Origin of the sequence: Promicromonospora sp. NPDC057138, from assembly GCF_042670845.1 — a bacterium.
Classification (GTDB): domain Bacteria; phylum Actinomycetota; class Actinomycetes; order Actinomycetales; family Cellulomonadaceae; genus Promicromonospora.
This window is the reverse complement of record NZ_JBHUUX010000032.1, coordinates 1-55567: the sequence shown is the minus strand read 5'-3', so window position 1 is coordinate 55567 and position 55567 is coordinate 1. Positions and strand designations below refer to the sequence as shown.

Annotated in this window: 52 protein-coding genes (1 of these 52 cut by a window edge); 28 read left to right on the top strand and 24 right to left on the bottom strand. The window is 72.9% G+C overall.

Annotation, left to right across the window (positions count from 1 at the left end; all coding sequences use genetic code 11):
- On the top strand, positions 1 to 312 hold the 3' portion of the coding sequence (locus ACFT2C_RS17605) for a DUF1877 family protein (RefSeq protein WP_377208362.1). 195 nt of this gene lie to the left of the window's left edge; 312 of the gene's 507 nt are visible here — the last part of the coding sequence; its start codon lies beyond the left edge, outside the window; the stop codon is at positions 310 to 312.
- A gap of 99 nt (positions 313 to 411) precedes the next feature.
- Here ACFT2C_RS17605 and valS read toward each other — a convergent pair whose 3' ends face one another.
- A complete protein-coding gene (gene valS / locus ACFT2C_RS17600; RefSeq protein ID WP_377208361.1) occupies positions 412 to 3165 on the bottom strand; it encodes a valine--tRNA ligase in 2754 nt (917 codons plus the stop codon).
- 275 nt (positions 3166 to 3440) lie between these two features.
- Here valS and ACFT2C_RS17595 point away from each other — a divergent pair, with 275 nt between their 5' ends.
- The 4 genes from ACFT2C_RS17595 (at position 3441) to ACFT2C_RS17580 (ending at position 8932) form a co-directional block, all read left to right on the top strand.
- Positions 3441 to 4418, top strand: a complete 978-nt coding sequence (locus ACFT2C_RS17595; RefSeq protein WP_377208360.1) for an ABC transporter permease — start codon at positions 3441 to 3443, stop codon at positions 4416 to 4418.
- A complete protein-coding gene (locus tag ACFT2C_RS17590) occupies positions 4415 to 5422 on the top strand; it encodes an ABC transporter permease (RefSeq protein WP_377208359.1) in 1008 nt (335 codons plus the stop codon). The genes ACFT2C_RS17595 and ACFT2C_RS17590 overlap by 4 nt, the downstream gene beginning before the upstream one ends.
- A gap of 82 nt (positions 5423 to 5504) precedes the next feature.
- Positions 5505 to 7211 (top strand): ABC transporter substrate-binding protein, encoded by a 1707-nt coding sequence (locus ACFT2C_RS17585; protein ID WP_377208358.1) that lies wholly within the window; start codon positions 5505 to 5507, stop codon positions 7209 to 7211.
- Positions 7208 to 8932: a dipeptide ABC transporter ATP-binding protein gene (locus ACFT2C_RS17580; protein WP_377208357.1), complete on the top strand. Its 1725-nt coding sequence runs from the start codon at positions 7208 to 7210 to the stop codon at positions 8930 to 8932. The genes ACFT2C_RS17585 and ACFT2C_RS17580 overlap by 4 nt, the downstream gene beginning before the upstream one ends.
- Positions 8933 to 8999: 67 nt before the next feature.
- On the opposite strand, the gene ACFT2C_RS17575 is transcribed toward ACFT2C_RS17580, so the two are convergent.
- Positions 9000 to 12665 (bottom strand): ATP-binding cassette domain-containing protein, encoded by a 3666-nt coding sequence (locus tag ACFT2C_RS17575; protein ID WP_377208356.1) that lies wholly within the window; start codon positions 12663 to 12665, stop codon positions 9000 to 9002.
- A 78-nt stretch (positions 12666 to 12743) separates the two neighbouring features.
- On the opposite strand from ACFT2C_RS17575, the gene ACFT2C_RS17570 reads away from it, so the two are divergent.
- From ACFT2C_RS17570 to ACFT2C_RS17560, 3 genes are all read left to right on the top strand, one after another.
- Positions 12744 to 13475: a DUF6597 domain-containing transcriptional factor gene (locus ACFT2C_RS17570; RefSeq protein WP_377208355.1), complete on the top strand. Its 732-nt coding sequence runs from the start codon at positions 12744 to 12746 to the stop codon at positions 13473 to 13475.
- Positions 13476 to 13485: 10 nt separating this feature from the next.
- Positions 13486 to 14367, top strand: a complete 882-nt coding sequence (locus tag ACFT2C_RS17565; protein ID WP_377208354.1) for a hypothetical protein — start codon at positions 13486 to 13488, stop codon at positions 14365 to 14367.
- A gap of 111 nt (positions 14368 to 14478) precedes the next feature.
- Positions 14479 to 15471 carry a TIGR03557 family F420-dependent LLM class oxidoreductase gene (locus ACFT2C_RS17560; protein WP_377208353.1) on the top strand — a complete coding sequence of 331 codons (993 nt, stop codon included), beginning with the start codon at positions 14479 to 14481 and terminating at the stop codon, positions 15469 to 15471.
- An 81-nt stretch (positions 15472 to 15552) separates the two neighbouring features.
- On the opposite strand, the gene ACFT2C_RS17555 is transcribed toward ACFT2C_RS17560, so the two are convergent.
- Positions 15553 to 17064: a protein kinase gene (locus tag ACFT2C_RS17555; protein WP_377208352.1), complete on the bottom strand. Its 1512-nt coding sequence runs from the start codon at positions 17062 to 17064 to the stop codon at positions 15553 to 15555.
- 157 nt (positions 17065 to 17221) lie between these two features.
- Between ACFT2C_RS17555 and cofE the strand changes: the two genes are divergently transcribed.
- Complete coding sequence (gene cofE, locus ACFT2C_RS17550; RefSeq protein WP_377208351.1) at positions 17222 to 18010, top strand: coenzyme F420-0:L-glutamate ligase; 789 nt, start codon at positions 17222 to 17224, stop codon at positions 18008 to 18010.
- Positions 18011 to 18246: 236 nt separating this feature from the next.
- On the opposite strand, the gene ACFT2C_RS17545 is transcribed toward cofE, so the two are convergent.
- The 3 genes from ACFT2C_RS17545 to ACFT2C_RS17535 are packed head-to-tail and all read right to left on the bottom strand — an operon-like array spanning position 18247 to position 24508.
- Entirely contained in the window at positions 18247 to 22308 is a 4062-nt protein-coding gene (locus ACFT2C_RS17545) for an ATP-binding protein (RefSeq protein WP_377208350.1), read from the bottom strand.
- On the bottom strand, positions 22305 to 22994 hold the full coding sequence (locus ACFT2C_RS17540) for a DUF4194 domain-containing protein (protein ID WP_377208349.1): 690 nt from the start codon (positions 22992 to 22994) through the stop codon (positions 22305 to 22307). Before ACFT2C_RS17540 ends, ACFT2C_RS17545 begins: the two co-directional genes overlap by 4 nt.
- Complete coding sequence (locus ACFT2C_RS17535) at positions 22991 to 24508, bottom strand: DUF3375 domain-containing protein (RefSeq protein WP_377208348.1); 1518 nt, start codon at positions 24506 to 24508, stop codon at positions 22991 to 22993. Before ACFT2C_RS17535 ends, ACFT2C_RS17540 begins: the two co-directional genes overlap by 4 nt.
- Positions 24509 to 24686: 178 nt before the next feature.
- On the opposite strand from ACFT2C_RS17535, the gene ACFT2C_RS17530 reads away from it, so the two are divergent.
- From ACFT2C_RS17530 to ACFT2C_RS17510, 5 genes are all read left to right on the top strand, one after another.
- A complete protein-coding gene (locus ACFT2C_RS17530; protein WP_377208347.1) occupies positions 24687 to 25001 on the top strand; it encodes a helix-turn-helix domain-containing protein in 315 nt (104 codons plus the stop codon).
- A 193-nt stretch (positions 25002 to 25194) separates the two neighbouring features.
- Positions 25195 to 25878: a YdcF family protein gene (locus ACFT2C_RS17525; protein WP_377208346.1), complete on the top strand. Its 684-nt coding sequence runs from the start codon at positions 25195 to 25197 to the stop codon at positions 25876 to 25878.
- An 83-nt stretch (positions 25879 to 25961) separates the two neighbouring features.
- Positions 25962 to 26354: a DUF1232 domain-containing protein gene (locus ACFT2C_RS17520; protein ID WP_377208345.1), complete on the top strand. Its 393-nt coding sequence runs from the start codon at positions 25962 to 25964 to the stop codon at positions 26352 to 26354.
- A gap of 48 nt (positions 26355 to 26402) precedes the next feature.
- Complete coding sequence (locus ACFT2C_RS17515) at positions 26403 to 27686, top strand: NAD(P)/FAD-dependent oxidoreductase (RefSeq protein ID WP_377208344.1); 1284 nt, start codon at positions 26403 to 26405, stop codon at positions 27684 to 27686.
- An 85-nt stretch (positions 27687 to 27771) separates the two neighbouring features.
- On the top strand, positions 27772 to 28359 hold the full coding sequence (locus ACFT2C_RS17510) for a 1-acyl-sn-glycerol-3-phosphate acyltransferase (RefSeq protein ID WP_377208343.1): 588 nt from the start codon (positions 27772 to 27774) through the stop codon (positions 28357 to 28359).
- A 51-nt stretch (positions 28360 to 28410) separates the two neighbouring features.
- On the opposite strand, the gene ACFT2C_RS17505 is transcribed toward ACFT2C_RS17510, so the two are convergent.
- Positions 28411 to 29130 carry a TetR/AcrR family transcriptional regulator gene (locus ACFT2C_RS17505; RefSeq protein WP_377208342.1) on the bottom strand — a complete coding sequence of 240 codons (720 nt, stop codon included), beginning with the start codon at positions 29128 to 29130 and terminating at the stop codon, positions 28411 to 28413.
- Between the two features lie 89 nt (positions 29131 to 29219).
- Between ACFT2C_RS17505 and ACFT2C_RS17500 the strand changes: the two genes are divergently transcribed.
- Entirely contained in the window at positions 29220 to 29597 is a 378-nt protein-coding gene (locus ACFT2C_RS17500; protein WP_377208341.1) for a VOC family protein, read from the top strand.
- Between the two features lie 51 nt (positions 29598 to 29648).
- Here the strand turns inward: ACFT2C_RS17500 and ACFT2C_RS17495 are convergent, their stop codons facing one another.
- The 4 genes from ACFT2C_RS17495 to ACFT2C_RS17480 all read right to left on the bottom strand — a co-directional run bounded on the left by ACFT2C_RS17495 (position 29649) and on the right by ACFT2C_RS17480 (position 32764).
- Positions 29649 to 30167: a TIGR03668 family PPOX class F420-dependent oxidoreductase gene (locus tag ACFT2C_RS17495; RefSeq protein ID WP_377208340.1), complete on the bottom strand. Its 519-nt coding sequence runs from the start codon at positions 30165 to 30167 to the stop codon at positions 29649 to 29651.
- A 134-nt stretch (positions 30168 to 30301) separates the two neighbouring features.
- The gene (locus ACFT2C_RS17490) at positions 30302 to 30988 is read right to left on the bottom strand and encodes an SIMPL domain-containing protein (protein WP_377208339.1); all 687 of its coding nucleotides are present in this window, start codon (positions 30986 to 30988) and stop codon (positions 30302 to 30304) included.
- 74 nt (positions 30989 to 31062) lie between these two features.
- Entirely contained in the window at positions 31063 to 32157 is a 1095-nt protein-coding gene (locus ACFT2C_RS17485) for a winged helix DNA-binding domain-containing protein (RefSeq protein ID WP_377208338.1), read from the bottom strand.
- Entirely contained in the window at positions 32141 to 32764 is a 624-nt protein-coding gene (locus ACFT2C_RS17480) for a DUF4126 domain-containing protein (RefSeq protein ID WP_377208337.1), read from the bottom strand. Before ACFT2C_RS17480 ends, ACFT2C_RS17485 begins: the two co-directional genes overlap by 17 nt.
- A 210-nt stretch (positions 32765 to 32974) precedes the next feature.
- Between ACFT2C_RS17480 and ACFT2C_RS17475 the strand changes: the two genes are divergently transcribed.
- Entirely contained in the window at positions 32975 to 33349 is a 375-nt protein-coding gene (locus ACFT2C_RS17475) for a helix-turn-helix domain-containing protein (RefSeq protein ID WP_377208336.1), read from the top strand.
- 4 nt (positions 33350 to 33353) lie between these two features.
- On the opposite strand, the gene ACFT2C_RS17470 is transcribed toward ACFT2C_RS17475, so the two are convergent.
- Complete coding sequence (locus ACFT2C_RS17470; RefSeq protein WP_377208335.1) at positions 33354 to 33602, bottom strand: hypothetical protein; 249 nt, start codon at positions 33600 to 33602, stop codon at positions 33354 to 33356.
- 165 nt (positions 33603 to 33767) lie between these two features.
- Between ACFT2C_RS17470 and ACFT2C_RS17465 the strand changes: the two genes are divergently transcribed.
- The 3 genes from ACFT2C_RS17465 to ACFT2C_RS17455 are packed head-to-tail and all read left to right on the top strand — an operon-like array spanning position 33768 to position 36257.
- Positions 33768 to 34223: a DUF1772 domain-containing protein gene (locus ACFT2C_RS17465; protein WP_377208334.1), complete on the top strand. Its 456-nt coding sequence runs from the start codon at positions 33768 to 33770 to the stop codon at positions 34221 to 34223.
- A 41-nt stretch (positions 34224 to 34264) separates the two neighbouring features.
- Positions 34265 to 35320 carry a diaminopropionate ammonia-lyase gene (locus ACFT2C_RS17460; protein WP_377208333.1) on the top strand — a complete coding sequence of 352 codons (1056 nt, stop codon included), beginning with the start codon at positions 34265 to 34267 and terminating at the stop codon, positions 35318 to 35320.
- Between the two features lie 37 nt (positions 35321 to 35357).
- The gene (locus ACFT2C_RS17455; RefSeq protein ID WP_377208332.1) at positions 35358 to 36257 is read left to right on the top strand and encodes a putative RNA methyltransferase; all 900 of its coding nucleotides are present in this window, start codon (positions 35358 to 35360) and stop codon (positions 36255 to 36257) included.
- Positions 36258 to 36272: 15 nt separating this feature from the next.
- Here the strand turns inward: ACFT2C_RS17455 and ACFT2C_RS17450 are convergent, their stop codons facing one another.
- On the bottom strand, positions 36273 to 37049 hold the full coding sequence (locus tag ACFT2C_RS17450) for a hypothetical protein (protein ID WP_377208331.1): 777 nt from the start codon (positions 37047 to 37049) through the stop codon (positions 36273 to 36275).
- 101 nt (positions 37050 to 37150) lie between these two features.
- Between ACFT2C_RS17450 and ACFT2C_RS17445 the strand changes: the two genes are divergently transcribed.
- Both ACFT2C_RS17445 and ACFT2C_RS17440 read left to right on the top strand, forming a co-directional pair.
- The gene (locus ACFT2C_RS17445) at positions 37151 to 37381 is read left to right on the top strand and encodes a CopG family transcriptional regulator (RefSeq protein ID WP_129783680.1); all 231 of its coding nucleotides are present in this window, start codon (positions 37151 to 37153) and stop codon (positions 37379 to 37381) included.
- Entirely contained in the window at positions 37378 to 37800 is a 423-nt protein-coding gene (locus ACFT2C_RS17440) for a type II toxin-antitoxin system VapC family toxin (RefSeq protein WP_377208330.1), read from the top strand. The genes ACFT2C_RS17445 and ACFT2C_RS17440 overlap by 4 nt, the downstream gene beginning before the upstream one ends.
- 214 nt (positions 37801 to 38014) lie before the next feature.
- Here ACFT2C_RS17440 and ACFT2C_RS17435 read toward each other — a convergent pair whose 3' ends face one another.
- From ACFT2C_RS17435 to ACFT2C_RS17385, 11 genes are all read right to left on the bottom strand, one after another.
- Positions 38015 to 38983 (bottom strand): glycosyltransferase, encoded by a 969-nt coding sequence (locus ACFT2C_RS17435; protein WP_377208329.1) that lies wholly within the window; start codon positions 38981 to 38983, stop codon positions 38015 to 38017.
- A gap of 3 nt (positions 38984 to 38986) precedes the next feature.
- Entirely contained in the window at positions 38987 to 39211 is a 225-nt protein-coding gene (locus ACFT2C_RS17430) for a hypothetical protein (protein WP_377208328.1), read from the bottom strand.
- A 669-nt stretch (positions 39212 to 39880) separates the two neighbouring features.
- Positions 39881 to 40471: an HhH-GPD-type base excision DNA repair protein gene (locus ACFT2C_RS17425; protein WP_377208327.1), complete on the bottom strand. Its 591-nt coding sequence runs from the start codon at positions 40469 to 40471 to the stop codon at positions 39881 to 39883.
- 34 nt (positions 40472 to 40505) lie between these two features.
- Positions 40506 to 41027 (bottom strand): alpha/beta hydrolase, encoded by a 522-nt coding sequence (locus ACFT2C_RS17420; protein ID WP_377208326.1) that lies wholly within the window; start codon positions 41025 to 41027, stop codon positions 40506 to 40508.
- Positions 41027 to 41965 (bottom strand): GNAT family N-acetyltransferase, encoded by a 939-nt coding sequence (locus ACFT2C_RS17415; RefSeq protein WP_377208325.1) that lies wholly within the window; start codon positions 41963 to 41965, stop codon positions 41027 to 41029. Before ACFT2C_RS17415 ends, ACFT2C_RS17420 begins: the two co-directional genes overlap by 1 nt.
- 288 nt (positions 41966 to 42253) lie before the next feature.
- On the bottom strand, positions 42254 to 42742 hold the full coding sequence (locus ACFT2C_RS17410) for a GNAT family N-acetyltransferase (RefSeq protein WP_377208324.1): 489 nt from the start codon (positions 42740 to 42742) through the stop codon (positions 42254 to 42256).
- A gap of 19 nt (positions 42743 to 42761) precedes the next feature.
- Positions 42762 to 43244: a GNAT family N-acetyltransferase gene (locus ACFT2C_RS17405; RefSeq protein WP_377208323.1), complete on the bottom strand. Its 483-nt coding sequence runs from the start codon at positions 43242 to 43244 to the stop codon at positions 42762 to 42764.
- Between the two features lie 57 nt (positions 43245 to 43301).
- Complete coding sequence (locus ACFT2C_RS17400) at positions 43302 to 43697, bottom strand: nitroreductase family deazaflavin-dependent oxidoreductase (RefSeq protein ID WP_377208322.1); 396 nt, start codon at positions 43695 to 43697, stop codon at positions 43302 to 43304.
- Between the two features lie 104 nt (positions 43698 to 43801).
- Entirely contained in the window at positions 43802 to 44599 is a 798-nt protein-coding gene (locus tag ACFT2C_RS17395; RefSeq protein WP_377208321.1) for a putative F420-0 ABC transporter ATP-binding protein, read from the bottom strand.
- On the bottom strand, positions 44596 to 45612 hold the full coding sequence (locus ACFT2C_RS17390; RefSeq protein ID WP_377208369.1) for a putative F420-0 ABC transporter permease subunit: 1017 nt from the start codon (positions 45610 to 45612) through the stop codon (positions 44596 to 44598). The genes ACFT2C_RS17395 and ACFT2C_RS17390 overlap by 4 nt, the downstream gene beginning before the upstream one ends.
- Positions 45613 to 45701: 89 nt before the next feature.
- Positions 45702 to 46727 (bottom strand): putative F420-0 ABC transporter substrate-binding protein, encoded by a 1026-nt coding sequence (locus ACFT2C_RS17385; RefSeq protein ID WP_377208320.1) that lies wholly within the window; start codon positions 46725 to 46727, stop codon positions 45702 to 45704.
- Between the two features lie 335 nt (positions 46728 to 47062).
- Between ACFT2C_RS17385 and ACFT2C_RS17380 the strand changes: the two genes are divergently transcribed.
- The 7 genes from ACFT2C_RS17380 (at position 47063) to ACFT2C_RS17350 (ending at position 55536) form a co-directional block, all read left to right on the top strand.
- Positions 47063 to 47911, top strand: a complete 849-nt coding sequence (locus ACFT2C_RS17380) for a nitrilase-related carbon-nitrogen hydrolase (RefSeq protein WP_377208319.1) — start codon at positions 47063 to 47065, stop codon at positions 47909 to 47911.
- Between the two features lie 55 nt (positions 47912 to 47966).
- Complete coding sequence (gene hydA / locus ACFT2C_RS17375) at positions 47967 to 49397, top strand: dihydropyrimidinase (RefSeq protein ID WP_377208318.1); 1431 nt, start codon at positions 47967 to 47969, stop codon at positions 49395 to 49397.
- Positions 49398 to 49495: 98 nt separating this feature from the next.
- Positions 49496 to 50524 (top strand): TIGR03842 family LLM class F420-dependent oxidoreductase, encoded by a 1029-nt coding sequence (locus tag ACFT2C_RS17370; RefSeq protein ID WP_377208317.1) that lies wholly within the window; start codon positions 49496 to 49498, stop codon positions 50522 to 50524.
- The gene (locus tag ACFT2C_RS17365) at positions 50521 to 51483 is read left to right on the top strand and encodes an ABC transporter permease (protein WP_377208316.1); all 963 of its coding nucleotides are present in this window, start codon (positions 50521 to 50523) and stop codon (positions 51481 to 51483) included. Before ACFT2C_RS17370 ends, ACFT2C_RS17365 begins: the two co-directional genes overlap by 4 nt.
- On the top strand, positions 51480 to 52364 hold the full coding sequence (locus tag ACFT2C_RS17360) for an ABC transporter ATP-binding protein (protein ID WP_377208315.1): 885 nt from the start codon (positions 51480 to 51482) through the stop codon (positions 52362 to 52364). The genes ACFT2C_RS17365 and ACFT2C_RS17360 overlap by 4 nt, the downstream gene beginning before the upstream one ends.
- Complete coding sequence (locus tag ACFT2C_RS17355; protein WP_377208314.1) at positions 52361 to 54232, top strand: ABC transporter substrate-binding protein; 1872 nt, start codon at positions 52361 to 52363, stop codon at positions 54230 to 54232. Before ACFT2C_RS17360 ends, ACFT2C_RS17355 begins: the two co-directional genes overlap by 4 nt.
- The gene (locus ACFT2C_RS17350; protein ID WP_377208313.1) at positions 54232 to 55536 is read left to right on the top strand and encodes an aminotransferase class III-fold pyridoxal phosphate-dependent enzyme; all 1305 of its coding nucleotides are present in this window, start codon (positions 54232 to 54234) and stop codon (positions 55534 to 55536) included. The genes ACFT2C_RS17355 and ACFT2C_RS17350 overlap by 1 nt, the downstream gene beginning before the upstream one ends.
- The last annotated feature ends 31 nt before the right edge of the window (positions 55537 to 55567 follow it).

Genomic DNA, 55567 nt, shown 5'->3' with positions numbered 1-55567 from the left:
CACGGCGGGATGCCCGTCGACCCGGTGCAGGGCGGTGCCGAGCTGGGATCCACCGACGGGATCACGCCGGTGCGGTACCTGGCTCCCGAGGACGTGGAGAAGGTCGCCGCGTTCCTCGGCGGCACGTCCTTCGACGCCCTGGCGCCGCTCGCCGACGCCGCCCAGGTGTGCGACGAGGACGTCTGCCCGGACCCGACCGAGCACGTCGCGGAGACCGACCCCGAGAGCCTCGGGAAGGCCTACGGCGAGCTCGCCGCGTTCTACGGCGCGGCCGCCAAGGCGGGCGACGCGGTAGTCCTGATGCTCAACTGACCTGAGGTTTCGCCGAAGTAGAGCGCCGGTCCTCGAGTCTCCCTGGCGTCACCAGGGAAGGTCGGGGACAGGCGCTCTACTTCGGCGAAACCGTCAGGGTCAGGCCTTGTTGCGGGGCGGGGCCTCGCCCAGCTCGCTCGACGTCACGACCATGCCGCCCTGGACAGCCTGGTCGCCCTGGCCCTCCGTGGTAGTCACGAGCTCGAGCGTGCCGGTGACCCGGCCCGCGGCCTTGATGTCCTCGACCGCCGTCTCCACCGCGGTGAGCGACCCGGCCGGGACGGCCAGCGACGCGGCCACGATGGGCGTGCGCATCGACGCCTTTGCCGCCGACTTGACCTTGCGCAGCGCCGCCAGGGCGTGGCCGGCTGCCGCGAGGTCGGCCGGGTTCGCAGTGCCCGCGGCGGAACGCAGCGGCTCCGCGACGGGCCACGGCGCGCGGTGCACCGAGCCCTCGCGCCACCAGGACCAGACCTCCTCCGCGGCGAACGGGAGGTAGGGAGCCAGCAGCCGGAGCATGGTGTCCAGCGCGATCGCCAGGGCGGTGCGGGCCGACGTCGTCTCCGGGGAGACGTCAGCCGAATCGGCGCCCGCGCCGTAGGCGCGGTCCTTGACGAGCTCCAGGTAGTCGTCGCAGAACGTCCAGAAGAACGTCTCGGTGAGCTCGAGCGCACGCGTGTGGTCGTAGGTCTCGAGCGCGGCCGTGGCCTGGTCGACGACGCCTGCCAGGCCGGCCAGCATCGACCGGTCCAGCGAGACCGTGACCGCCGCCGGGTCGAGCGCGATCTCGCTGCCCGCGCCGCCACCGAACGACAGCGCGAACTTCGAGGCGTTGAGGACCTTGATCGCCAGGCGGCGACCGATCTTCATCTGGCCCACCTCGAACGCCGCGTCCGTGCCCAGGCGAGCCGAGGCCGCCCAGTACCGCACCGCGTCCGAGCCGTGCTCCACGAGCAGGTCCATCGGCGTGACGACGTTGCCCTTGGACTTCGACATCTTCTTGCGGTCCGGGTCGAGGATCCAGCCGCTGATCGTCGCGTTCTTCCAGGGCAGCACCTTGTTCTCCAGGTGCGAGCGCACCACCGTGGAGAACAGCCAGGTGCGGATGATGTCCTGGCCCTGGGGGCGCAGGTCCATCGGGTAGACGCGGTCGAAGAGGTCCTGGTCCCGCTCCCAGCCGCCGACGATCTGCGGGCTCAGGGACGAGGTGGCCCAGGTGTCCATGACGTCGGCGTCGCCGACGAACCCGTCGGCTTGGCCGCGCTGGTCCTCCGTATAGCCGGCGGGCGCCTGCGAGGTCGGGTCGATCGGCAGCGACTCCTCGGCCGGCACGATCGGGTGGTCATAGTCGACCTCGCCGTTCGCGTCGACCGGGTACCACAGCGGGATCGCGACGCCGAAGAAGCGCTGGCGGCTCACCAGCCAGTCGCCGTTGAGGCCGTTGACCCAGTTCTCGTACCGCACCCGCATGAAGTCGGGGTGGAAGTCGAGCTCCTTGCCCCGGCCCAGCAGCTCCTCGCGCAGCGCCGCGTCGCGGCCGCCGTTGCGGATGTACCACTGGCGAGAGGTCACGATCTCGAGGGGCTTGTCGCCCTTCTCGAAGAAGTTGGCCTTGCGCTGCGTGGCCACCGGCTCGGTCGGCATGTCGCCCGACGCGGTGAGCGCGTCGACGATCGCGTTGCGGGCGCTGAAGGTCGTCTTGCCCGCGACCTCGGCCTCGAACAGCTCGGCGCCCGGGCCCGCCGGGAGCCACTGGGGCACCTCGCGCGTGATGCGCCCGTCGCGGTTGATGATCGAGCGCGTCGGGAGCTGCAGCTCGCGCCACCACTGCACGTCGGTGAGGTCACCGAAGGTGCAGCACATCGCGATGCCCGCGCCCTTGTCGGGCTCGGCCAGGTGGTGCGCGAGCACCGGGACCTCGACGCCGAACAGCGGAGACGTCACAGTGGTGCCGAACAGGTGCTGGTAGCGCTCGTCGTCGGGGTGCGCGATGAGCGCGACGACGGCGGGGATCAGCTCCGGGCGGGTGGTCTCGATGTAGACGGGTGCGCCGCCGGCCTGGTGGAAGGCGACCTTGTGGAAGTGACCGGGGTAGTCCCGGGCCTCGAGCTCGGCCTGCGCGACGGCGGTCTGGAACGTGACGTCCCACAGGCCCGGCGCCTCGGCCTGGTAGGCCTCGCCGCGCCGCAGGTTGCGCACGAACGCGCGCTGCGCCGTGGCGCGCGAGCCGTCCCCGATGGTCTGGTACGTCTGGGCCCAGTCCACCGAGATGCCGAGGCGACGCCACAGCTCCTCGAACTGCTTCTCGTCCTCGGCCGTCAGGCGCTCGCACAGCTCGACGAAGTTGCGGCGGCTGATCGGCACCTGGTCCGCGGCCTTGACGCTCTTGCCGGTGCCCTCGAACGGGGGAGTGAAGTCGGGGTCGTAGGGCAGCGACAGGTCGACGCGCACGCCGTAGTAGTTCTGGACGCGGCGCTCGGTGGGCAGGCCGTTGTCGTCCCAGCCCATGGGGTAGAAGACCTCGAGGCCGCGCATGCGCTTGTAGCGCGCCACGATGTCGGTGTGCGTGTAGCTGAACACGTGCCCCACGTGCAGGGAGCCCGACGCCGTGGGCGGCGGGGTGTCGATCGAGTAGATCTCGTCGCGGGTCTTGGTGCGGTCGAAGGCGAAGGTCTGCTCTGCGGTCCAGCGCTCGTCGAACTTGACCTCGAGCCCGTCCGTGCTGACCTTGTCCGGTACCTCCTTGACCACCGCGCGTACGACGTCGCCGCCGGCTACCGAGGCGGCCGAGGAGTCGAGGGCGGGTGTGGTCGCGGCCGGGTCCGTCGGCCCGGAGGAGGCAGGAATGCTCATGCGCACCAGTGTCCCAGATTCGAGCAAGCCGAAGTGCACGTTTTCCACAGGGTGAGGCGTCCGCCGTCGGGCAGTCGCGGGCCCGGTGTCAGGGGGCGAGACGTCTGCCACAGATTGTTCGAGATGGTCGATAGGTGCCAAAGGTGTGGACTATGGTTCTGCCGGGCCCGATCGGGGCCCGTCGTCGGAGCCCAGGAGATCTGTCGTGCGCATGTCGTGTTGTCGGTGCTCGCCGTACCGCCTCGCCGCCATGTCCCGTCGTCCGTAGGAGTCTCATGTCGCTCGACCGCTCCGACGAGCTGGTCGCTCCGACCCCGCCCGGCGCCAGGCTCGCCGTCGGCCGCGCGCCGCTTTGGCGCCGGCTCGCCCGCGACCGGTTCGCCCTGGCGGGCGGCGTCGTGGTCGTGGCCTATGCCGTCATCGCGCTGGCCGCGCCGCTGATCACGCGCGCGCTCGGCGTGGACCCGTACACCTACGACCTCGACGCGCTCGGCCCGACCGGGGCGCCCGCCGGGTCGCTGGGCGGCGTCGGTGCCGAGCACTGGTTCGGGGTCGAGCCCCTGACGGGCCGCGACCTGTTCGCGATAGTCGTCATGGGCTCGCGCACCTCGCTCCTGGTCGGGGTCGGCGCCACCGCCGTCTCGATGGTGGTCGGCACGGTGCTGGGCCTGGTCGCCGGCTACTTCGGCGGCTGGGTGGACTGGGTGGTGGCGCGCCTGATCGACATCCTCATCGGGCTGCCGGCGCTGGTCTTCATGATCGCGATCGGCGCCGTCGCGCCCGGCTGGTTCCCCCGCCTGCTCCTGCTGGTGCTGGTGATCGGGCTGTTCGGCTGGTCGTCGATCGCCCGCGTGGTGCGCGGGCAGACGATGGCGCTGCGCGCCTCGGGCTTCGTGCGCGCGTCGCAGGCACTCGGCGCCTCGCACGCGCACGTGCTGTTCCGTCAGGTGCTGCCGAACCTGGCGTCGACGATCGTGGTGTTCACGACCATCTCGATCCCGGGCGCGATCGGGGCCGAAGCAGCCCTCTCGTTCCTCGGCGTCGGCGTGCCGCCGCCCACGCCTTCGTGGGGCCGGCCGATCGGCGACGCCGTCACCTGGTTCTCCGTTGACCCCGTGTACCTGCTGTTCCCGGGCCTCGCGCTGTTCGGCATCACGCTCGCGTTCAACGCCTTCGGCGACGGGCTGCGCGACGCGCTCGACCCGCGGGGCGGCGGCGTCAAGCGGCGTCGTCGGCGAGGGGGCGCCCGATGAGGCTCACCAGGTTCCTCGCCACGCGGCTCGCGACGCTCGCGTTCGTGCTGCTCACCGTCTCGTTCCTCACCTACGCGCTGTTCGTGCTGCTGCCCGCCGACCCGGCGCAGCTCGCGTGCGGCAAGCCCTGCACGCCCGAGCGCCTGGAGACGGCGCGCGCGTTCATGGGGCTGGACAAGTCGGTCGTCGAGCAGTGGTGGGAGTTCGTGCGGGGCGTCTTCACCGGGCGCACCTACGGGTCGGCGGGCGCGACCATCGACTGCCCGCGGCCGTGCCTCGGCTACTCGTTCGCGCGCAGCACGCCCGTGACCGAGCTGATCGTGGGCCGGTTCGGCGTGACGGCGTCGCTCGCGATCGGCGCCGCGGTGCTCTGGCTGGTGGCCGGGGTCGGCGCCGGCGCCGTGGCGGCCGTCCGGCGCGGTACCGCCCTGGACCGCGGGCTCATGGTCGCCGCGATCACCGGGGTCTCCGCGCCGAGCTACCTGGTGGGCCTGCTCGGAATCCTGCTGTTCGGCTTCACGCTCGACATGGTGCCGGTGTCCGGCTACGTGCCGTTCGCCGAGAGCCCAGTGGACTGGGCGTGGCACCTGGTGCTGCCGTGGGCGGTGCTGGCGCTGCTGTCCGCCGCGGTCTACACGCGGCTGACGCGCTCCCAGATGCTGGAGGAGCTCGGCTCGCCGTACGTCCGCACGGCCCGCGCCAAGGGCATCTCCGAGCGCCGGGTGGTGACGCGGCACGCGCTGCGCAACGCCGCGATTCCCGTGGTCACGCTGTTCGCGCTGGACCTCGGTGCCCTGCTGGGCGGCGCGGTCATCACCGAGCGCGTGTTCTCGATGCCCGGGCTCGGCGCCCTGCTCATGGAGGCGGTGGGCACCACCGACGTGCCGCTGCTGGTGGGCGTCACGGTCTTCACGGCGGCGATCGTCGTGGTCGCGAACCTGGCGGTCGACGTCGTCTACGGCGTGCTCGACCCGCGGGTGCGGCGCGGAGGGAGAGCCCGATGACCCAGCGATGTCGCCGGTGACGCCCCACGCCGGGCAGGACGGCCGGCCACCTCAGACACCCAGCAGAGACGAGAAGGAACCCATGAACAACGCATCACGCACCGAACGCAGGCCCGCCCGCCGCGTGGCGGTCGCCGGAATCGCCGTCGCCGCTGTGCTGGCCCTGACGGCCTGCAACGCGAACTCCCAGCCAGGCGCGGCCTCGAGCGACGAGGCGACCGCCGTCCAGCAGGGCGGCGAGCTGCACATCCTCACCGCCAACCCCGCGATCAACTGGGACCCCGCCACGAGCCAGAACCTCGCGATCACCACACTCGGCCTGGTCGAGCGCCGGCTGACCTCGTGGAAGACCAACGCCGACGGCAGCACCGAGGTGGTGCCGGACCTCGCGACGGACACCGGCACGCCGTCGGACGACGGAGCTACCTGGACCTACACCCTCAAGGACGACCTGAAGTTCGAGGACGGGACGCCGATCACCTCGGCGGACGTCAAGTACTCGGTCGAGCGCTCGTTCGCGCCCGAGCTGTCGGGCGGCCTGAGCTACCACAAGGGGCTGCTGGAGGGCGCCGACGAGTACAGCGGACCGTTCCAGGGCAAGCAGCTCGACTCCGTCGAGACGCCGGACGACAAGACGATCGTGTTCCACCTGGACAGCGCGTACGGCGACTGGCCGTGGATCGTGTCCATGCCTGCGTTCGGCGCGGTGCCGGACGGCGAGGGCGACGTCGAGACCTACACGACCGAGCCCGTCGCCACCGGTCCGTACCGCGTGGCTAAGACCGTCGAGGGCACCTCGGTGACCCTGGAGCGCAACTCCGAGTGGGACCAGGCGACGGACGAGGCCCGCACCGCGGGGCCGGACTCCATAGTGTTCGAGCTGGGCCAGGACGAGACGGTCGTGGCGCAGCGGCTCATCGCCGACTCGGGCGACGACGCCTCCGCGTTCGGCGCCACGTTCGTGCCGCCCGCGCAGCTCGCGCAGGTGCAGCAGGGCCCGGCCAAGGACCGGCTGGTCACGTCGGGTCCCGGGGCGCTCGCGTACCTCGCGATCAACACAGAGGCCAAGGGCCTGGACGACCTCGACGTCCGCAAGGCGATCAGCCTGGCCGTCGACAAGAACGCCTATCGCGTCGCGTCGGGCGGCGAGATCGCGGGCGACGTCGCGACGACGCTCGTCACGCCCGGCATCCCGGGGCGCGAGGAGTACTCGAACGGCGTGAACGACGTCGCCCCGGAGGGCGATGTCAAGCAGGCCAAGACCCTGCTGGACGACGCCGGGTGGTCGGGCCGCGAGCTGCGCCTCGTGGTGACCGACGACGCCCCGACGCTCGCCCAGGCCCAGGCGATCCAGCAGGGCCTGGAGCGGGCCGGGCTGAAGGTGACCATCGTGCCGCAGGCCGAGGACGTGTGGACGGAGACGACCACACAGGGCGACGGCTCCGGCTACGACCTCACGCTGTCGTCGTGGCAGCCGGACTTCCCGAGCGCGAACGGCAACATCCAGCCGCTGTTCGACTCCTCGCAGATCGGAGACGGCGGGTACAACCTGGCCCGCTACGCCAACCCGGAGGCCGACGACCTGATCGAGCAGGCCACGCAGGAGACCGATACCGACGCGGCCGCCGCGCTGTGGGTCGAGGCCGACAAGCTCATCCTGGGCGACGCCCCGGTGGTCCCCTTGATCTACACGAAGAACTCGTTCCTGCACGGTTCGAAGGTCGAGAACTTCCGGATCCCGGACTTCCCGGCGTACCCGAACTACCTGCAGGTCTCGCTGGCCCCGTGACCAGCCCGGTGAACGACGGACAGCCCCTCCTGCGGGTGGAGGGGCTGTCCGTCGTGTTCGACGACGCCGCGGCACCCGCCGTCGACGACGTGTCCTGGGCGCTGCGCCCCGGACGGGTGACAGCCCTGGTGGGCGAGTCCGGCTCGGGCAAGACGGTGTCCGCGATGGCGGTGCTCGGGCTGCTGCCGGACGGCGCGGAGGTGGGCGGGTCGATCCGGCTTGGCGGGTCGATCGGGGACGGCGCGGACGGCGGGCCGGGCGCGGCCGGTTCCGACGGTGCGGCCGCCGAGCTGGTCGGGGCGACGCCGGAGGCGTTCCGGGACGTGCGGGGCGCCGTGCTCGCGCTCGTCTCGCAGGAGCCGATGAGCGCCTGGAACCCCGTGCTGAGCGTCGGCGACCAGGTCGCCGAGGCGCTACAGGCGCACCAGCGCGGGCCGGCCCGGCTGTCCCGGCGCGCGGCGCAGGAGCGCGTCCTCGAGCTGCTGGCCGAGGCCGGGCTGCGCGACCCGGAGCGCGTCGCCGAGTCCTACCCGCACCAGCTCTCCGGCGGGCAGCTCCAGCGCGCGCTCATCGCGATGGGGCTGTCGCAGGACCCGGTGGCGATCATCGCGGACGAGCCGACGACGGCCCTGGACGTCACCGTCCAGGCCGGGATCCTCGACCTGCTGCGGCGGCTGCGGGACGAGCGGGGGACCGCGGTCCTGCTGATCACGCACGACATGGGAGTGGTGGCCGACCTCGCGGACGACGTGGTCGTCATGCGCGCCGGGCGGGTCGTGGAGGCCGGGTCCGTGCGCGAGCTGTTCGCCGCGCCGCGCGAGGAGTACACGCGCACGCTGCTGGCGGCGGTGCCGCGGCTGGGCGGGGCGTTGGTGGTGGAGCCGGTCGGGATCTCGTCGTCGGTAGGCGAGGGCTCGACCGGTGGGGGTGCCGTGCTGCTCGACGACGTCACCGTGACCTACGGCGGGCGCCGCTCGGTGGTCGCGGCCGACGGCGTGACGCTCCGGATCGGGCGCGGCGAGGTGCTGGGTCTGGTGGGGGAGTCAGGCTCGGGCAAGTCGACCCTCGGCCAGGTCGTCGCGGGCCTGCTGCGGCCGACGTCGGGCCGGGTCGTGGTGGACGGCGTCGACCTAGCGCGGGCCACACGCGGGGAGCGCGCGGAACGGCGTCGGGCCACCGGGGTCGTGTTCCAGGACCCGGCCTCGACGCTGAACCCGCGCTGGACCGTGGCTCAGTCGGTCGACGAGCCGCTGCGCCTGCACTCCGGCCTGGACCGGGGTGCGCGGGACGCACGCGTGCGCGAGCTGCTGGAGCTGGTCCGGCTGGGGCCGGAGTACGCACGGCGGTACCCGCACGAGCTGTCCGGCGGGCAGCGGCAGCGCGTCGCGATCGCGCGGGCCGTGGCGCTCGGGCCGGCGGTACTCGTGGCGGATGAGCCGACGTCCGCCCTCGACGTCTCCGTGCAGGCGCACGTGCTGGAGACGTTCCGCGACCTGCAGGCGGAGCTCGGGTTCGCGTGCCTGTTCGTGTCGCACGACCTCGCGGTCGTGGAACAGGTAGCCGACCGGGTCGCCGTCATGCGGGCGGGGCGCATCGTCGAGAACGGGCCGACGGCGCAGGTGCTGGGCGCCCCCGCCGACTCGTACACGCGCGCGCTCTTGGCTGCCGCGCCGGTCGCGGACCCGGACGCGCAGGCGCGGCGCCGGGCGGCGCGCGTTTGACTGGGTGCTGGTCGAGCGAGGTCTCGACAGGCTCGACCAGCGAGACGGGTTCGAGCGGCGGGCGGGGTCAGCCGGCAAGGTGGGACCAGCGGGGCGCCAGGTCATGCCATCGTCCGACGGCGGCCACGCGGCCGCCGTCGAGCACGACCACCCGGTCGGCGACGGCGAGGGTAGCTGCCCGCGAGGTCGTGCCGAGCACCGTGGTGCCGGCGGCGCGCAGGCCCGACCAGACCTCCGCCTCGGTGACGGCGTCGAGGGCCGAGGAGACGTCGTCCACGAGGAGCAGGTCGGAGCCCGTGGCCAGCGCCCGGGCCAGGCCGAGCCGCTGTACCTGGCCGCCCGAGAGCCGCAGGCCGCGGTGTCCCACGATCGTGCCGGTGCCGCCCGCCTCGGCGACGTCGCGGTCGAGCCCGGCCGAGCGGACCGGGCCGTCGACGGGGCGGTCGTGGTCCAGCCGCACGTTGTCCGCGAGGGTCCCGGACACGACGTGCGGCACCTGCGCGACGTGCGCCACGCGGGGCGGGCGCAGGAACGTCTCCGGATCGGCGACGTCGGCGCCGTTCCAGGCGAGCCGCCCGTCGACGTCGACGAGGCCGGACAAGGCCCCGAGCAGGGATGACTTGCCGGATCCGACGCGGCCCACCAGCAGCACCAGCTCGCCGCGCCGCACGGTGAGGTCCACGCCGGCGACGCCCACCGTGCCGTCGTCGTGCCGGGCGCTGACGCCCTCGAGGCGGAGCTCGCGTAGCGGGTTTGAACTCGCGGCACTGGCTGACGTATCCGGCCTGGACGTGCCGGCGAACAGGTCGACGTCCTCGGGCACGTCCGCGAGGCGTTCGGTGCCGGCGTACCGGGAGGTCACCTCCACCCAGCGGCGGGCGGACGCCGCGCTCGTCACGAGGGCGCCCAGCCCGTACCCGATCCAGCTGAACGTGCCGATCGAGGTGCTGACCAGCAGCGTGGTGGCCAGCGACCACGTGCCGTTCAGGTGCAGCGTCCACGCGAGGACCGTCGCGGCCCGGCTCAGCACGGACGGGGCCAGCCCGACCACGAAGCTGGTCTGCTCCTCCCGCAGCGAGGCCCGCACCCGGCGCCCGTCGACCCGGGCGACCTGGGCGAGCACGCCGTCGGTGGCGGCCGCCAGCTTGACGGTGCGTACAGCGTCGAGGGCCGAACCGAGCAGGCGGCCCAGCTCCGCCGCGGCGTCGCCTGCCTGCCGCGCGGCCGCCGCGACCGAGCGGCTGCCCAGGACCTGCGCGGCGAACATCACCGCCGCCATGGTGAGCCCGATCGCGCCGGCCAGCAGGCTGTCGCTCAGCACCACGAGCAGGGCCAGCGTGACCGGCGCCGTGAGCAGCTCGCGCCAGGCCTGGGTGTGGCCCGTGAGCCGGTAGTCCTCCTGGGCCCGCGCGGCGATCTCGCCGGGGGCGTCGCGGACGGTGCGCCGCTGCGCCGTCTGCCCGCGCAGGAGGCTGAGGTGCAGCCGCAGCCGGGAGTCGGCCCACCAGCGCGCGCTCGTCAGCCGGACGGTGAACGGCAGCAGCGTGTTGGCCACCACGGCCGCGAGGATCGCGCACGCCAGGAGCCAGGACGCGGAGCCGTGCTCCAGGCCGACGACGAGCGACGCCCACAGCCACCCGACGACGAGGCCGGTCGAGGTGAGGTAGTCCGTCAGCTCCCAGACGACGGCGGGGAGCAGGAGGCCGAGCGGCCGGGCGCGCAGCGTGCTCCACACGGCCCGCGCCATGGACGTGCGGCGCGGCGCCGCGAGGGTCCGGTCCGGTCGCGCGGAGGGCGTGGCGCCGCTGCGCGCAGCCTGCGCGGACGAGTGCGGCGCCCGCACGGACCGGGTTGCCGCCGCGGTGCCGCCTTCGCCGTCGGTGGGCACGGTGACGGCGGAGGCGGCGGATCCAGCGCCTCGCTCGGTGTCTGCATCTGCGTCCGACTCCCCGAGCCCCGCCGCGGCGACCAGGCGGGCGAAGTGCCCGTCCGCCGCCGCCAGCCGGTCCCAGGGCCCGTGCTCCACGAGGCGGCCGCCCTCGAGCACGGCCACGGTGTCGGCATGCCGCGCGGTGGGCAGGCGGTGCGCGACGACTATCGCCGTCCGCCCCGTCAGGAGGGCCTGCGCGGCCAGGGTGACCCGCTCCGCGGTCGCCGGGTCCATGCGAGCCGTGGCCTCGTCGAGCACGACAACCTCGACGTCGCGCACCAGCAACCGGGCGAAGGCGACGAGCTGCTCCTCGCCGGCCGACAGCGTGACGCCGTCCGGGCCGAGCCGGGTGTCGAGGCCGTCGGGCAGCGACTCCGCCCAGGCCCGCAGGCCGAGCGCGTCCATCGCCCGCGTGACGCGCTCCGCCGGTACGGCGGCCCAGAGCGTGATGTTGTCGGCGAGCGTCGCGGCCAGGATCTCGGTGCGCTGCCCGACGACGCCGACGCGCGTGCGCAGCTCGTGCACGTCCAGGCCGGTGAGGTCCCGGCCGCCCAGGAAGACGCTCCCGGCGGGCGGCTCGACCGCGCGGGACAGCATCTTGGTCAGCGTCGTCTTGCCGGATCCCGTCCGCCCCACCAGGGCACACGTGGTGCCCGCCGGAATAGTCAGGGACAGCGGTCCCAGGGCGAAGCCGTCGCCGTAGGCGAACGTCAGGTCGCGCAGCTCGACGTCGACCCCGGTGGGTGGGGCGGCGTCCCGCTCACCGGAGCCGTGCTCGTCAGATCCGCGCCCGCCGGAGCGGGCCCGGCCGGGGAACGGTGCGCCACCGGCGGGCTCCTGGCGTGCGGCGAGCAGGTCGCGCACCCGCTGGAACGTGCCGATCGCCTCCTCGACGCGCGGCAGGAGCCGCCCCAGGACGTCCACCCGCCCGACGAACGCCGTGACGAGCAGCCACAGTGTGACCAGCCGCGCGACGTCCAGCGTGCCGCCGGTGACCGCCCAGACTCCGCCCACCAGGACCGCGCCCACCAGGGCGTCCAGGGGCAGCTCGGTGCGCAGCCGCACGCGCGAGAACGCCACGGACCACTGCTCGCGGAGCCGGATCTGCCGCGCGGCCAGCTCGGCGTACCGGCGCAGCACGTACCGCTGGCCGTGGGCGGTGCGCAGGTCGTCGCGTGCGGCCACGGCCTCCTCGAGCTGCGCCATGTGGTCCGACCCGGCCTCGGAGCTGCGCCGGCTCAGCTCGCGCAGGGGCCGCGCCGACCGCCGAGCGAACACCAGCACCGCGGCCGCCACCAGCGGGAACGCGACCCACGCCGGCCACCACACCAGGCCGGCGGCCACCCAGCCGACCACGAGGCTGATCGCCGCCTGGCCGAGGGTGATGCCGATGCCGCTGATCGCGCGGGTGAGCCGCTCGGGGTCACCGTTGACGCGGTCCAGGAGCTCGCCCACCGCCTGCTCCTCGAGCGCGGGCAGGGGCTGGCCCAGCGCCGCGGCGGCGAGGTCGGACCGGAGCGTGGCCTCCGCGCGGGCCACCGCACGCTGCACGACCAGCCAGGTCACGGCGTCCAGCACGACGACCGCCGCACTCACCGCCGCGAGCACGATCAGCGTGTCCCTGGTCGGGTTCGCGGCCATCCGGCCGGTGACCACCGCGGCGTACGACGAGGCCGCGGCCGCCAGCAGCGCGGCTGGGACCGCGGTGGCGGCGACCCGCAGCGCGCGGCGACGCCACGGGCTGTGGCGCTGATCGCGGGACGCGGCGGTTCGGCGGCTCGGGCGAGCCGGGATGTGGGGCACGCTCCGACTCTGCCACCGGCCACTGACACTCGACCGGCACGAGGGCGAGTGTCAGGGGGTCCACGTAGCGTTGGTTTCATGACCCCGTACCGTGAGCTCGCGCCGCCGACCGGCCTCCTGCCGGTCGTGGCCTGCCTGTGGGAGCACGACGTCCCGCCGGGCCACGAGCAGCGGATCATCCCGGACGGCTGCGTAGACCTGGTCCGGCTCGACGGCGAGCTGGTGGTCGTCGGCGCCGACACGGGTCCGGTCGTCGCCGGGCCCAGCGCCGGCCCGGCGTCGCGCACCAGCGGCATCCGGCTCCGGCCCGGCGCGGCGGGCGCCGTCCTCGGCATCCCGGCGTCCGAGGTGCGCGACAAGCGGGTGCCGCTCGCCGACGTCTGGCCCGACGTCGGGCCCGCGCTCGCCGACGCGCTCAGCGTCGCGGACCCGGCCGGGCGGCTGGACCTGCTCGCGCGCACGGTGCTGCAGCGCAAGGCGGAGCGCGACGGGCTGGTCGCGGCCGCGGCGCGGCGGCTCGGGGTGCCCGGCTCCCGGATCTCGGTCGTCGCCGAGGACCTGGGCGTGAGCGAGCGGCACCTGCACCGGCGCACCGTGGACGCCGTCGGCTACGGACCCAAGATGCTCGGGCGCGTCGCCCGGCTGCGGCGGCTGATCGGCCTGTCGGCCGGCGGGCCGTCCTCCTCGCTCGCGGAGCGTGCCGCCGTGGCCGGCTACGCGAGCCAGGCCCACATGTCCGACGAGGTGCGCCGGCTGACCGGCCTCACACCCGTCCGATTCCTGGAAGACGCCGCCCTGACCGCCGCCTAGCGTCGGAGTCATGAGCACAACGACGAGTATCGACATCGGAGCCGCCAAGCGGTTCATCTACGACGACGCCCGCCTGCTGGAGCGGCACCGCCTCGCGGCGCTGTTCGACGGCGCACCGAGCGGACGTGTTCTGGACGCCCTGCGTCCTTACCGGAACGACGACGGCGGCTGGGGCCACGCCCTCGAGCCCGACCTGCGCGCGCCGGGCAGCCAGGTCTCAGGCGCGCTGGCCGCGCTCGAGGTGCTCGCCGAGCTGGGCACCGCCGCCGACCCGGCGGTCGGGCCGCTGGTCACCGAGACCGCGGACTGGCTGGCCTCCGTGGCGCTGCCCGACGGGCGGGTGCCGCACGTGCTGCCGACCGGCGTCGGCTACCCGGCCGCGCCCTGGATGCGGGAACCGAGCGACAACGGGTTCCTCACGTACGCGATCGCCGGCCACCTGTGGGAGCTGGGCGTGAGCCATCCGTGGCTCGACGCGGCGACCGCGTGGTGCTGGGGGCAGATCGAGGGGGCGGAAGCCCTTGTGGGCGGGTACACGGTCGGGTTCGCCCTCGACTTCCTCGACGCCGTGCCCGAACCCGACCGGGCGGCCGCCGCCATCGAACGGGTGCGGCCGCTGCTGCGCGAGGACGGGACCATCCCCGTCGAGGGCGGGCAGGACGACGAGAAGCTCCGGCCCCTGGAGCTGTCGACGCGGCCGGGCGCGCCCAGCCGTGCGCTGTTCTCTTCAGGGCAGATCTCGGCGGAGCTCGCCCGGCTGGAGCAGGAGCAGCTCGACGACGGCGGCTGGGACTTCCACTTCCTGCACTGGTCGCCGGGGCAGGCCGTGGAGTGGCGCGGCATCGTCACCCTCGGAGCGCTGAAGTCGCTCCGCCTGCACGGCCGCCTCTGACCGGACAGGTCCCCTGAGTGCTGTGGGCGTGATCGTTGCGACCGTGCGCCCGTTTTAGCCGCAACGACCGCGCCCACAACAGTGCCCGGGGCGGGCCTTAGGGTGGTCCGCGTGGTTTCCATCGGTTATGCCGCGATGCTCGAGCAGTTCGCGCCCCGGACGGCGGTGGAGCTGGCGGCGTTCGCCGAGGCGCACGGCTTCTCCGGCGTCATGGCCGCCGACCACTTCCAGCCCTGGACCCCGCAGCAAGGCCAGGCGGGCTTCGTGTGGAACGTCCTCGCGGCAGCGGCGGAGCACACGACGGGCGACCTGGGGCCGGTTACGGCGCCGACGTTCCGGTGGCACCCCGCGGTGGTGGCCCAGGCGTCGGCGACGCTCGCTGCGATGAACCCGGGCCGGCACTGGCTGGGCGTCGGCTCGGGGGAGGCGCTCAACGAGCACGTCGTGGGCGCGTACTGGCCCGAGGCGGCCGAGCGGATCAACCGCATGTTCGAGGCGGTCGAGATCATCAAGAAGCTCTTTGCCGCGTCCCTGGCCGGGCGGGACGTGAAGCACGCCGGCACGTTCTTCCGGCTGGAGTCGACGCGGCTGTGGACCATGCCGGAGACGGCGCCCGAGATCCTGGTCGCCACGGCGGGTCCGGTCACCGCGCGCCGCGCCGGGCGGACGGCGGACGGGCTGATCACGCAGGCCGCGCCCCTGGAGCGGATGTCGTCGCTGCTGACCAGGTTCGCCGACGGCGCCCGCGAGTCCGGCCGCGACCCGGGGCGGATGCCGAAGGCGCTCCAGCTCCACCTCTCCTGGGCGCCCACGCACGACGAGGCGGTGGCGAACGCCCTGACCGAGTGGCCGGTGGGCGGCATGCGGTTCCCCCGGTCCGACATCCGCTCGCCGCACGACTTCGCGCAGCTCGCCCGGATGGTGCGCCCCGAGGACTTCGACGGCCGCGTGCTGATCTCGGCCGACCCGGACGAGCACCGGGCGTCGATCCAGCGGTACGTCGACCTCGGCTTCGACCGCATCTATCTGCACAACGTGGGGCGCAACCAGCGCGAGTGGATCGAGACGTTCGGCCGAGAGGTGCTGCCCAAGCTCGTGCGGTGACCTGCCCGGTGAGGCGCTGCTCGTGCCGGAGCGTCGTGCAGGGAGCGCCCTCAAGCCCGGAGGCCACTCATCCCCGCAGTGTCAGCGGGTGGCGTCCCAGTGCCAGCCGTAGCCGTAGCGGTTCTGCTTCACCTCCACGGCGGCCAGCGGACCGACATCCGGCAGCGTCACGGTGACGGTCACCGGCATGGCGTCCATGAGGTTGCCCTGCGTCCAGAACGTGTCCTGCGGCGTCGCGTCGGTTTCGGTGCTCAGTCGGGTCGTTCCGTCCTCGCCGACGGCGTAGACGTCGAGATACGCGCTCGGTGTCGGGGTGCTGTAGAGCTTCGTCCCCGCCTCGTCGCACGCGAGCGTCAGCGTGGCCTGGCGCCCCTCCACCCCGGTGACGCTGGCGATCCAGCACGAGCCGTCGTCCAGATGTTTGACGGTCCCCTGTGCCCACGGATGGTCCCTGCTGCCGTCGGCGGCGACGGTCTGGACAGGGCTCGGGCTGTTCTGCGGCGCTGCGCTGATCAGCGTCTGCCCGGTGCCGGCGGCCTCCCGGTCGTCGCCGGTGAGTGAGCTCCACACGCCGAACGCGGCCCCAGCCAGCACCGCCGTCCCGGCGGCCACCGAGCCCAGGACGACCATGGTCCGCCTCCGGCGGCCGCGGGGCGCGCCGCGTCGTCGCATGCCGCCGCGTGGCGCGCGCCGACCGGCGCCGGGCGCTCGCCGCGGCTCGACCAGGGGGAGCGTGGCACCGGCCGGGTCGGGGACGCCGAGCGAGTGCAGGATCGCGTCGAGGGTCGGACGGCGCTCCGGGTCCTTGACGAGGAGGGAGTCGAGGAATGGGCGCAGGTACGCGGGAGTGTCGTCGTAGGACGGTTCCGCCGCCGAGACCCGGTACAGCACCACGGCCGGGTGGTCGCCCTCGAAGAGGTGGTTTCCGGTCGCGGCGTAGTACGCCAGCGCACCCAGCGCCCACACGTCGGTGGCCGACGTCGCCCGGCTGCCCGACGCCTGCTCCGGAGCCATGTATATCGGGGTCCCGACCGGCTGACCGGTCATGGTCAACCGGGTCGCGCCGATCGAGGCGACGACGCCCAGGTCGATCAGGCGCGGACCGTCCGGGCCCAGGATCACGTTGGCCGGCTTGACGTCACGGTGCACGAGGCCGGCACGGTGGAGGCCGCGCAGCGCCTCGGCGACGCCCACAACCAGGCTCAGCACCTCGTCCTGCGACAGGGGTCCCTGGGCGGCAAGAGCCTGCGAGAGGGTCGGCCCGGGGACGTACTCGGTGGCGAGCCAGGGCAGCTCCGCGTCCGGATCTGCGTCGACGAGGTTCGCGATGAACCGGCTGCGCACCTTGGCGGCGGCCCGCACCTCACGCCGGAAGCGCGCGCGGAACTCGTCGTCGTGGAGCTGGGCTCCCCGGATCAGCTTGATCGCGACCAGCTGCCCGCGACGCGCCGTCCCGAGGTAGACGTCGCCCATGCCGCCGCTGCCCAGCCGGTTCCGGACCCGGAACGGTCCGATGGTGCGCGGCTCGCCCGGTCGCAGGGGTGCCGGCTCAGGTACGGGAACCGTCCTCTGAGCGGGCGGGTCGTGCAACACCGGACGCTTCCCCCATCGATCACAGTACGAACCAGACATATGTGGCTTGGACGCCTGGCAGGGTATCGCGCCGACGGGGCCGACCGCCTTGATACAGCGGCCGCGAATGGGCGGTGCCCCCTCACGCTGGGCTCTGGCGCCCGGTAGTGGTGTGAGGATGGTCCCCGTGGAACGACTCAGCGTCTGGGCCCCCGACGGGCTGCCCGAGATCACACCCGGCGACGACCTCGGCGAGCTGATCGCCGGCCTCCTGGCGGCACAGGACGAGCAGGACCGGCCGCATGACGGCGACGTCGTCGTCGTGACCTCGAAGATCGTGTCCAAGGCCGAGGGGCGGGTGGTGGCCGCCGACGACCGCGAGCAGGCCATCACCGACGAGACCGTCCGGGTGGTCGCCCAGCGCGAACGGCCGGGCCTGCCGCCGCTGCGGATCGTCGAGAACAAGCTCGGGCTGGTGATGGCCGCCGCGGGCGTGGACGCGAGCAACACCCCGGAGGGCACGGTCCTGCTGCTCCCCGTGGACCCGGACGTCTCGGCCCGCACGATCCGGGCGGCGCTCACGCAGCGGCTCGGCCTGCGCCGGATCGGCGTCGTCGTCACCGACACTGCCGGACGCCCTTGGCGCGACGCCCTGGTCGACATCGCGATCGGCTGCGCCGGGATCACGCCCACCGACGACCTGCGCGGCAGCATCGATGCCCACGGCCGCCCGCTCACCGTGACGGTCACCGCCGTCGTCGACGAGATCGCCGCGGCGTCCGAGCTGGTCCGGGGCAAGTCGAGCGGACGCGCGGTCGCCGTCGTGCGCGGCATGGGGCACCACCTGACGGACGACGACGGCCCGGGCGCCCGCGCCCTGGTCCGCGCCAGCGCCGACGACCTGTTCCGCGAGGGCTCCGCCGAGGCCTACGCCCGCGGCCTGGCGGACGGCCAGAGCTCCCGCTGACCGGCAGCCGCCCCAACCCGCCCGTCCGCCGTCCCGCCCGTCCGTCAGGTCAGTGATTCGGCCCGGAACTGCGCCGCATTTTGGGCCAGATCACTGAGCTGGCGGACGGCGCCTGGTGGCGGCGTGCCACCTAGCTGACTCGTCGCCCCGAGCTGCGCGAGTCAGCAGGCCCGGGTGGACTGCCGCCCTGACTCGGCGTACCAGGTACGTCGAGTCAGGGCCGCAGGCCCACCGGTTCAGAGAGACGGGCGGCGGGAGGTCATCCTGGCCACCGGCGGCACGTCGTCCCGCTCCTCAGCGGTCACGGTGACCGACCAGTCCAGCTCCGGTGCGCTGTCCTCGCCTGTGTCCGACGCCGTGTCCGACGCCGGTTCCGGGGCGGGTGCCGGAGGCGGGGGAGGCGGAGGCACTGCGGGGAGCCCGCGCGGCGGCGTGGCCGTGCCGCTGTCGGCGACCGGGGCGGACGGCGCGACCGGAGCGGTCTGCGCGACCGGAGCGGTCTGCGCGACCGGAGTGGGCGGCGCGACCGGAGTGGGCGGCGCGACCGGCGCGGACGCCGCTGCGGGCGCGGGCGCCGTGGGGGCGGCAGCGGGGGCGTGCGCGGTGCCGGCCGGCGGTTGCGCGGACGGCGGGGGAACTGCCGGGGACGGTGTCGCACCAGCCGATGGCGTGGAGACGGCCGGAGTCGGCGCGGCCGGGGGTGGCGTCGGCGCACCGGCGGAAGGCTGGGCGGTCACCGGTGTCGGAGCGATCGGCGCGGAGGTGGCTGGGCTCGCGGCCCGGCTCGCGACCGGTGCAGCGGGCGCCCCCTCACCGCCACCACCACCACCACCAGCACCGCCGCCCGCCCCGCCCCGGGTCGCCGAGGGCACCGGGTCGATGCCGGGCAGCGGGGACTCCAGCAGGACCACGTCCACCCGCGACTCCCGCATCTCGCGGCACGTGGCCAGACCGATGCCGCCGACGTAGTCCTCGAGGGTCTGCAGCAGCTTGAGCGGCGTCGCGAGGATCATGTGGAACCCGAACGCCGCGAATGTGTCCATGGCGGTGCGGGTGAACGCGGTGTCGGCCTTGTCGAAGGCCTCGTCCAGCAGGATCGAGCCGTAGGCGGGCGTGGCCGAGTCGGACGCCCCGGCGAGCTGGTAGCGCAGAGCCGCGGCCAGGCAGAACACGACGAGCTTCTGGCGCTGTCCACCGGACAACCCGGCCGAGGAGTCGTGCACGGCCAGCGCGATGCCGCCCGCCGTGACCTCGACGCCCGTGAAGTGCACGTGCCGGCGCGTGTCCAGGCAGAGAGCGCGCCAGGCGCGGTCGGCGGGGTCGCTGGACCCGAGCCGGCGCACCAGCCGCTCCAGGACCTCGTACTCGGGCTCGGTGTCGCCGGTCAGCACGTCGAGGGTCGCGAGGAACTCCTCCACGGCGGCGGGCCTGCGCTCCTTGACGCGGATCTCCAGGAACCGGTCGGTGTCGAACGGGGAGCGGCGCAGGGACGTGTTGACCCCGACGATGCGCTCGCGGATCGCCGCGGGCGCCTGCCGGATCTCGGCCGCGAGCTTGCGCAGCGCGCGCCGCGCCTGGTCGGTCATCAGGTCGGAGAACCGCGCCTCTTGCTCCGGCAGCCGGGACGTGCGGATGCGCTCCAGCACCTCGAGGTACCGGGACCGGTCGCCGACCTGCGCCGTGAGGTCGCGCGTGATGGCGGGCCAGCGGCGCCGGAACTCGGACAGCAGCCCGACGATCTCGCGCTCCGCCGCGGCGGAGGTGCGCAGCCCGGCCTCGCGCTCCGCGTCCAGCGTGCGGGACACGGTCAGCGAGACGTCGTCGATCACCTCGTGCGTCACGGTCTTGCGGACGGCGGCGTACCGCTTCTCCAGCTCCTCGCGGTGCGCGAGCGGGATCGCGTTCGGCGGGGCGTCCCCGAGCTCGGCGACCACGCGCTCCAGGGAACGGCGGTGGGCGCGGGCCTCGGCGAGGTCGTCGGCGGCCACGGCGGCGGCCGCCCGCGCCTGGTCGAGCCGCGTCTCGGCGGCCGCGACGTCCTGGGACGCCCGCAGCAGGTCCATCGTGCCGTCGAGCAGCCGGTCGAACGACGCCTGCGCGTCGGTCAGGTCCGCCTCGGCGGTCTCGATGTCGACCTCGCGCCACTCGCGGCGGGCCACGTGCCGCAGCGTGAGCTGGCGGCGCACGGCCTCGCGCTGCTCGGCGACGGCGTCGGCCACGGCGGCGTCGGCCTCCGCGAGGCTCGCCTGCGTCTCGCGCGCGAGCTCCAGGAGCAGGTCGAGCCGGTCGTCGGCGTCCCAGCCGAGCGCCCAGTCCTCGACGCCGGGCAGCATCGGCTGCTCGATCTCCTCGGGACCGTGCTTGATCAGGCCCTCGTCGGTCACCGCGCGCTCGTGCTGGTCGAGCCCTGAGGCGTCGTCGACGCACAGGTAGTCGTACTGCTCGGACAGGCGACGGTGCAGCCAGCCCGACATCGGGCCGTCCTTCACCTCGACCTTGTGCACCAGTGACGCCTCGTCCGTGGACCGCGGCGCGTCGTTGCGCACGCCGACCACGCGGTAGCGCAGGCCCGGCCCGGCCGCCACGGCGCCCGCGACGGCCGCGCGGTGCGCCGGCGCCACGAGCACGACGGTGGCCAGCGGCCGCAGGATCGCCTCGAGCACGGGCCGCCACCGCGCGTCGTCCTCGCGGACGCGCAGCAGCTCGGCCGCGAACGGCAGCACTGAGACGTCCAGCCCTGCGGCCTCCGCCACGGCCTGGCGGGCCGCGGCGAGCTCGGCCGTCACGTTCGTCTGCGTCTGCCGCACGGCCTGGATCCGCGCGGCGACGGCCTCGTGCCGGTGCCCGACGGCGGAGCGCGCCGCCAGTGCCTCCCGGATGCTCGCGTCGAGCGACTCGGGCCCCCGGGACCGCCCCACGGTCGCGACGGCCCCCGTGCCGACCGAGGGCTGCGCGCCCGTCGCGACGGACGCTCCGGCGACGGAATCGCCTGCGACCGACGGGACAGCGCCCGTCGAGACGGCGGGCAGGGCGCCGGTGAGCGCGGGCACCCCGCCGGTGGCCGGCCGCTTGGGGCCGCCGAGCTCCCACCGGGCCTTCTCCTTGAGCGCCGCGAACTCCGCGAACGTCTCGGGCATGTTCATGCCGACCGACTGCAGGTCGGTGGACAGCTCACCGCGCCGCGTGCGGACCAGCGCGGCGATCTCGCCCGCGCGCTGCAGGCGGTCGGCCTGCGTCGCCAGGGCTTGCCCGCCCCGGGCGCCCAGGACGTTCACCGCCTGCTGGTGCGTGTTCGCCGCGACGTCGACCTCGGTGTCCGCCGCCTGACGGTGGTGCTGCGTCCGGTCCTCCGCCGCCCGCGCGTCCGCCAGGGCGCCGTGCGCGAGGTCGAGCTTCCACGCGTCCTTGAACGTCTCCAGCGACCCGCGCAGGGTCGCCGCGCGCACGCCCGCCGCCGAGCCCTCGTCGTACGCCTTGGTCAGCGCCGCGAGCCGGCCCAGGTGCTCGATCTGCCGGCGCGACGTCTCGATGTCGGCATAGGCGCGCGCGACGTCCGCGAACTGGTCCACGGCCTGGGCCGCCAGCTCGAACGTGCTCGGCTCGTCCAGCATGTGCCCGCGGAACAGGTCGTCCAGGCTGCCCAGGTTCTTCGCCGACTGCGTGCGGTGCAGCAGCACCAGCGCCTGCTCCGAGCCGATCCCGAGCGCCTGCGTGAACGCCGCGGCGAACGGCCCGTGCCGCTCGCTCACCGTCGCGTCCGGCCAGGCCGCGGTCACCCCCGCGATGTCGGGCCCGGAGCGGACGTACCGCTCGAAGTCCAGCAGCCCGGCCTCGCCCGGCACCACCACGTGCAGCGTCGCCGGCGTCGACGAGCCGCGCGTCAGGTGGAACAGGCGCACCAGCGTCACGGTGCCGTCAGGCGCGTCCGTGCCGTTCGAGTATCCCAGCAGCACGCCCGACCAGGTGGCGCCCGGGCGCAGGTGGTCCGCCACGACCTCGCCGGTGCTCTCGTCGGTGCGGTGCCGCCACGCGCCGCGCGCGTACGAGACGACGTCGCGGTCGCCCGCCTCGCGCTCGGTCGCGCCGGTACCGGCGGCGGCCACGTTGAACCGCAGCTGCTCCGGCGGGGTCAGCACCGCGGCGACGGCGTCGACCAGCGAGGACTTGCCCGAGCCAGAGTGACCCGTCAGGAGGAAGCCCTCCCGCGGCACCGGCACTACATGGTGCCCGGAGAACGTGCCCCAGTTGACCAGCTCGATGCGCGCGAGGCGCCACTGTCCGGGGTGGGGCGTGTTCATGCGCTCTCCTTCGCCAGTCGTGCGTACTCCGCGCTCAGCGCAGCGACCTGGTCCGCGCCGAACACGGTCCGCAGCACGGGCGAGACCAGGCACCGGTCCCCGCTGAGCGGCTCCAGCATGCCCGACTCGGTCAGCCGCGCCCACGTCGCGTCCAGCTGCCGGGAGAAGTCCATGGGCGAACCTCCGCCGCGCCGCCGGTACACGGCGAGGTGGTCGGCGGCCTCGTCACGGCTGATCGCCACGCGCCCGTCCGCCGAGTCGAGCAGCAGGGCCCGCAGGTGCAGCAGCAGTGCCGTGTCCAGGAACGTCAGCGCCACCTCGCGCACCACCTGCGGGGCGTTCGCCGCCGGCACGTCGCGCACGAACGCGACCTGCGCGTCGGCGTCCACCACCAGGTCGAGGTACTGGTCGGCGAGGCGCTCGCGGACGACGTCCTCGTTCGTCAGGAGCGCGCGCCACGTGTCCGGGTCGGACTCGGCGGCGACGTACGGGCCGCGCAGGAGCCGGGCCAGCGCGCGGCGGGCCGGCGCGGGCAGCGTGCCGTGGTCGCCCGGCCAGAGGCGGGCGATCGCCTCGCCGGGCTCCTGGCCGGCAGTGCTCGGCGGCGCTCCGCTGCCGGCCGGTCGTCCGGGGCGCGCGGTGCGGAGGTCGGCGCGGGCGGATCCTGTCACGTCGGGTTCTGTCACGGGACATGCTCCTCGAACTGGTTCTGGGGGAGTACGGCCCGCCGCGCGACGCCGCGCGAGGACCGCCAGTTCACGTCTTCTCTCTTGCCGGTGGCCACGCCGTGCTGCTCGGCCAGCGCCAGCAGGCCGACGACGCTCGCGGCGCCCTGGGTGGCGGGGTGCGCGGCGAGCACGGACGCGACGGTGGCGCGGCCGACGGCGCCGACCCGTTCGTTCACGTGCCCGCGCAGCTCGTCGACGTCGATCTCGGAGTCGCGGGCCATCGCGCGCACGGCCGTGAGCGAGACGGTCCGCGGCGGCAGGGCGGGTGCGGCGGGCGGCGCCTCGGCGTCCTCCCCGCCGGGGTTGTGCGGCGCGAACCCGCCCACGGACCGGGGCGCCACCGCGCCGACGGGCAGCGTGAGGCGCATCTCGGCGCCGGGTGCGACGTCGGGGGCGGCGGCGAGCGCGGCGTCCTGCGCCTGGCCGAGCAGGCGCCGCAGCGCGCGCTCGGCGGGGAGCTCGCCGGACCGCACCATGCGCTGCAGGGCGCGGCGCAGGCCGGCCATCGTGTCGGTGAGCTCGTCGGCGGCGTCCTGCAGCGTGGGCAGCAGCCGGCGCAGCGCGGACGCCTCCGTCGGCGCCAGGTGGACGGTGTCGAGCACGCGTCCGACGTCGTCCTGCGCGACGTGCTCCGCCTGCCGCAGCAGGTCGCGGAACGCGACCAGGCCCCGCCCCGCCTCGGACTCGGCGAGGTGGTCCACGCCGCGGTAGATGTCGTCGAGGAACGTGTCGCGCGAGCCGTCGGACTCCAGGAGCCGGCGCCGCAGCTCACGGTCGGTGCGCTCCAGCTCGGTGCGCACCCGGGCCAGGTCGGCGGGGATGTCGCCGGCCAGGGCGAGGACCTCGCGGGCGCGCTCGGCGGCGGCGTCCGGCGGCAGGACGTCGTCGTCGCCGCGCTGGGCGCGCTCGATCCTGGCGTCGAGGGCGGCGCGCTGCTCCAGCAGCGAGGCGAGGCGGGTCTCCGGGTCGGGATCGGCCTCGTCGGCCAGGGTGTGCAGGCCGTCGAGCACCGCGCCAAGCCGGGACGGGGTCACGGCGGGGTGGGGCCTGCTCAGCCGGGAGACGAAGCGGATGGCGAGCAGGGCGCCGTCGGACAGCTCGACGGTCTCGGTGCCCGCCTCGCCGGCCGGCTGCGGGGCGCGGCGGCGCACCAGCACGCCCTCGTCGATCCACTCGGAGACGTAGAAGTAGCCGGAGTAGGGCAGCTCGAAGCCCGCGCGGCGCAGCTCGGGCAGGTCGTCGTCGATCCGGTCGGCGAGCTGTTCCACCGGCAGCCGACGGCGGGATGCGCCGAGGTTGCGGTCCAGCAGCACGACGGCGGCCGCGGCGTTCCGCGACCGCAGCAGCACCCACGCGGGATGCTCCTGGAGAAGGGCGCGCACGGCGCGCGCCGCCTGGCCGCGGCGACCCGAGCCGTTCCCGGCGGCCTGCCGGGGTCCGGCGGCGTCACCCGGCGAGCTCGCTGTACCCATGGTGGCTGAGAGTAGTGGGCCAACGTGTCGGCGCGGCACCCCCGGAGGAAACACGCGACACATGCCCTGTCGATGAGCCGCGACGGGCATAGACGTATAGAGTCAGCCCCACAGGGCTTGCCGGAAAATTGATCTTCACTTTCCGGCGAGCCCTGTCGTGCGTCATGGCACGTTTTCGATGGCCGAGCGTCGACGGGAGGGCACCTTGCTCACGACCGCAGCCCAGATCGTTGTCAGGATCCGAGCCGAGCGAGAGCTCAGCATGAGTTCACTGGCGGTGCTGGCCGGCGTCCCCACGTCGACGATCAGCCGCATCGAGTCCGGGCAGATCGAGCCCACGCTCGGAATGATCCGGCGCATCGCCCTGGGCGCCGGCTACCACCTGCACCTGCAGTACTACGACCTGTTCTCGGGCAAGCTCGAGGACCACGTCGTCGGGGTCGGCGCCGGCGAGGGAGAGGGCGAGGGAGACGGCGAGGATGACACCAGGTGACAGGGCCGGTTCGTGCGCGTCCGCTACCTTGTGTGCGTATGGGATGTCTGCGTAGGGGGCGCGAGAACACGGGGAGAAGGCGCTGGTCGCGCGTTCTCGGGGGCTGTGACATTGCACGCAATTACCGTGGAATCCAGGTGCGTACCCACACTCAGGTTGCGCCTGTCATTCCCCTGAGCAATATGGTCGTCATATGCCGAACGTCATGATCCCCGCCGCAGTGCGGGAGGACGTAGAGACACTGTGGGCGTTCCACGACCTGCAGCACGAGCCGCGACCGGTCGACGTCTGCATCGGCCTGGGCGGTCACGACCTGGGGGTCGCCGACTACACGGCCGACCTCTACCTCGAGGGACTGTTCCAGCAGATCGTCTTCACGGGGGCGAACGCACCCACCACGCTCGACGCCTTTCCTGAGGGCGAGGCGTTCGGCTATCGCGACCATGCGATCGCACGCGGTGTGCCCGCCGACGTCGTGCTCGTCGAGCCCGCGGCGACCAACACGAGCGAGAACCTGGAGTACAGCCGCAAGGTGCTCGCCGAGCACCAGATCGAGCCGTCCTCCGTGCTGCTCGTCTCCCACCCCTACCAGCAGCGACGCGCGTTCGCGACGTGCCGCGTCGTGTGGCCGGACGTCGACGTGGTGTGCGTGTCCCGCCCGCTGGAGCTCGACGCGTACGTCGCGACGATCGGCGACGCCGACCGGGTGGTCGACATGCTCGTCGGCGAGACGCAGCGCCTCACGCTGTACGCCGAGCTGGGCTTCATCACCCACGAGGAGGACGTGCCCGACGACGTCGTGGTCGCCTTCGACCGGCTCGTGACGGCCGGGTACACGTCGCGACTCGTGCAGGACCGCCGTCCGATCGACGTGTGACGCGGGCGGCCCGAGGCCGACCTGGCGAACCAGGTGATTTGTACATCCTGGCGAGTCGCCCCGTTCTCCGTTACGTTCCGAACATGCGCGAGGAAAACAAGAGGGGCAAGGATCCCAGGAAGTTCACCTGGCAGGAGATCCTCACGTTCATCGCGGGCGCCGGTTACGTGGCCAGCCCGATCGACCTCCTGTCGGAGGGCGTGCTGGGCCCGCTGGGTCTGGGCGACGACGCGATAGCGATCATCATCGCCGGCGTCACCCTGTACAAGGCGGTGCAGCGGTTCCGGAAGCACCGGACCGCGCCGGGCACGGCCGGGAACGCGCCGGGCAACAGTGGTGCGGGGTCGCCGACGCCGGGCGGAACCGGGGCGGGCGTCCCGCCGTCGGGCACCACGACGCCCGGCCCGGCGCCGGCGGGCAAGACGATCCCGGGCACCTCCGAGGACGTGACACCGGGCCGCAAGCCCCGGCGGTGACGTCGTCGCAGGCTTCGGCCCGCGTGCGGGAGCGGTAGGGTCGGCGGCGTGACCGGCAACAACGCACCCCGGGTCCTCGTCGTGGGCGGTGGCCCCACGGGTGCCGTCACGGCGATCGCCCTGCGGCGAGAGCTGCCCGACGCCCACGTGACGCTGGTCGACAAGGCGACGTTCCCGCGCGACAAGACCTGCGGCGACGGGCTGGGCCCGGGCGCCCGCCGGGTGCTGGACGGGCTCGGCCTGTCGGAGCTGCTGCGGGAGTTCCACATGCCGATGTCGGTGGCCATCAGCGGTCCTGGCGGTGTGGAGGCGCTCGCGCGCGGCCCGCTGATGGAGGGGCACGACCTCGCCGGATACGTCACGCCGCGGCTCGTGCTCGACGACCTGCTGCTGGGCGCGGCCCGGGACGCCGGGGCGGAGGTCCGCGAAGGCGTGTCGTTCCAGGGCATGACGACTTCGGACGGCGGCGAACGGGTCACCCTGTCCGACGGCGAGGCCACGTTCGACCTGGTGGTCGGCGCGGACGGCGCCTACTCCGGGGTGCGGCGCGCCATGGGCGTGGCGCGTCCCGCGATGCGGCACACCATGATCGCCATGCGCGCCTACGGGAAGGTGACCCACCCGGACAAGCCGGTGAGCGACACGCTCCGGTTCGACTTCCTGGAGTCGCTCCTGCCGGTCTACGGCTGGGTCTTCCCCCTGCCGGACGACGGCGCGAACGTCGGCGTCGGCATCCCGGTGAACCATCTCAAGCGGCAGACCGAGCGGCACGGCCGCACGCTGCGCGACCTGTTCGACCTGTACGTCGAGGACCTGGAACGACGTGGCTTCGAGGTGTCCGGCCTGGAACGGATGGCTACGCACCAGCTCCCGCACGCCGCCGCGCGCACCCCGATGACGGCCCCGGGGCACGCCGCGGTGCTGCTCGGGGACGCCGCCGCGACGATCAACCCGCTGAGCGGCGAGGGCATCTTCTACGGCATGGCCGCCGGTGTGCAGCTCGCCGAGCACCTCGGGGCGCTGCAGCGGGCGGGGAAGGCCTGGCGGGGCGAGGGACTGCCCGCCGCGCTGGACGGGTTCGAGCGGGCGCACCGGAGCCGGTTCGGGCGGCACTACCGCGAGTGCTACCTGGCCCAGCAGCTCATGCGGTCCAGGCTCTGGGCCGGCGTCGCGACTCGCGCGGTCGCCGCGTCCGACGACGCGATGGCGCACGTGGCGCTCATGCTGTTCGACGAGCAGTCGGCGGGCTCGCGCGGCCTGCTGCGGCTCGCGGCGAGCAGCCTGCGCCCGCTGCTGCGGCGTCGGGCACCAGAGGCCCGGGCGGGTCGTTGAGCCGGGAGAACGTCTGTCAGAATTGAGATTCTGCGCTTTTTCAGCCAGAGGTCTCACCTGATCCACTCTTGACTCGAGGACGACGATGTCACGCACCATCCGCCGGGCTGTCGCACGACTGATCTGGGCCGTCACCGGCTACCGGATGCGCTCGGAACCCGCCCCGACCCGGCCCACGGTGTTCATCGGCGCGCCGCACACGTCCAACACGGACTTCTTCCTCATGCTGGCCCTCGCGTTCGAGATGGACCTCAAGATCCGGTTCCTCATCAAGGACTCCTGGTTCAAGGGGCCGATGGCCGGTCTCATGCGCTCCCTGGGCGGCATCCCCGTCGACCGGAACGACCCGGCGAGCATCGTCGACGAGGTGCTGGCCGCCGTCGCGCGGGGCGAGGAGTTCCACCTCGTCGTGACGCCGGAGGGTACGCGCGGTGGCGGGTCCGGGTACTGGAAGTCGGGCTTCTACCGCATCGCGCTGAAGACCGGGTTCCCGCTGACGCTCGGCTACGTCGACGGCGTCGCCAAGGTCGCGGGCCTCGGCCCGAGCCTCCAGCTCACCGGCGACGTCGGCGCCGACATGGACGTGATCCGCGCGTTCTACAAAGACAAGTCGGGCGTCCGCCCGGCCAACCGCACGGAACCCCGCCTCCGCTCGGAAGACGAGCCGCGCTGAGTGCTGGCTATTTGCGGATTCCTGTCCGGAATGTCCGCGAATACCCAGCACTCAACTGGTCTTCGGATCGAGCGAGTTCAGGATTCTTGCCAGGCCGAAGGTCCAGGCGTGGGCCGGGCTGGAGGCGGCGTTCATCGCCTCGCCGGCGGCGCTCCCGACTCGCTGGGCGAGCGGGTAGTCGTCGCCCAGGTACTCCGCGAGCCGCCCGCCCCACCGCGCCCAGTTCTGCGGCATCTCGTCGGCCCGCGGGTCGCGGCGTCGGGCGCGGGCGGCGGCGCGCGCGAAGTCGAGCACGAAGGTGAGCGCCGCGTCGCGGGCGACGTCGTCCAGGGGCAGCTGGTCCAGGGCGTGCAGCTCGTGGTCGTACTTCGCGATGGTGCCGGGGCCGAACGCCGTGCGGTCGTCGTCGATCTCCAGCAGCCACGGATGCTCAAGGTGGAGCGCGAGGTTCGTCTCGGCGACGCGGCGCACCCGGGCGCGCCAGCCCGAGGTCCCGTGAGCGGGCAGCGGCATGCGGGCGTAGGCGGCGTCCGCCATCAGGACCAGCAGGTCGTCGCGGCCGTTCACGTGCGTATACACGGACATCGTCGAGATGCCCAGGGCTTCGCCGAGGCGGCGGACTGTAACGGCGGCGAGGCCCTCGCCGTCGGCCAGCGTGCTCGCGGCGTCGACGACGGCGCCCGTCGTGACGCGCGACCGGGGCCCACGTGTGCCGCCCTGCGGGGCGGCCGGGTGGTCGCGCCAGAGCAGGTCGATCAGCTCACGGGGCATGGGTCTCCAAAATCGGGGTGAGGGGCCGGGAACATTCTGCAACCATCCTACGTTGTACGCCGTACAAGGTTCTGATGCGAGGAGTCAGCTTGAATATCACCGGTACCGCCCTGTCCCTCAACGTGCCCGACGTCGCCGCGTCGGCTGAGTTCGCCAAGCAGCACCTCGGTTTCACCGAGGCCATGTCCGACGACGGGTTCGTGTCGCTCACGCACCCGACGGCCGGTGTCAACATCGTGTTCCTGCGCGTCGGTCTGGGCACCTTCAAGCCCGAGCGGATCGCCGGTCCGGCCGGCCAGGGGCTGCTCATCGCGTTCGTCGTCGACGACCTCGACGCCGAGTACGCCCGCATCTCCGCCGCCGGGGCGGAGGTCGTCACGCCGCCCGAGACCGAGCCCTGGGGCGAGCGATACTGCCAGTTCGCCGACCCCAACGGGATCGTCTGGCAGCTCGTCCAGTGGGTGTGACCGCGTGACCGTGTGAGGGTGTGACCCGGATCCGCGAGGGTCCGGCAGGGCTCAGCCGTGCGCCCAGCCGGACCAGCGGGTCACGCGCACCTTGATCAGCGGGCCGTCCGGCCGGTGCTCGCGATACTGCGGGTACTGCGCGGCGAGCGCATCCAACGCCGCCGCGCGGGGCTCGTACTCGCTCTCGACCTCGTGCTCCCCGGCCCGGGGCTCGGCCTCAGGCTCGACGACGACGGCGACGCCGTCCGCGCGTATCCACCAGAGCTGCGCCCAGTCGTCGTCGTACCGGTCCACGAGGAACGCGACCCGCGGGTTCTCGGCGATGTTGCGCAGGCGCTTCAGGTCGCGCGTCCCCTTGGGCTTGTGGTCGACGGCGACCACCACCTCATCTCCCGCTAGTGCGTGGACTCCAGCGTCGGCCACGGCGTCGTCCGTGGTGCCGTCTGCCGCGCTGATCAGGGCGAACGTCACGGGCACGAGGTGCGGCACGCCGCCGGCGTCGGCCGTGGCGAGGTAGGCGTGCCGAGCCGCGGCGAAGCGGGATCGGCAGGTGCTGGCATCGAGGCGCACCCTGCCATTCTGCCGCCGTGTGACAGCGGGAGGCCCTGACGCCGAGCCCTTGAGAATGACCATGCACCTGCTGCCAGTCCGAGCCCTGGTCTGGCAGCAGGTGCATGGTCATTCTCAAGCGGCGACGCGCAGCTTCAGCCCTCGGCGGGCGCGCCCGCCTCGTAGTCCGCGGACAGCGTGATGTCGACGTCGATGTCCCGGGGCTGGAGCTCGACCTGCGCACCGCCGCCGGCGTCGGCCATGGCGCTCGCGCGCATGCCGTACATCGGGACGTTCCCGCCCCCACCTCCGCCGCCGCGCAGGCCCGCCTCGTAGATCGCCACGGGCGAGACCGGGCCGAGGCCCAGCGCGTCCGCGTACGACTGCGCGCGCACTACCGTCTCCTCTGCGGCCTCGACCCGGGCCTCCGCCAGGAGTGTCTTGCGCGTCTCGTCGGTCAGGGCCCAGGTGACCCGGTCGATCTCGACGCCGTCGACGTCCATGATGTCCGCGAGCCAGGTGGACAGCGCCTCGAAGTCCCTGAAGGTCACCGACAGCCGCGCCGACGCGCGGAACCGCCGCACCCGCTGCTTGCCGCCCGTCTCCGAGTTCCTGACCCGGTCGTCGTAGACGTACGAGTGCACGGAGTCCGAGTCCCACTTCTCCGCGGCGCCCGCCGAGACGTGCGCCTTGGCCTGCTCCACGAGGATGGTGTGGGTGCGGGCCACCTGGTCGACGACGTCGTTGCGGAGGGTGCCCGAGAACGCGACGTGCAGGTTGACGGTGCCACGTTCCGCGGGGTGCGTGCGGGTGGCCTGGCCTTCGACGGCGATGCGAGTCATATGCGGAGTCTGCCGACTACGCCTCGACCTGCGCCACCCCGGCGCGCCCGTTCTCGACGCCGGGCGCGGGCGCTTCAGCCGATCGTGCCCTTGCCGACCGGGCCGCGGGTCAGGGTCGGCGCCAGCCCGCAGAAGTGCCCGTAGCGTTCGGCCTCCTCCTCGATGGCGGCCCACACCTTGGCGGTCGGCTCCTCGATGAGCTCGACGGTGATCTCCACGCTCTGTGCCTTGAGGGTCCGGGACCAGCCGCCCGCGATCGCGCCGTCCACCGTCACGTTCCCCGAGAAGGACCAGCGGTTCGGTGTGCCGTTGCCGATCGGGGTGGGCCACCCCTTGAGGTCGTGGCAGAAGAGCTCGTCGTACACCGGCAGCAGCCGGACCGTGCCCGACGGCGCGGGCTCGGGCAGGTCGCCGTCGGCCCACAGGGTCAGGCCGGCGAGCTCGTGCCGGGTGAGCCCGGCGTCGGCCACGGCCGTACGAGCCGCCGTCCTGGTGAGGGTGCCCCACCAGGCGACGTCCTCGGCGCGGCACGGGCCGTGGCCCCGGACATAGCCGCGGGCCAGGTGGATGCGGGCCTCGTCCTCATCCCAGGTCTTCTGCTCGGGCAGCAGCCGGTAGGTGGCCTGCTTGCCGCGCATCGGGCCGCTCGCGACGAGCAGGTCGAGCTCGGCGTGCATCATGACCTGGCCCAGGTGCCAGTTGTCGAGCGGCGAACCCTCTGCCTCGGCGAGCACCGCGCCGATCTCCTTGCGGGTGAGCGGACCGCCGGCGAGCGCCTCGGCGATGACGCCGTGGCGGCGGGGGAGCAGGGAGTGGTCGAACTCGCGCGGCCGCTCCGCCGAGAGCATCGCCCGGCGGATCCGGGGCGCTGTGGCGGTCATGAGCGGCGCCAGGTCGTCGGGCACCACGTAGTGCCAGGTGGGGCGCAGGATGTGGGTGCGCAGGATCGAGCCGTCGGCGAGCGCGTCCTGCACGTGGGCGAGCGTGGCCGGGGCGGCCAGGCGTTGGGCCACGCTCCACGCGGAGGAGTGCAGCTCCTGCGACTGGACGGCCCCCAGCCGGGAGACGACGCCGGGCACGCCGCCGTCGTCATCCCTACGCAGCGTGCCCAGGCCCGCCGAGGTGAGCCGGGCGCGCTCGATCGCGCGCACGTCAGACGTAATAGGCATCTTCTCCACCGTGACCCGCCGCGCGGGCGCGGCGATGCTTCACCAGGCTTCGGACCAGCAGGATCACACCGATCACGAACAGGATCATGACCGGGATGATCGCGAGCGGCGCCAGGACGGACAGGAACCCGAGGCCGACGCTCGTGAAGTCCTCAGCGGCGCTCAACGCGGGCGCGGCCGTGCCGCCCGAGACGGTGTTGGCGACCACGCGACCACCGGCTTTTGCGGCATGGGTGCCGAGAGCGAGGATGACGCCGGAGACGATCGGGATCCACTGGCCGGACTGCACGAACGTGCTCGGGTCCGTGACCGTGGTCGTCTCCGACATGGAGCCGGCACCGAACGCGATGCCGCCCGCAGTGGGCCGGATGACGGTCTGCACCACGTCGTTGATGGAGTCCAGCACCGGGATCTTGTCCGCGGCGAACTCGAGCACCAGGAGCACGGTCAGGATCGCGAGGACCCAGCCGTTCTCCAGCCACGCCCACGTGCTCGGCAGCTGCACGAGGTCCGTGAAGCGCGAGAGCACCCCGAGGAAGATGAGCGGGATCCATGCGTTGAGGCCCGCCGACAGGGCGAGTCCGGTTCCGGTGGCAAGTTCGAGCATGCCCCGAAGTGTTCCACGGCACACCGACACTCCGGGGCGCGAAAGCGTCCGGTGTGCCCGATCTGTTATCGGAGTGCAGCAAGCGCTACAACCAGCGCACGTCCTCGAGCTGCTGGTGCGCTGATCTGGCCGCGGCGGTGCTCCCAGTACTGGCGGGCCGTGAGTGCTATTGTGTAGCACAAGAGTTACACAGAGCTCATTGGAGGCGGGATGCGCAGCGCATTTTGGGACGACCACGAGCGCGACCTCCGCGACCCCGAGTACACCCGCGAGTTCGCGGCAGAGTCTGCCCGGGTTGCAGCGCTCGACGCCCTGGTCAATGCACTCGAGGAGGCTCGCGCGGCCGAGGGCTTGACGAAGGCTGACCTGGCTCGAGCGACTGGGATCACCGGTTCGGCAATTCGTCGGCTGCTGACCGCGGCAAACCCGAACCCGACGCTCGGCACGGTTGTCGAGGTTGCCGCCGCGCTGGGCTTGAAGCTAGCGGTCGAGCCCATGACCGAGGAGGAGCGTCGGACCGTGACCGAGCCGATGCTGCACGGTGTCCGCAAGGCACGGCCCGGCGCTGTGAAGAACGTCGCGTGACGGGTCAGCCGATTGGTCTGGGGTTTGTCGACCAGTAGTCATCGACGTACTTCTTGATCGTGGTGTAGTCGTTTGCGGTGAGCACGGTCCGGAAGGCCTTTCGTCGCCCGTCGATGATGGCGAGCACGGGCTTGTCGAACCCTTTGGCCTTGTAGTCGAGAACGCAATAGAGGCGGTAATGCGTGCGACGGGGTGTGCCGTCGACGCGCACCTCGAAAACTCCTCGCATGTCACCGTGCATCGCCTCCCACATGCCGCCGCCTGAAAAACGGATCGGCGGTGCGGCCGCTACCTCGGCAACGACAGCGCGCAGCCGAGCGCGGATCGTCGTCGGGCATTCACCTGGAACATCCCGACCGGTTCGTGCAAGAGTGGCTTGCAGCTCACCGCATCGATGCGCTGACCTGGAGGGTTTCGGATGGTCTGGACGATCTTCGCCGTGGCATCGGTGGTGCTGCTCGGGACCTCGGCGGGCGTGTTCTACGGCTTCTCGTCGTTCATCATGAGCGGCCTCGCCCGCGCCTCCGACGACGCCGCAGGCGCCGCGATGAACGGCATCAACGAGACCGCGCCGCTGCCCGCGTTCATGAGCGTCTTCTTCGGCGCCCTCCTCGTCCCCGCGGCGACAGGCATCTGGGGCCTCGTCGGTGGGCACGACGGCGGCGCGTGGATCATCGCGGCCGCCGCCGTCTACCTCGTCGGAACCTTCGGCGTGACGATGGCCCTGAACGTGCCCCTCAACAACCGGCTCCTCGCCTCCCCCGACAAGGCGTCCGGATGGCGCGCCTACTGGCGTCCCTGGACCACCTGGAACCACGTGCGTACCCTCGCGGGCGTCGTGGCGACGGCGCTCGCGGCGGTCGGGCTGCTCTGACCCGTCGGCTCGTGGCGGGGACGTCGGGGACAATCGACCATATGTCCGCCATCGACTTTCACCGGACCCTGCCCGGATACCAGCCCACACCCCTGCGGGACGTGCCGCGGCTCGCGGCGGAGCTCGGCGTCGGGCGGGTGCTGGTGAAGGAGGAGTCGAGTCGCTTCGGGCTGCCGGCGTTCAAGATTCTCGGCGCGTCCTACGCGATCGCGCGGGCACTGGGGGAGCGGTTCGGGCTGTCCGCGGTCACGCTCGCCGCGGTGCGCGACGCCGTCCGGGGCCGCGCCGTCCGGCTGTACGCCGCCACGGACGGGAACCACGGCCGCGCCGTCGCTCACGTGGCCGCCCTGATCGGCGCCGCCGCGACGGTCTACTACCCGCCGGGCATCACGGAGGCCGCGAAGAAGGCCATCGGCGCGGAGGGCGCGCAGACGGTCGAGGCCGACGGCAGCTACGACGACGTCGTGGCCCGCGCCGCTGCCGATGCGGCCGCCGACCCGGAGGCGGTGCTGGTGCAGGACACGGCCTGGCCCGGGTACACCGACGTCCCGCAGTGGATAGTCGAGGGCTACTCGACGCTGTGTCTCGAGGCCGACGCGCAGCTGGCCGCGCTCGGCGTGGCCGCGCCTGACCTGGTGGTGGTGCCGGTCGGCGTCGGCTCGCTCGCGCAGGCCGTGGTGAGCCACTACCGCGGTGCTGGGGCCGACGGGGGCACGCTGCTCGCCGTCGAACCCGACCGTGCCGCCGGGCTGGTCGCGGCGCTGCGCGCCGGAAAGCCGGTCACCGCGCCGACGGGCGACACGATCATGACCGGACTCAACTGCGGCACGGTCTCGACACTCGCGTGGCCCGTGCTGCGCGACGGGCTCGACGGCGCCGTCACCGTCTCCGACGACCAGGCGGCTGCCGCCGTCGAGGACCTGGCGCGGCACGGCGTCGACTCCGGGCCGTGCGGCGCGGCGACCCTCGCGGCCGCCCGCCTGGTGCTCGGGCAGGCCGGGTGGCGGGATGCGATCGGCCTGCGGCCCGACGCCGTCGTCCTGCTCCTGTCGACCGAGGGACGGGCCGCGAACCCGGTCCCGGAGGACCGGGTCTGACCTCGCCCGCCCCACCATCGCTGCCAGGAGAGTGCTCGTGCCCGTTTCCCTTCCCTCCGCCCTCGACCCGATCCTGCCGCTGCTCCGCTGCCCGTCCTGCGGTGCCGAGCTGTCGGCCGGCGAGGGGGCGCTGCGTTGTCCGCGCCGCCACAGCTTCGACATCGCCCGGCACGGGTACGTCGGCCTGCTGACCGGCGCGCGAGCGACCAGCGGTGACGACGGGCCGATGGCGCGCGCCCGGCGCGACTTCCTGGCCGCCGGGCGGTACGCGCCGATCCGCGCCGCGGTCGCCGAGCTGGCCGCCGAGGCCGATCTCTCCGATGGTCCCGGACGCTCCGGTCGCCCGGGACGCCCGGTGCGCCAGGCCGGGCCCGCCACGGTGGTCGACATCGGCTGCGGCACCGGCTACTACCTCGCTGGGGTGCTCGACGCACTGCCCGGCGCCGTCGGCCTGGGCCTGGACACCTCGGCGCACGCCCTGCGGGTGGCGGCCAAGGCGCACGCGCGGGCCGCCGCCGCGACCTGGGACGTCTTCCGGCCGTTCCCGATCGAGTCGGAGCAGGTCGACGTCGTGCTGGACGTGTTCGCCCCGCGCAACCCGGCCGAGTTCCACCGCGTGCTGCGCCCCGGCGGGACGCTGGTCGTGGTGCGGCCCGTCGGTGGGCACCTGGCCGAGCTGCGCCGCCAGATCACGCAGATGGTGACGATGGACCCGGACAAGGAACAGCGGCTGCACCAGGCGCTGGATCCCTGGTTCGAGACGGCGCGCACCAGGCGGGTCGAGTACACGACGCCGCTGACGCCGCAGGAGGCGGTCGACCTGGTGCTGATGACGCCGAGCGCGCGCCACGTCACGGAGGCGGAGCTGTCCGACGACGGCGACCTGCCCGATCAGGTCACGGTGTCGGTGCTGGCCACGGCCTACCGACGGCGGTGACTGTCGACAGCACGGTCATCCGACCTCGACGGTGACCCCGTAGTGCCATAGTCCCGAGTGCGAGGGACCCGGAACCGGCAGCCCCGCGGGAAGCAGGGTGCCCGTCAGCTCGGGAACGGGGACGGCGTCCCAGGCGACTCTCGCGCCGTCCAGGTGTTCGTCGAGGTCGACCTGGCTCGTCTCGTCGCCGTCCACGTACGTCCTGACCGTGAGCTGGCCGATCCCACCGTCGGTGAGCGCGAGCCACTGGTCGCATGCCCAGCGGAGCTCGTCGAGGTCGGTGGCGACGACGATCAGGATATTCAGAACGGATCCGCTCTGCGCATCGTCCTGCAGCGCGTAGAAGCTGTAGGCCGCCTCGGCGACGGACTCGGCGTGGACGTCGACGAGTTCCCCCAGCCTCTCCAGGCCGGGCACGGCGTGGGGAGGAGGACCGGCCGCGAGGATCCGCGTGTGCAGGTCGCTCACCTCGGCCCACATCCGGCTGATGGTGGACTCGTCCTTCCCCTCGGCCGCCATCTCATCGGGGTTCATCTCCCAGTAGTTCTCCCAGGACGAGCTCTGCGCGGCCAAGCGCCCGGCCAGCAACATGAGCGCCTCGACGTCGTCGGGCCGTGCCTGGACCGCGGCACGCAGCCACCGCTCCTCGGGCCATTCCGGCTCGCCCTCGCCGGGCTCCTGGGGGTCCGTGAGCGTCAGGGACAGCAGCCGCCCCAGCTCGCGCGCGGCCTCCGGATCGCCGTTCTCCGCAGCGGCGCGCAGCCCTGCAATCTTCTCGTCAATGTTCACCATGCAGCGGGACGCTACCGCCCGCCACTGACAGCCCGGCTGGGTGCCATGCCGCCGTCGGCTGTCCTGTGGAATGTCATTCCTACTTCAAGTAGGATTGGAGCATGTCTGCTGCAGCCGGTATTGAGAAGCACTCCGTCTCCATGCCCGTGACCACCTCGGAGGGCGTTCGTGCCCGCGCGGGGTCGCGCGGCTTTTCCGCGTACGTCGCTGGGGCGGTTGCACGACAACTCGAGCGGGACGCTCTCGACGACGTGCTGCAGAGCATGGAGGCTGAGCACGGCGCGGTCGACGAGGACGAGGTCGCGGCGATCATGGCCAGGCTCGCGCGGTGATCGTCGGCCCGCACTCGATCCTGCTGGACTCTGAGGCACTCTCTGCCCTGGCCGACGACGGGCGGCAGATGCAAGCCTGGGCAACCGTGGCCCGTCGCACGGACTCCACGCTGCACATGTCAGCTGTGACACTCGCAGAGGTCACCGACGGCACCGCGCGTGACGTCCGGGTGCGGCGCGCTGCCAAGGCCTTGCGGGTCGAAGAGGTCACTGAGGAGATCGGCTACAACGCCGGTCGGCTGCGTGCGAGCGCGGCATCGTCGCGTCGCAAGGCTCGTGACATGACCGTTGACGCCGTGGTCGCGGCCACGGCGCTTGCTCTTCACGGACCGGTGGTTGTGCTCACCACCGACGACGGCGACCTGGACCTCCTCCTCGCGGACACCCGTGTGAAGGTCGAGAGAGTCGGCAAGAGATAGGCGATCGGGGCGCTCACTCAGTCAGGCCCAGCTCGTTCTGAAGCTCGGCCAGCTCGACCAGGGCCGTCGCTCGGCGCGACCGCTCGGCGGTCCGGGACTCTTCGATCGACTCCGGGGTGACAGCCGGAGCCGGTGTTGGTTCGGCTCCGTTTGGGGAGGTAGAACCTGAGCCCTGCGTGCGCGCGTCCATGGTGCCAGCGAACACGGCTCTGGCTCAGCGCACCACCCGAGCCCCGGCCGAGCGCAGGTACTCCGTGAACAGCTCCGCCGTCCGTTCGATACCGTCCTCCTGCCGCAGCCGAACGCCGAGGTCTGCCGCCCGCTCGCGCATCCCCTCGTCGGTGGTGGCCTGGTTGATCGCCGCGGTGAGCCGGTTGGCGTCGACGGTCTTGACCGGGATCGGCTCCGGCCCGACGCCGAGGTCGGCGACCCGGCGTCCCCAGCTGAACTGGTCGGCCGCCACCGGCGTGATGATCGTGGGGATGCCGGCACGTAGACCCGCCGCGGTCGTCCCTGCTCCGCCGTGGTGGATCGCCGCCGCGAGGCGCGGGAACAGCCAGTCGTACGGCGCCGAGTCGAGTCGCAGGACGTGATCGGGCAGCTCGCGGTCCCGGCCCAGCTGTGCCCAGCCTCCGATCAGGATGCCCCGGCGCCCGGTGCGGTCGAGCGCCTCCAGGTACGCGTCGACCAGTCGGCTCGGCTGCGCCGTCGGGACACTGCCCAGGCCGAACGAGACGGGCGGCTCGCCCGCCGCGAGAAACTCGGCCAGGTCCGACGGCGGTGCCCACTCCGCCGGAGTGCTGGTGGGTAGGTAGCCCGTGACCTGGATACGGGGGTGCCAGTCGGCGGGCCGCGGCAGCACGAGCGGGCTGTACGCGTAGTACAGGGGCATGCCCTGCCGGTCCTGGAGCACGCGTGCGTTCGTGCGCAGCGGTGGCAGGCCGAGGATCTCGCGGCGCTGCCGGTTCACGCCGGGCTTCTGCAGCATGTGCCAGATCATCTGGTCGGAGGCCCACCAGGTCCCCCAGTCGAGCAGGGGGCCACGGCTGCGGCCGTCGCCGAGGAAGAACGACGGGAACTCGCGCGTGGGCGTGACCGGGAAGCACTGGAGGTCCGCGCACGGCACGCCGAGCTTCTCGGCCACGTTGTACCCGTACAGCGCCGTCGGCCCCTTGTAGAGCACCGCTTAGCTGTGCTTCGCGGCCTGCCAGATGTCGCTGATGACCTGCGGCAGGATCTCCTTGCGGGCCTTGGCGCCGTACGCCATGAACCGGAGCATGTTTCCCGACTCGACTATCTCCGCCAGCTCCGGGTCGTCCACGTACGAGGGCAGCGCCGGGCCGCGGCTGCCGGCGGCGACCCGACACCCGTGCCAACGGTCCCCCCGGAGGCGTCGCTCGCGCCCAGCCATGCGGCGAGGCCCTCGACCGGCCCGTCGGCTGAGCCCACCCCCGCGCCCACGGTCGACGACAGGCACTAAGAGGGCACTGACCGTCCTGTGGTCAACTCCCGCGTCGGCGCGGCGGCGGCGCTGCGTCCGACGACGGCGCGGACGCTCCTATGGTTCGTCAAGTCGTGGCGGGTGGGTTCTCGAGGCGGCGGTAGAGGTCGCGGGCGATGTATCGCTTGAGGCAGCGTTTGATCTCGCGGGGTGTCTTGCCCTCGCTGGTGCGGCGGGCGACGTAGTCGCGTGTGGGCTGGTGGTAGCGGGTCCGTGAGAGGGCGATGGTGTGCAGGGCGCGGTTGAGCTGCCGTTGACGTGGGTATCGACGCCGATCACGACGTCGACGGCGTGGCGCAGATCGGTAAGACTGGTCATGCGTTCTCTCCTGCCTGGGACGGGACGCGAGGTTCCGGTCCGGGGCGGAGACCACGGCAGGACTGTGACGGGACACGCCCGGCGCCGCTAACGCCGGGCGGTCAAGCTCCTGATCAGGCCAGCTGCTCCGACCGGGCCGGGGCCGGCAACCGCCAGCGGACAAGTCCTCTCAAAGGCACGAAGCCAGTCAGGCCTAGAGTCACACCAACGGTCGCCAGCCCACAGCCCAGCACCATCAGGCTGCGAAAGGAATCCTCACAGTCAGGCCTCCTTGGCCGCGGCCTTCTGCGCCTTCTTGAACGCGCGGACCTCCAGCAACGCCTCGGCGCTGGTCACGTCGGCGATCGAGCGGTGCGAACCCTCCTCGCCGAACTCGCCGGCCGCCTCGCGCCAGCCCTCCGGCCGGACGTCGCGCTGCTTGCCGAGCAGCGCGAGGAAGATCTTCGCCTTGCGCTCCCCGTAGCCGGGCAGGGCGTTGAGCCGCTTGAGTACCTCGCGGCCGGTCGGGGCGCCGCCGTCGGCTCCGGGTGCCGTCCAGATCTTCGCGGCGTCGCCGTCGTACTCGTCGACGATTGTATGCGCGAGCTCCAGCACGCGGCCTGCCATGGACCGGCCGTAGCGGTGGATCGCCGGGGGAGTGGTTGCCATGGCCACGAACTCGTCCGGGTCGGCGTCGGCGATGGCGTGCACGTCGAACGAGCCCATCCGGTCGCGGATCTTGGCCGGGCCGGCGAAGGCGTGTTCCATCGGGAACTGCTGATCAAGCAGCATCCCGACGAGCAGAGCGAACGGGTCGTCGCTCAGCAGGCGGTCGGTGTCGGGGTCGCCGGTGATCCAGAGCTGGGTTGCCATGAGCCCATTGTGGTCCAAGCGCTCCGGCGCGCACTCAGGGAATCAGCCGGTCCACGATCTCCACCGTGTCCGATATGAAGTGCCCGTCGTCCCGCACCACCAGCGTCCCGCCGAGCTTCTCGAACATCGCCCGCCCTTGCTCCGCGTCGCACCCGAACTCGTCGGTCACCGAGTTCACGAAGACCAGCTCCCGGGCATGCGACCGGATCGCCTCCCAGTCGTACGCGTCTTGCAGCACCGGCTCCGGCCCGTCGTTCGGATGTGTCGAGTAGCCGGCCACGAGCACCGCCTGCGCCACGGTCACGTCGAGATGCTCCAGGAGCGCCAGCAGCAGCGCGGCCCCGCCTGAGTGCCCCACCAGCACCGTGTCATCAGAGAACGTGTGCGCCGCGAGCACCGTGGGCAGGAACGACGCGATCGGCTCCACGTTGGTCCCCGGGTGATGCGGCGTCTCGACGTCGTACCCACGCGTGCGCAGGCGGTCCGCGAGCCACGGGTACCAGATCCAGCCGGGCTGCGCATTCGTCCCGTGGAAGATGATCGCCCGGCGCGCCATCAGCTCGCCCTCGTCGCCGGCGCCGCCGCCGGGGACACCACGAGATTGACCTGGTCCAGCACCGGCTCGAACCCGATCCCCGCGTACACCCGGTTCGACACCGGGTTGTCCCGGTCGGTGTAGAGGCAGACCCGGTTCCCGTCGTCGAGCACGCGCTGGGCCACCTCCGCGACGAGCGCGCTGGCATAGCCGTGCCCGCGGTGCTCGGCGGGCGTGTAGACCGGGCCGATCCGGACCACGCCGAACGACGGCGGCCGCGCGGCCGTCAGGTGCACCACCTCGCCGTCGACGTCCCACAGCCACACGCTGCCCTCCTCGATCCTGCCCCGGGCGCCCCCGATCCGTTGCGGCTCGCCCTCCTCGGGCAGGCGCCCGGCCTGGGCGTCGGCCTCCGCGTGGAACACGGCGAACCACTCGGTGACCAGGTCCAGGTCGTCGAGCGTGGCCAGCCGCCCGCTGCCCGACGGCGCCGGGTCGGGCCGGGCGATCCGCGTCGCCTCCCAGAGGCGGTCCGGCCGGCCCTCGCCGACGGTCCCGCCTGTCGCGCGCAGCGTCTCCTCGGTGAAGGCCCGGACGGCGGGGATGGAACCGTTCGCCGAGGTCAGGGGCGGATCGCCGGCCTGGGCCGTGCGGTCCATCGCGGCACGGGCCAGCAGCCGCGCGGCGTCGTCGGGCATGGCGGGCACCCAGACCGTGTGCGGCGCCCCGGGCATCGTGCGCATCGATACGGCGACGACGACGCCGTCCGCGTCCCGCACCACCGCCCACCACATCGGGTGGTCGGGGCGCGGCCCGCCGGCCGCGTACGACCGCGCGGCCTGGTGCGTCGCCGAGGCGACGATGCTCGAGACGACAGGCTCGGCGGCCAGCAGGTCGCCGGCGACGTCCAGGGCCGCCGCGGGGTCATCGAAGAACTCGATGCTGTGTGCGCTCGTCATGCCGAGATCCTGGCACGGGCGGTGCACCCGATCGAGAGATTTCGGTTCGGCCCGGCGCGCACCGATGACGCGGGCGGTCGGCGTCGGCTCGCGGATGCCGGCGAACCGCAACATGCACGCCTGTCCGCGGCGCGGGCAGGGGCGCCGAGCCGCAGGTTGAGCGTTGTCTGAGGCGCTCAACCGAAGGCTGCACGTGCTCAGCCGCTCCGATGGACCGACACCTTGCGGTTCGGCGCCGCTGCCGACGACCAACTTGCGGTTCGGCGTCACCGGCAGCGACCAGGCCGCTCACCGGACCAGGCGCACTTCCAGCACGTGGGTGTCCGGGTCCGTCGCCGTGACCCCGTCGGGCAGGAAGCCCGCGCGCTGGAAGAACTTGCGGGCGCGCGGGTTGGACGCGTACGTCCAGAGCTGGGCGGCCGTGCCGGGCGGGAGGGCGTTCTCCAGCAGGGCGTGGCCCACGTTGGTGCCGTGGAAGGTCGGGTCGACGTACAGCTCGTGCAGCTCGATGGCCCGGACCGGCGGGTGGCCGAGGTGCGGGCCGGACGGGTTCTTCATCGCGAAGCCGATGATCTTGTCGCCCACCTCGGCGACGAGGGCCTTGTTGCCGGCGGCGAGGATGCGCATCCAGCCTTCGGTGCGGGTGCCGAGCGTCTCGGTCTCCCAGTGCTCGGCGGGAAGGAGCTCGCCGAAGACCGCGCGCCGGGTGGTCCAGTGGACCGCGGCGATGCCGACGGCGTCGTCGGGGGTCGAGGCGCGGATGTGGAAGTCTGACATGAGTGGAACGGTAACCCGGCTACCTGACCATCCGGACCTCGGCGAGGTCAGCGGTGCTCGCGTCGACGACCCGGGCGCCCTCCAGGACGAACCCGTTGCGCTCGTAGAACCGGCGGGCGCGCGGGTTGTCCTCTGCGACCCAAAGCTGCGCGCCGGTCCCCGGCGGCACGACGGCGTCCAGCAGCGCCTGCCCGACGCCGGTGCCGTGATAGGCCGCCAGGACGTACAGCAGGTAGAGCTGGCGGGCGCGCACCGGCAGGACGTCGTCCTGCTCGACGGAGTCACCGGACATCGCGATGCCGACCACCTCGCCGTTCACCTCGGCGACGACGGGCGCTGCGCCGTTGGCCAGCCACCGCTCCCACGTCGAGATGCGGCGCTCGAGCGTGGCCGTGGCCCAGAACTCGGGCGGGAGGATCGCCCCGTAGGTCGTCACCCACGTGGTGTGGTGCACCCGGGCGACCGCGGCGGCGTCGGACAGCGTGGCTGTGCGCAAGTTCACGACGCGAAACATACTCCCGCGCCGGGGCGCCCGATGACACCGGGCCAACCGGCGGCGTCAGGCCTTGTGCAGCGTCCCGACCAGGCACTCCTCGATGCCCGCCGCCGACAGGGCCATCGACGGCATGGAAGCGAGCCACTCGGCCGCCTCGGACGTGGGCACGAGCCGCACGTCCTTCACGACGAACTCCGCACCGCCGCGGGTCAGCCGTGCCGTGCCGGAGCTCATCGTGTTGCGGGCCCAGTCGGTGCCCGAGCCCCACGGCAGCGGCAGGACGGCCAGGACCTCCTGGTCGGGCCGGGCCGCGAACGCGACCAGGGGAGTGGTGTACTCCTTGCCGGACTTGCGGCCGGAGTGGTGCATCACCACCCACGGTGGGACGCGCCCCGCGACGCGGAGCACCCATGGGTTGAGAACCTTGCCTGCCTGGACGACGAACGCTGGAGCGGCCATGGCTCCCATCATGGTTCAGGTCCGCGGATCCGTCAGCCCGGGAGGGCGCCCGATCTTCGGCCCGGTCCCGATCGGGCCTCAGCGGCGAGTCGGCGGCTGTCGAGTCAGTCACGGTCGAACGAGAGCACCGGACGTCCCGTGCGCGGGTGGGTCAGCACGTCCACCCGCACCCCGTAGACCGGCTCCAGCACCTCGGGGACGAGGACCTCGCCCACCGGCCCCGCCGCGACGACCCGGCCGTGGTCCAACAGGACCAGGTGGTCGCAGGTCGCGGCGGCGAGGTTGAGGTCGTGCAGGGCGGCGACGACGGTCACACCGTCCGCCGCGAGGTCGCGCAGCACGCGCATGGCGTGGAGCTGGGCCGCGATGTCGAGGTGGTTGGTCGGCTCGTCGAGCAGGAGCAGGCGCGGCTGCTGCGCCAGGGCGCGGGCCATGTGCACGCGCTGGCGCTCGCCGCCCGACAGGGTGCCGACCTCGCGGTCCGCGAGCTCCTTGGCGCCCGCCGCGTCCAGGGCGGCGCGCGCGGCGGCGCGATCGGCGTCCGAGTCGCCGGCCAGCAGCGAACGGTGCGGGATGCGGCCGAGCAGCACGGCGTCCAGCACGGACAGCGGCAGGTCGGTGGAGGCGTCCTGCTCCACGAGGGCGAGCACGCGGGCCCGCTCGCGGCGGGGCAGCGCGGCCAGGTCGGCGCCGCCGAACGTCGTGGCGGGAGGAACGACGGCGCGGCCCGCCGCCTGCACGCCCGCCAGGACGCGCAGCAGGGTGGACTTGCCCGACCCGTTCGGCCCCAGCACCCCGGTGACGCTGCCAGCCGGGGCGAGTACCCCGACGTCGTCCAGGATCAGCCGGCCGCCGATGTCCCAGGAGACGCCGCGCGCCCCCAGCCCGGTGCGATCGGTCATGCCCCTGCCCTCCCGCGCCACAGCAGCACCGCGAAGACCGGGGCGCCTATGGCCGCCGTCACGATGCCTACCGGGAGCTCGCGGGGCTCGAAGACGGTGCGGGCCACGGTGTCGGCCCAGACCAGGAACGACGCCCCCGCCAGCGCCGACAGCGGCAGCAGCAGCCGGTGCCGCGCGCCGGTGAACAGCCGCACCGCGTGCGGCAGGATCAGCCCGACGAACCCGATCGAACCGCTCTGCGACACGAGCGCCCCGGTCAGCAGCGCGACGCCGATCAGCAGGATCCAGCGCGCCCGGTTCACGGGCACGCCGAGGGCGGCGGCCGCGGTGTCCCCGAACGTGAACGCGTCCAGCAGGGAACCGGTCAGTGCCAGCAGCGTGCCGAGCACCAGGACGGCGCCCCCGGCGATCGCCACCGACGTCCACGTCGCCGACGCGACCGAGCCCATCAGCCACGACAGCACCTCACGGAACGCGTCGCCCTTGGCCGACCAGAAGATCACGAACGACACCGCCGCCGCGCAGAGCTGGCTGATCGCGAGCCCCGCCAGGACGGTCCGGGTCGGCGTGATCGTGCCGAGCGCGCCCGCCAGCGTGAGCGCGAGGGCCAGCGCCCCGACGGCGCCCGCGAACGCCGCGACCGGCAGCAGCAGCGGCACGCCCGCCAGCAGCACGAGCACCGCGCCGAGCGACGCGCCCGACGACAGCCCCAGCAGGTACGGGTCGGCCAGCGGGTTGCGCGTGAGCGACTGCATCACCGCGCCGCACAGGGCAAGGCCCGCGCCGACGGCGGCCGCGGTCAGGATGCGCGGCATCCGCAGCTGCCACACCATGCCGTCGCGCAGGGCGGACAGCGGCTCCAGGCCGAGCGGGCCGCCCAGCCCGAGGTGGGTGGCGAGCGAGCGGCCGACCTCCGACAGGGCCAGGTCCGCCGGCCCGATCGTCACCGCGACGCCGATGCTCAGGACCAGCACCAGGGCCGCGGCGGGCAGGGCGAGCCAGGTTCTCGACAGGCTCGACCCGCGGGAGGGTCTCGACAGGCTCGACCACCGGTTGCTCGACCATCGGTTGCTCGACCACCGGTTGCTCGACGCGCGGGGGCTCACAGGTCGAGGTCCGCCAGCTGGTCCACCACCGAGGCGACGGCGTCCACGTTCCGCACGCCGGCCTCGGTCGCCGGGAACGGCACCACGACGTAGCGCCCCTCCTTGACCGCCGTCATCTCGCGGGTCGCCGGGTTCGACTCCAGCGTCTCGATCTTCGCGTCGGCGGGGTTCCACGCGGCGTCGACCAGCACCAGGACGTCCGGGTCGGCCTCGACGACGTTCTCCCAGCCGAGCGACGTCCAGGTGTCGTGGACGTCGGCGGCGACGTTGGCCAGCCCGGCGGCCTCCATGATCATCTGCGGCGCGCCGATCCCGGCCCCCACGTACGGGGCGTCGTCGCCGGAGGACCACCACAGCGCCGTCAGCCCGCGGTCGTCCGGCTCGATGGCGTCGAGCGCCGCCCGCTGCTCCTGGACCAGCTCGGCCGCGGCGTCCTCGGCGTCGAACAGAGAGCCCACCTCCCCGATCTCGTCGAACACGGTGTCGAAGGTGAGCGGGTCCGGCATGTAGCCCTCCTCCTTGCACGCGGCCGGGGAGACGTACGTGGAGACGCCGAGCTTCGCGAGGGTCTCGCGGTCGCCCGCGGTCTCCGCCGTCAGGTTGGACTCCCAGCCCGCGTAGACCAGGTCGGGCTCCAGCGCGAGCGTGGCCTCGGAGCCGGGCGCCTCGTCGGCGAACGGCTCCTCGACGGCGGGCACGGTCTCCAGCGAGTCCGGCACGGGCCCGTCCAGGAACGCCGAGCCGACGATCCGGTCGCCCAGGCCGAGCGCCAGCAGCATCTCCGTGGTCGACGACTTGATGGTCACCACGCGCTCGGGCGGCGCCTCGACAGTGGTGTCGAAGCCGCAGTTGTCGAGCGTGACGGGAAAGCTGCCCGACGCCGGCGGCGCGCCCTCGGCATCCGTCTCACCCGAGGCGGTGGCCGTGCAGGCGGCGAGGGCGAGCGCCGCGGCGGCGGCAACAACGGGCAGGACGACGGGCAGGGCGAACGCACGGGAAGGACGGGCGCGGCGGGGGTTCACGCGATGGCTCCAGGGGTCGACGAACATCCCACGGCCTGAAGGCCGCGGGTGAAAGACGACGCGCCATCTCGCGTCATGGTGGGAAGCAGTTCACAGTGAGAACTACATCGACGAGCCAAAGCAGGGCCCGCAACCCGCCGTCACGATACACCGGCCGCATCCGGCCTGGCCCGCAGATTCGCTGCGAGCGTCGCCGCTCGACCCGGTCCGGTCCGAACGGTTGTGCCGGGAACGCCACGGCTCGGAACAGTTGTCACGTCCTGGAAACGGATAGGTGCTCGCAGCCGAAACAGGTCGCGGCTTTGCTGGTCACCTGCTGAGGCGAGGGAGTTTGAATGAGCACCGTCCGAGTTGCGTTCACGCAGGCCCGCTGGACCGGCGACAAGGAGTCCATGATCGCCCTGCACGAGGGCTGGGCCCGGGAGGCGGCGAGCCAGGGCGCGCAGGTGATCGCCTTCCAGGAGCTGTTCTACGGCCCGTACTTCGGCATCACGCAGGACCCCGCCTACTACCGGTACGCCGAGCCGGCGGACGGACCCACCGTCGAACGGTTCGCGGCGCTCGCGGCCGAGCTCGGCATCGTGATGGTCCTGCCGATCTACGAGGAGGCCCAGCCGGGCGTCCTGTACAACACGGCGGTCGTGGTCGACGCCGACGGCACGGTGCTCGGCAGCTACCGCAAGCACCACATCCCGAACCTCGACAAGTTCTGGGAGAAGTTCTACTTCCGGCCCGGCAACCTGGGCTTCCCGGTCTTCGACACCGCCGTCGGCAAGATCGGCGTCTACATCTGCTACGACCGGCACTTCCCCGAGGGCTGGCGGGAGCTGGCGCTGAACGGCGCGCAGATCGTCTTCAACCCGAACGCGACCAAGCCCGGGCTGTCCAACCGGCTCTGGGAGATCGAGCAGCCCGCCGCCGCGGTCGCCAACGGCTACTTCGTCGTGGCGAACAACCGGGTGGGCCTGGAGGACAACGAGTACGGCGACGAGGCGGTGAACTTCTACGGCTCCTCGTACGTCGTCGGGCCGGACGGGAACTACGTGGGCGAGATCGCCTCGTCCACGAGCGACGAGCTGGTCGTGCGCGACCTCGACATGGACCAGGTGCGTGAGGTCCGCGAGCGGTGGCAGTTCTTCCGAGACCGGCGCCCGGACGCCTACGCCGCCATCACCGCGCCGTAGCCCGAGGACACGCAGCGCGACCCGGACGAACCCTGCACACCCACATGGAGGCACGATGACGACACTCATCACCGGCGGGACGGTCGTGAACGCGACCGGCACGGTCGAGGCGGACGTGCTGATCGACGGCGAGACGGTCGTGGCCGTGGTCGCCCCCGGAAGCACCGCCCTGGGGGCGGACCTGGCGGCGACCGCGGAGCGGGTGATCGACGCGACCGGCAAGTACGTGGTGCCCGGCGGCATCGACGCCCATACGCACATGGAGCTGCCGTTCGGCGGCACCGCAGCCAGCGACACCTTCGAGACCGGCACGACGGCGGCCGCGTGGGGCGGCACCACCTCGATCGTCGACTTCGCCGTGCAGAAGCAGGGCGAGCGCGTGCAGGACGGCCTGGAGGCGTGGCACAAGCGCGCGGCCGGCAACTGCGCCATCGACTACGCGTTCCACCAGATCATCGGCGGGGTGGACGACGACGCGCTCGCCGCGATGCGCACCCTCGTCGACGAGGGCATCACGAGCTACAAGATGTTCATGGCCTACCCCGGCGTCTTCTACGCCGACGACGCCCAGATCCTGCGCGCCATGCAGGTGGCCCGGGACGAGGGCCTGCTCACGATGATGCACGCCGAGAACGGCCCGGCGATCGACGTCCTGGCAGCCCAGCTCGTGGCGGCGGGCAAGACGGATCCCTACTACCACGGGCTCGCGCGGCCGTGGCAGCTCGAGGAGGAGGCCACGCACCGGGCGATCATGCTGAGCGACCTGACGGGCGCGCCCCTGTACGTCGTGCACGTCAGTGCGAAGCAGGCGGTGGCCCAGCTCGCTGCCGCAAGGGACGCGGGCAAGAACGTGTTCGGCGAGACCTGCCCGCAGTACCTGTACCTGTCGCTGGAGGAGCAGCTCGGGGCCTCCAGCGAGGAGTGGGGCACCTTCGAGGGCGCCAAGTGGGTGTGCTCGACGCCGCTGCGCGCCCGGGCGGAGGGCCATCAGGACGCGATGTGGCAGGCCCTGCGCACGAACGACCTGCAGGTGGTCTCCACGGACCACTGCCCGTTCTGCATGACGGACCAGAAGGAGCTCGGCCGGGGCGACTTCCGGGCGATCCCGAACGGGATCGGCTCTGTGGAGCACCGCATGGACCTGCTCTACCAGGGCGTGGTCACCGGTCGGCTGAGCCTGGAGCGCTGGGTCGAGCTGTGCTCGGTCACCCCGGCGCGGATGTTCGGCATGTACGGCACCAAGGGCGTGATCCAGCCCGGCGCCGACGCCGACATCGTCGTGTACGACCCCGCCGGCCTCACCACCCTCGGCGCCAGAACGCACCACATGAACATGGACCACTCGGCGTGGGAGGGCTTCGAGATCGACGGGCACGTCGACGTCGTCCTCTCGCGCGGCGAGGTGGTCGTGGACGACGCCGGCTTCCACGGCCGGGCCGGTCACGGCCGGTTCGTCAAGCGCGGCCTGAGCCAGTACCTGGTCTGAGGCGGAGGTGCAGCGCAGGGTGGGGGCCGAGGAACGAGGCACCCGCCCGAAGCGGAACCGCAGTCTCAGACCATGCAAGCAGAGTTCTAGGGAGCAACATGGACTTCGGGATAGTGCTGCAGAACGACCCGCCCGCCACGCGGGTGGTGGACCTGGCCCGCCAGGCCGAGGACCAAGGCTTCGACTACGTGTGGACGTTCGACTCGCACCTGCTGTGGCAGGAGCCGTTCGTGATCTACCCCGCGATCCTGGCGGCGACCGAGCGGGTGATCGTCGGCCCGATGGTGACCAACCCGGCGACGCGCGACTCGACGGTGCTCGCCTCCATGTTCGCCACGCTCAACGACACGTACGGCAACCGGACGATCTGCGGCATCGGCCGCGGCGACTCCGCGGTGCGCACGCTGCACGGGCGGCCGGCCAGCCTGGCGACCCTGCGGGAGTCGGTCACCGTGATCAAGGACCTCGGGAACTCGCGCGAGGCCGACGTCAACGGCAGCCCCGTGCGCTTCGCCTGGTCGCACGGCTCCGAGCTGGACGTGTGGGTCGCGGCGTACGGGCCCCGGGCGCTCGCGCTGGCGGGCGAGATGGGCGACGGCTACATCCTGCAGCTCGCCGACCCGGACATCGCGGCGTGGATGATCGGCGCGGTCCGCGAGGCTGCGGAGGCCGCGGGCCGGGACCCGGCGGCGCTGAAGTTCTGCGTGGCCGCGCCAGCCTACGTGGGCGACGACCGGGCGCACATGCGCGACCAGGTGCGCTGGTTCGGCGGCATGGTCGGCAACCACGTCGCGGAGATCGTCGCGCGGTACGGGGCGGGGCCGAACGGCGGGGCGCGGATCCCGGCCGCGCTCACCGACTACATCGCGGGCCGCAAGGGCTACGACTACGCCGAGCACGGCCGGGCAGGCAACACCCACACCGAGTTCGTGCCCGACGACGTCGTGGACCGGTTCTGCCTGATCGGCACCCCGGACGAGCACATCGCCCGGCTCAAGGAGCTTCAGGCCCTCGGCTGCGACCAGTTCGCGATCTACCTGCAGCACGACGCCCAGGAGGAGACCCTGCGGGCCTACGGCGAGACGATCATCCCCGCCCTGCAGGGCCGCGCCGGGGGAGCTGGATGAGCCCGACCCGCCCGTCGAGCCCGCCTCGCCGGCCGGGCCTGCCCCGTTGGTCGAGCCTGTCGAGCCCCCGCCTGTCGAGAGCCCTGACCGGCGCGGCCGGCGTCCTCGCCCTGGCCGCGGCCTGGGAGGCGTACAAGGCCCTGGTGCCCGACGACGGCTGGGTGCTCGGCGAGGCCCGCGTCCTGCCCCGCACCACCGACGTCGCGATGCCGCACCTGTGGGACATGTTCGCCCGGGCGGCCGAGCCGCTGACCTCAGCCCCCGACTCCCCGCCGCTCTGGCTCGCGACGCTGGGGGGCGCGGGGTTCACGCTCGGCGTCTCGGCGGTGGGCTGGGTGGTTGGAGTGGTGTTCGGCCTGCTCGTGGCGGCGCTCATGGCGCGGTTCGTGCCGGCGAGGGCGGGTCTGCTGCCCTGGGTGGTGCTGAGCCAGACGGTGCCCCTCATCGCCATAGCGCCCCTGGTCAAGCGGTGGGGCGCGGGTCTCGACAGGCTCGACCTCCGGGGATTCATGGTCTTCGACTGGCAGGACTGGATGTCGGTGGCCGTGATCGCGTCGTACCTGGCGTTCTTCCCGGTGTCGGTCGGCGCGCTGCGCGGGTTCACGTCCCCGGACGCGGCCGCCGACGGCGTCCGGCTCGACCTGTTCCGCGCCTACGGCGTCGGCTGGTGGACGACATTCTGGCGGCTGCGGGCGCCGTCGTCGGTCCCGTACCTGCTGCCCGCGCTGCGCCTGGCCGCCGCGAACGCGGTGGTCGGGACCGTCGTGGCGGAGGTGTCGACGGGCCTGCGCGGCGGGCTCGGCCGCATGATCGTCGAGTTCGGCGCCTCCGCCAGCGCGGACCCGGCCAAGCAGTGGTCGCCCATCGCGGGGGCCGTGCTCGTAGGACTCGCGGCGACGGGCCTGGTGGCGCTGGTCGCCCTGGGCCTGCGCCGGTACCGAACAGGAGAGACCGAATGACGGCAGTGGTCGTGTCCGGCGCGCGCCGGGTGTTCGACGGCGGGTCCGACGGCGGGACGGTGGCCCTGGCCGACGTCGACCTCACGGTCGGGGAGGGCGAGCTGGTGTCGCTGATCGGGCCGTCGGGCTGCGGCAAGTCGACGTTGCTGCGGCTGATCGCGGACCTGGACGCCCCGACGTCGGGCAGCGTGACCGTGTTCGGCAAGACGGCCGAGCGGGCGCGCAAGGACCAGGACTACGGGATCGCGTTCCAGCAGGCCGGGCTCTTGCCGTGGCGTTCGGTGCGGGCCAACGTGGAGCTGCCGATGCAGCTGCGCGGGAGGGCCGCGCGGGCGGGCGAGCAGGGCGGAACAGCCGGGCGCGGGACGGCGGGTGGGCAGGGCGGAGCGGCAGGGCGGCCGGACCGGGCTCAGCGGGCGGCGCGGGCCGCGGAGCTGCTCGCGCTCGTCGGGCTCACGGACTTCGCCGACCACCGGCCGCACCAGCTCTCGGGCGGGATGCAGCAGCGGGTCGCGATCGCGCGGGCGCTGGCCCGCAGCCCGCGCCTGCTGCTGATGGACGAGCCGTTCGGCGCGCTCGACGAGATGACGCGGGAGCGGCTGCAGGACGAGCTGCTGCGGATCCGGGCCACGACCGGCGCGGCAGTCGTCTTCGTGACGCACTCGATAGCCGAGGCGGTATACCTGTCGGACCGCGTGGTGGTCATGTCGCCCCGGCCCGGCCGCGTGGTGGCGACGCTGGACGTCCCGCTCGGCGGCCCGGCCGACCGGGCGGCGCGCGGCATCGAGCTGCGCGAGGACCCGGCGTACTTCGAGCGCGTCTCGGCGGTGCGCGAGGCGCTCCACTCGGGCGACGCCGCCCCCGCCCGGACGCCCTCGTGAACCGCGGGCGGTGGCTCGGGGTCGGGGCGCCCGTTGGTGTCGGGGTGGTCGCCGTGGCGCTCTGGCAGGCGGTCGTCACCGGGCTGGGCGTCGAGGCGTTCGTGGTCCCCGCGCCGTCGGACATCGCTGCCGAGCTCGGCGCCAACCTCGGCGTCGTCACGGACGCGGCCCTGGCCACGGCGACCAACGCGCTGCTCGGCCTCGTGCTCGGGACGGTCCTCGCCCTGGTCGGTGCCGGTGTCTCGGCGGCGTGGCGCCCCATCGCCGACGCCGCGAACCCGCTGGTCACGGCGACCGCCGTGGTGCCGATCGTGTGCCTGGCGCCCGTCTTCTACACGATGTTCGGCACGGACGCGCAGACCACCCGGGTCGTCGTCGCGGCGATCGCCGTGTTCGTCCCCGTGTACCTCAACACCCTGCGCGGACTGCGCACCGTCGAGCCCGTGCACCGGGACCTGATGCGCTCGTACGCCGCGACGCCCTGGGAGGCCACGCGGCACGTCACCCTGCCGGGCGCGCTGCCCTTCTTCTTCACGGGGCTGCGGGTCGCGTCCTCGCTCGCCGTCATCTCCGCCCTGGTCGCCGAGTACTTCGGCGGGCCCGTCGACGGCCTCGGCAAGGCCATCACCTCGGCCGTCTCCTCCAGCCGCTATGCCCTGGCCTGGGCGTACGTGCTGGGCGCCGTCGCCACGGGACTCGTCTTCTATGCCGTTACCGCTTTGATCGAGAGGAACACCATGCACCGCAAGAACGTGCTGCGCACGTCACTGGGCCTGGCCACGGCCGTCGCGCTTGCCGGCTGCGCCGGGGCGTCAGCCGAACCCGAGGCCGGCGGAGTCACGCCCGTCACCCTGCAGCTCCAGTGGGTGGCGCAGGCCCAGTTCGCCGGGTACTACGCCGCCGTCGACCAGGGCTACTACGAGGACGAGGGCCTGGACGTCACCATCCAGGAGGCCGGCACGGACACCGTTCCGATCGACGTGCTCGCCGCCGGCGACGCCGACTACGCGATCTCCTGGGTGCCGAAGGTGCTCGGGTCCATCGAGCAGGGCACCGAGGTGACGGACGTGGCGCAGGTGTTCGAGCGCTCGGGCACGCTGCAGGTCGCCTTCAAGGACGCCGGGATCACCGAGCCCGCCGACCTCGCGGGCAAGAAGGTGGGCTCCTGGGGCTACGGCAACGAGTGGGAGCTGTTCGCCGGCATGCAGGACGCCGGGATCAAGACCCCGGACGACATCGAGCTCGTGCAGCAGGCGTTCGACATGAACGGGTTCCTCGCCGGCGACATCGACGCCGCCCAGGCCATGACGTACAACGAGTACGCCCAGATCCTGGAGACCGTGAACCCCGCAACGGGCGAGCTGTACCAGCCCGCGGACCTCGAGGTCATCAACTGGAACGACTACGGCACGGCCATGCTCCAGGACGCGATCTGGGCCGATGCCGCCCGCCTGGCCGACGACGAGGACTACGCGGACACAACCGTCGCGTTCGTCAAGGCGTCCCTGAAGGGCTGGGCGTACGTGCGCGACAACCCCGAGGAGGCGGCCGGGATCGTCACCGCCGCCGGCTCCACCCTCGGCACGTCGCACCAGCTCTGGCAGACCAACGAGGTGAACAAGCTGATCTGGCCCTCCACCAGCGGCATCGGCACGATCAACGCCGACCAGTGGGACCAGACGGTCAAGATCGCCATGGGCACCGAGAACGAGACCGGCGCCACGGTGATCTCCGCCGAGCCGCCCGAGACCGCCTACACCAACAAGTACGTGGAGCAGGCACTGGCCGAGCTCACCGAGGAGGGCGTCGACGTCAAGGGCGAGGGGTTCTCGCCGCTCGACGTGCAGCTCACCGAGGGCGGTAGCTGATGGCGGACGACGACGCCCGCGCGCTCGCCGCCGCCCGCGACCTGCTGATCCAGTCCTGGTCGCCCAGCTCCGCCGCGCCGACGTTCGTGATCGCCGGCGGCTCCGGGGCCCGGGTGTGGAACCACGCGGGGGACGAGTGGCTCGACATGTCGTCGATGCTGGTGAACACCAACATCGGGCACCAGCACCCGCGCGTCGTCGAGGCCATCGCGCGCCAGGCGGGCGAGCTGGTGACGGCGTCGCCGGCGCTCGCGGTGCGCGTGCGGGGCGAGGCGGCCGAGCGGGTGCTCGCCCGCGCGCCGTTCGGCCCGGGCGGCAAGGTGTTCTTCACCAACGGCGGGGCGGACGCCATCGAGAACGCGATCCGCATGGCGCGCGTCCACACCGGCCGGGACAAAGTGGTGTCGATGTACCGGTCGTACCACGGCAACACCGGCGCCGCGATCGTCGCGACGGGGGACCGGCGACGGGTGCCGAACGAGTACGCGACCGGGCACGTGCACGCCTTCGGGCCGTACCTGTACCGGTCGGAGTTCTGGGCGGCGTCCGCCGAGGAGGAGTGCGAGCGGGCGCTGCACCACCTGGAGCGGGTGGTGCAGGCCGAGATGTCCGACACCGTCGCGGCGATCCTGCTGGAGACCGTCCCCGGGACGGCCGGCGTCCTCGTGCCGCCGCCCGGCTACCTGGCCGGCGTGCGACGGATCGCCGACCGGTACGGGATCGTGCTGATCCTGGACGAGGTCATGGCCGGGTTCGGCCGCACCGGCTCGTGGCTCGCGCTGGACCAGCACTCCGTCCGCCCCGACCTGATCGTCTTCGCCAAGGGCGTGAACTCGGGGTACGTGCCGGCGGGCGGCGTGATCGTGTCGCCCGAGATCGCGGCGACCTTCCAGGAGCGGGTGTTTCCCGGCGGCCTCACCTACTCGGGGCACCCGCTCGCCATGGCGGCGATCGTCGCCACGCTCGACACCATGGCCGACGAGGGGATCGTCGAGAACGCCGCGCGGATCGGGGCCGAGGTGCTGGGCCCGGGCCTCGCCGCGATCGCGGAGACGAACCCGCTGGTCGGGGACGTGCGCGGCCTCGGCGTCTTCTGGGCGGTCGAGCTGGTCGCGGACCCTGTGACCAAGGAACCGCTCAGCGCGCCCGCGATGGCGTCGATCAAGAAGAACCTGATCGACGGTGGCGTGCTGCCCTTCGTCGCCGACAACCGGGTGCACGTGGTCCCGCCGTGCGTCATCACCCCGGACGAGGCCCGCGAGGGCCTGGCGGTGCTCGGGAGCGTGCTCGCGGATGCGGTGTAGTGCCGGGGCGGCCCGGGCGGGCGCCCCGGCG

What these genes read in the sequence shown, in the direction of transcription:
- cofE (WP_377208351.1), top strand. Translation starts at nt 17,222, where the DNA reads ATGGTCCCCGTGGAACGACTCAGCGTCTGGGCCCCCGACGGGCTGCCC.
- ACFT2C_RS17530 (WP_377208347.1), top strand. Translation starts at nt 24,687, where the DNA reads ATGGCCGAGCGTCGACGGGAGGGCACCTTGCTCACGACCGCAGCCCAG.
- ACFT2C_RS17430 (WP_377208328.1), bottom strand. Translation starts at nt 39,211, where the DNA reads ATGGCTGGGCGCGAGCGACGCCTCCGGGGGGACCGTTGGCACGGGTGT.
- ACFT2C_RS17485 (WP_377208338.1), bottom strand. Translation starts at nt 32,157, where the DNA reads ATGCCTATTACGTCTGACGTGCGCGCGATCGAGCGCGCCCGGCTCACC.
- ACFT2C_RS17565 (WP_377208354.1), top strand. Translation starts at nt 13,486, where the DNA reads ATGAGCACAACGACGAGTATCGACATCGGAGCCGCCAAGCGGTTCATC.
- ACFT2C_RS17360 (WP_377208315.1), top strand. Translation starts at nt 51,480, where the DNA reads ATGACGGCAGTGGTCGTGTCCGGCGCGCGCCGGGTGTTCGACGGCGGG.
- ACFT2C_RS17450 (WP_377208331.1), bottom strand. Translation starts at nt 37,049, where the DNA reads ATGGTGAACATTGACGAGAAGATTGCAGGGCTGCGCGCCGCTGCGGAG.
- hydA (WP_377208318.1), top strand. Translation starts at nt 47,967, where the DNA reads ATGACGACACTCATCACCGGCGGGACGGTCGTGAACGCGACCGGCACG.
- ACFT2C_RS17445 (WP_129783680.1), top strand. Translation starts at nt 37,151, where the DNA reads ATGTCTGCTGCAGCCGGTATTGAGAAGCACTCCGTCTCCATGCCCGTG.
- ACFT2C_RS17595 (WP_377208360.1), top strand. Translation starts at nt 3,441, where the DNA reads ATGTCGCTCGACCGCTCCGACGAGCTGGTCGCTCCGACCCCGCCCGGC.
- ACFT2C_RS17545 (WP_377208350.1), bottom strand. Translation starts at nt 22,308, where the DNA reads ATGAACACGCCCCACCCCGGACAGTGGCGCCTCGCGCGCATCGAGCTG.
- ACFT2C_RS17465 (WP_377208334.1), top strand. Translation starts at nt 33,768, where the DNA reads ATGGTCTGGACGATCTTCGCCGTGGCATCGGTGGTGCTGCTCGGGACC.
- ACFT2C_RS17490 (WP_377208339.1), bottom strand. Translation starts at nt 30,988, where the DNA reads ATGACTCGCATCGCCGTCGAAGGCCAGGCCACCCGCACGCACCCCGCG.
- ACFT2C_RS17400 (WP_377208322.1), bottom strand. Translation starts at nt 43,697, where the DNA reads ATGGCCGCTCCAGCGTTCGTCGTCCAGGCAGGCAAGGTTCTCAACCCA.
- ACFT2C_RS17585 (WP_377208358.1), top strand. Translation starts at nt 5,505, where the DNA reads ATGAACAACGCATCACGCACCGAACGCAGGCCCGCCCGCCGCGTGGCG.
- ACFT2C_RS17365 (WP_377208316.1), top strand. Translation starts at nt 50,521, where the DNA reads ATGAGCCCGACCCGCCCGTCGAGCCCGCCTCGCCGGCCGGGCCTGCCC.
- ACFT2C_RS17460 (WP_377208333.1), top strand. Translation starts at nt 34,265, where the DNA reads ATGTCCGCCATCGACTTTCACCGGACCCTGCCCGGATACCAGCCCACA.
- ACFT2C_RS17510 (WP_377208343.1), top strand. Translation starts at nt 27,772, where the DNA reads ATGTCACGCACCATCCGCCGGGCTGTCGCACGACTGATCTGGGCCGTC.
- ACFT2C_RS17570 (WP_377208355.1), top strand. Translation starts at nt 12,744, where the DNA reads ATGACCCCGTACCGTGAGCTCGCGCCGCCGACCGGCCTCCTGCCGGTC.
- ACFT2C_RS17520 (WP_377208345.1), top strand. Translation starts at nt 25,962, where the DNA reads ATGCGCGAGGAAAACAAGAGGGGCAAGGATCCCAGGAAGTTCACCTGG.
- ACFT2C_RS17535 (WP_377208348.1), bottom strand. Translation starts at nt 24,508, where the DNA reads ATGGGTACAGCGAGCTCGCCGGGTGACGCCGCCGGACCCCGGCAGGCC.
- ACFT2C_RS17420 (WP_377208326.1), bottom strand. Translation starts at nt 41,027, where the DNA reads ATGGCGCGCCGGGCGATCATCTTCCACGGGACGAATGCGCAGCCCGGC.
- valS (WP_377208361.1), bottom strand. Translation starts at nt 3,165, where the DNA reads ATGAGCATTCCTGCCTCCTCCGGGCCGACGGACCCGGCCGCGACCACA.
- ACFT2C_RS17380 (WP_377208319.1), top strand. Translation starts at nt 47,063, where the DNA reads ATGAGCACCGTCCGAGTTGCGTTCACGCAGGCCCGCTGGACCGGCGAC.
- ACFT2C_RS17370 (WP_377208317.1), top strand. Translation starts at nt 49,496, where the DNA reads ATGGACTTCGGGATAGTGCTGCAGAACGACCCGCCCGCCACGCGGGTG.
- ACFT2C_RS17410 (WP_377208324.1), bottom strand. Translation starts at nt 42,742, where the DNA reads ATGTCAGACTTCCACATCCGCGCCTCGACCCCCGACGACGCCGTCGGC.
- ACFT2C_RS17350 (WP_377208313.1), top strand. Translation starts at nt 54,232, where the DNA reads ATGGCGGACGACGACGCCCGCGCGCTCGCCGCCGCCCGCGACCTGCTG.
- ACFT2C_RS17475 (WP_377208336.1), top strand. Translation starts at nt 32,975, where the DNA reads ATGCGCAGCGCATTTTGGGACGACCACGAGCGCGACCTCCGCGACCCC.
- ACFT2C_RS17590 (WP_377208359.1), top strand. Translation starts at nt 4,415, where the DNA reads ATGAGGCTCACCAGGTTCCTCGCCACGCGGCTCGCGACGCTCGCGTTC.
- ACFT2C_RS17505 (WP_377208342.1), bottom strand. Translation starts at nt 29,130, where the DNA reads ATGCCCCGTGAGCTGATCGACCTGCTCTGGCGCGACCACCCGGCCGCC.
- ACFT2C_RS17415 (WP_377208325.1), bottom strand. Translation starts at nt 41,965, where the DNA reads ATGACGAGCGCACACAGCATCGAGTTCTTCGATGACCCCGCGGCGGCC.
- ACFT2C_RS17425 (WP_377208327.1), bottom strand. Translation starts at nt 40,471, where the DNA reads ATGGCAACCCAGCTCTGGATCACCGGCGACCCCGACACCGACCGCCTG.
- ACFT2C_RS17525 (WP_377208346.1), top strand. Translation starts at nt 25,195, where the DNA reads ATGCCGAACGTCATGATCCCCGCCGCAGTGCGGGAGGACGTAGAGACA.
- ACFT2C_RS17480 (WP_377208337.1), bottom strand. Translation starts at nt 32,764, where the DNA reads ATGCTCGAACTTGCCACCGGAACCGGACTCGCCCTGTCGGCGGGCCTC.
- ACFT2C_RS17470 (WP_377208335.1), bottom strand. Translation starts at nt 33,602, where the DNA reads ATGTGGGAGGCGATGCACGGTGACATGCGAGGAGTTTTCGAGGTGCGC.
- ACFT2C_RS17395 (WP_377208321.1), bottom strand. Translation starts at nt 44,599, where the DNA reads ATGACCGATCGCACCGGGCTGGGGGCGCGCGGCGTCTCCTGGGACATC.